Below are 57,671 nucleotides of genomic sequence, written 5' to 3'. Positions count from 1 at the left end.
CGATCTCGAGAAGGATACTGTCGACTGGGTCGACAACTACGACGGTACCGAGCGTATCCCCGACGTGCTGCCGACCAAGGTGCCGAACCTGCTGGTCAACGGCTCCTCGGGCATCGCCGTGGGCATGGCGACCAATATCCCGCCCCACAACATGAACGAGATCATCAACGCCTGCCTGGCGCTGGTCGACGACTACACCCTGAGCGTCGATGATCTGATGGAGCATGTGCCGGGGCCCGACTTCCCCACCGGCGGTATCATCAACGGCCGCGCGGGCATTCTCGAGGCCTATCGTACCGGCCGCGGGCGCATCTACATTCGCGCCAAGCACACCATCGAACACGACGACAAGTCCGGCCGTGACCACATCATCGTCACCGAGCTGCCTTACCAGGTGAACAAGGCGCGGCTGATCGAGAAGATCGCCGAGCTGGTCAAGGACAAGAAGATCGAGGGTATCGCCGAGCTGCGCGACGAGTCCGACAAGGACGGTCTGCGGGTGGTGATCGAGGTCAAGCGCGGCGAGAGCGGCGAGGTGGTGGTGAACAACCTGTTCGCCCAGACCCAGCTGCAGAATGTCTTCGGCATCAACATGGTGGCGCTGGAAGACGGCGAGCCGAAGACCATGAACCTCAAGCAGGTGCTCGAGGCCTTCATTCGCCACCGTCGTGAGGTGGTCACCCGGCGCACCCTGTTCGAACTGAAGAAGGCGCGTGAGCGCGGCCACATTCTCGAAGGCCTGGCGGTGGCGATCTCCAACATTGACGAGGTGATCGAACTGATCAAGGCCTCGCCGAATGCTGCCGAAGCCAAGGAAAAGCTGTTGGCCAAGTCCTGGCAGCCCGGTCAGGTCACCGGCATGCTGGAGCGCGCCGGCGCCACCTCGTGCAAGCCCGAAGACCTGGAAGAAGGCTTTGGTCTGGACCAGGCCGGAGGCGAGTACCGTCTGTCGCCGGCCCAGGCCCAGGCCATCCTCGAGCTGCGCCTGCACCGCTTGACCGGCCTCGAGACCGAGAAGCTGCTCGACGAGTATCTGTCGATCCTCGAGAAGATCGCCGAGCTGATGGCCATCCTGGCCTCCGCCGATCGCTTGCTCGAGGTGATTCGCGAAGAGCTGATCGCGGTGCGCGATCAGTTCGCCGACGAGCGTCGTACCGACATTCAGGCAAGCCACCTGGACCTGTCCATCGAGGACCTGATCGCCGAGGAAGACATGGTGGTCACGGTGTCCCGTTCCGGTTACGCCAAGACCCAGCCGTTGTCGGACTATCAGGCCCAGCGTCGTGGTGGTCGTGGTAAGTCGGCCACCGCGATGAAGGACGAGGACGTCATCGAGCACCTGCTGGTGGCCTCGACCCACGACACCGTGCTGCTGTTCTCCAATCGCGGCAAGGTCTACTGGCTCAAGGTCTACGAGATGCCTGCGGCCAGTCGCGGGTCCCGCGGCAAACCGCTGGTCAACCTGCTGCCGCTGGAAGAAGGCGAGTCGATCAACGCCATCATGCCGGTCAAGGACTATGATCCGGACTGCTACATCTTCTTTGCCACCGCCCGGGGCACGGTCAAGCGCACCAGCCTTGAGCAGTTCTCGCGTCCGCGCAGCGTTGGCCTGATCGCCATCGACCTGGAGGAGGGCGATCGCCTGGTGGGCGCCGCCATTACTTCCGGCAGCGACCACGCCATGCTGCTGTCGTCCAACGGCAAGGCGATCCGCTTCGAGGAGTCCCAGGTCCGTGCCATGGGCCGTACCGCGCGCGGTGTGCGCGGCATGCGGCTGCTCGATGGCGCCGAGGTGATCAGCCTGATCATCCCGCAGAGCCTCGAGATCGATGCCGACGCCGAGGGCGGTGAGCGTGGCGAGGCCGGTGATGTCGACGCCAGCGGTGACGACGGCCAGATCTATATCCTCACCGGCAGCGAAAACGGCTACGGCAAGCGTACCCGTCTCGAGGAGTTCCCGCTGCGCGGTCGTGGCGGCCAGGGCGTGATCGCGATGCAGACCAGCGCCCGCAATGGCGCCATGGTGGCGGCGATGCAGGTCTGTTCCAGCGACGAGATGATGCTGATCACCGATCGCGGCACCCTGGTGCGCACCCGGGTCGAGGAAGTCTCGATCAGTTCGCGCAACACCCAGGGCGTCACCCTGATCCGCCTCGGCGAGGCCGAGGCGCTGGTCAAGACCGTGCGTATCCAGGAGCTTGAAGGCGACGACGAGCTCGATGCCGAGGGCGAAGAAGGTAGTGAGGACGCCGCCGAGGGTGGCAGCGCCGAACCGGGCGACGACAGCGCGGCCGACGACAGCAACACCGACAATAACGACTGATCCGGGGTGCCACGGTGTCCGCGATGGACGCCGTGGCCCACCTATATAGTGACTGGCGGGCGTCGCCGGACGCCTGCCCTTGACGATCAATCGCCAGGACACCATGACACGCCACTACAATTTCTGCGCGGGGCCCGCCGCGCTGCCTACCGCAGTACTCGAACGTGCCCAGCGCGAGATGCTGGACTATCAGGGCCGTGGGCTCTCGGTGATGGAGATGAGCCACCGCTCCAGCGAGTACGTGGCCATCGCCGAGCGCGCCGAGGCCGACCTGCGTGAACTGCTCGCAGTGCCCGACAACTATCGGGTGCTGTTCACCCAGGGTGGTGCCACCCAGCAGTTTGCCGCGGTGCCCATGAACCTGCTTGGCCACGGCGGCCGGGCCAACTTCATCGAAACCGGTATCTGGGGCAACAAGGCGATCAAGGAGGCGCGGCATCTATTCGGCAGCGCCCACATTGCCGCCTCCAGCGCCGAGAATGGCCATGTCGAAGCACCGCAGCAGGCTGATATCGCGCTGTCCGACGACGCCGCCTACCTCCACGTGACCCCCAACGAGACCATCGGTGGTCTGGCACTGGACTTTGTGCCCGTGGCGCGGCGCGGCGACGGGGTAGAGGTGCCGCTGGTGGCGGATCTTTCCTCGACCATCCTGTCTGAGCCGCTGGACGTCTCGCGCTTTGGTGTGATCTACGCTGGCGCCCAGAAGAACATCGGGCCGGCCGGTCTGGTACTGGTGATCGTGCGCGATGATCTGCTCGACCAGGCGGTGAGCGAGATGCCGTCATTGTTCGGCTATCGTCAGTTGGCCGAGGCAGGATCGATGATCAACACGCCGGCTACCTACAGCTGGTACCTGGCAGGCCTGGTGTTCGACTGGCTCAAGCGCGACGTCGGTGGTCTCGAGGCGATGGCCGAGATCAATGACCGCAAGGCGGCCAAGCTCTACGAGGCCATCGACCGCAGCGACTTCTATTCCAACCCCATCGCGGTGCGTAATCGCTCGAAGATGAACGTGCCCTTCGTGCTGGCCGACAGCGCCCTGGACAACGCCTTCCTGGAAGAGGCGGAAGCGGCGGGGCTTTTGAATCTCAAGGGCCATCGCAGCGTCGGCGGTATGCGCGCAAGCCTCTATAACGCGGTGCCTGAGGCCGCGGTGGACGCCCTGGTGGCGTTCATGGGCGATTTCGAGAAGCGGCGCGGCTGAGGTTCGTGCGAGAGCTGGCGCACCCAGTAAAGAGGTGGCGGGGCCAGGTTTCGCCAGCCATGCGTCAACGCCCGGTCACGGGGCGTTACAAGGAGACAACCCATGAGTGATTCGCAAGAGCCGAACCTCTCGTCGCTGCGTCAGCGCATCGACCATATCGACACCGAGATCCTGCGCCTGATCAGCGAGCGTGCCGAGTGTGCTCGCCAGGTGGCGGAGACCAAGACCGCAAGCGACCCCCAGGCGGTGTTCTATCGCCCCGAGCGCGAGGCCCAGGTGCTGCGCCGGGTAATGGAGCTCAACCAGGGGCCGCTGGACAGCGAAGAAATGGCACGGCTGTTTCGCGAGATCATGTCGGCCTGCCTGGCGCTGGAACAGCCGATCAAGGTGGCCTATCTCGGCCCCGAGGGCACCTTTACCCAGCAGGCCGCGCTCAAGCACTTCGGCGACAGCGCCATCAGCCTGCCCATGGCGGCCATCGACGAGGTCTTCCGTGAGGTCGAGGCCGGCGCGGTGAACTACGGCGTGGTGCCGGTGGAAAACTCCACCGAAGGCGTGATCAACCATACCCTGGATTCCTTCATCGATTCGGGGCTGCGCATCAGCGGAGAGGTGGTGCTGCGCATCCATCATCACCTGCTGGTGGCCGACACTACCCTCAAGGACAAGGTGTCGCGTATCTACTCGCATCCCCAGTCCTTCGCTCAGTGTCGCAAATGGCTAGATGCCCACTTCCCCCACGCCGAGCGGGTACCGGTGTCGTCCAACGCCGAGGCGGCCAGGCTGGTCAAGAGCGAGTGGCACAGTGCGGCCATCGCCGGCGACATGGCGGCCAAGCTCTACGGCCTTAGCCACGTGGCCGAGAAGATCGAGGATCGTCCGGACAACTCCACGCGCTTCCTGATCATCGGCAACCAGGACGTGCCCATGTCCGGAGTCGACAAGACGTCGCTGGTGGTGGCGACCCGCAACCAGCCGGGTGCCTTGCACGACCTGCTCGAGCCGTTCCACCGCCACCAGATCGATCTGACGCGTCTGGAGACGCGACCCTCGCGCACCGGTGCCTGGAACTATGTGTTCTTCATCGACTTCTGTGGCCACGTCGAGGAACCTCGGGTGTCGGCGCTGCTCGAGGAGGTGCGCCTGCGTGTCTCCGAGGTCAAGGTGCTCGGCTCCTACCCCCAGGGGGTCCTGTAGTAATGCAGGAAGAAGGAATGCAGCAAGAAGGAATGCAGGACGTCGCAATGCGGGAAGTGGCAACGCGTGGCGCAGTACCCGCATCCTTGCCTCGGGCTTCACGCATCGTCATCGTTGGACTTGGCTTGATCGGAGGGTCGCTGGCCGCTGCCTTGCGCAAGGCGGGGGTGGGGCAGGGGGATGACAGTCTCATCCTGGCCTGTGACCCAGACCCGAAGGAGCTTGAGTGTGGACGTCGCATGGGGTTGATCGACGCAGGTTCGACACAACTCTCCGAGGTTATCGAGGGTGCTACCCTGGTGGTGCTGGCTGTACCGGTGCTGGCCATGGGCCAGGTCATGGGCGAGCTAGGTACGTTGCGTAGCCGCGCTGCCGGCGATCTGGTGATCACCGACGTCGGCAGCACCAAGGCAGCGATCGAGGCGGCTGCCATCGAGGCCTTCGGTGAGCTTCCCGCGCGCTTTGTGCTGGGGCATCCCATCGCCGGCTCGGAAAAGAGCGGCGTGGCGGCGGCCAATCCGGAGCTGTACCAGGCCCACAAGGTGATCCTGACGCCGACCTGCGCCACCGACCCCGGTGCGCTTGAGCTTGTGCGGGCCCTGTGGCAGTTGACCGGTGCCGAGGTGCTGGAGATGGACGTGGCTCGCCACGATCAGGTGCTGGCGCGCACCAGCCATCTGCCGCATCTGCTGGCTTTCTCGCTGGTTGATACCCTGGCGCGCCAGGATGAGCGCCTCGAGATCTTCCGCTACGCCGCCGGCGGCTTTCGCGACTTCACCCGCATCGCCGGTAGTGATCCGGTGATGTGGCGAGATATCTTTCAGGCCAACCGGGGCGCCGTGCTCGAAGCCCTGGACGACTTCGAGTCAGGTCTGGCCCGACTCAGGGACGCGGTGAACCGTGGTGATGGCGACGGTCTGCTGGCCACCTTCGACCGCGCCAGTCATGCGCGCCACTATTTCGATACTCTGTTGAATCAGACCAGTTATCAGGCGGAATATCAGATGCAAGAATCAGCCATGCTGCGCTACCGGGTGGCCCCGGGCGGAAGCGTCACCGGTCGCATTCGGGTTCCCGGCGACAAGTCGATTTCCCATCGCTCGATCATGCTGGGCGCGCTGTCCGAGGGCGTTACCGAGGTGTCCGGATTCCTCGAGGGCGAGGACAGCCTCGCCACGCTCCAGGCCTTCCGCGAGATGGGGGTCGCCATCGAGGGTCCGCACCAGGGCCGCGTGACCATCCACGGGGTCGGCATGCACGGCCTGAAGAAGCCGGCAGGTCCGCTCTACGTCGGCAATGCTGGCACCGCCATGCGGCTGTTTGCCGGGCTGTTGGCGGGGCAGGCCTTCGACACTGAGTTGACCGGTGATACCTCGCTGACACGTCGTCCCATGGGGCGGGTGGCAGATCCGCTGCGCCAGATGGGTGCGGTGATCGACACCGCCGAAGGCGGGCGTCCTCCGCTCAGGATCAAGGGCGGCCAGGCGCTGAAGGGCATCCACTACGATATGCCCATGGCCAGCGCCCAGGTGAAGTCCTGTCTGCTGCTGGCGGGGATGTTTGCCGAGGGCGAGACCCGAGTGCGTGAACCCGCACCGACCCGCGATCACACCGAGCGCATGCTCAATGGCTTTGGCTACGCCGTCGAGCGCGAGGGCGATACCTGCTGGCTGCAGGGCGGCGGCAAGCTGGCCGCTGGTCCGATCGATGTGCCGTCGGATATCTCCTCGGCGACCTTCTTCCTGGTGGCGGCGGCCATCACCCCGGGGTCGGATCTGGTGCTGGAGCACGTCGGCATCAATCCGACCCGGATCGGGGTGATCAATATCCTGACCGCCATGGGGGCGGATCTGCGCCTCGAGAACGAGCGAGAGGTGGGGGGCGAGCCGGTCGCCGACCTGCATATCCGCTATCGGCCGCTAAAGGGCATCGACATTCCCGAGGACCAGGTGCCGCTGGCCATCGACGAGTTCCCGGCGCTGTTCATTGCCGCGGCCAACGCCGAAGGCACCACGCGACTGCGCGGCGCCGAGGAGCTCCGGGTCAAGGAGTCCGATCGCCTGCAGTCCATGGCCGACGGCATGAGTGTGCTGGGTATCGACAACACCCTTTATGACGATGGCATCGACATCGTCGGCAAGGGCGGCGATGGCGCTAACTATGGCGGCGGGCGCGTGGACAGTCATGAGGATCATCGCATCGCCATGGCCTTCACCATCGCGGCCCTGCGCGCATCAAGCCCGATCGAGGTCAACGACTGCGCCAACGTGGCTACGTCCTTCCCCGGCTTTGTGGAGCTGGCACGAGGTGTCGGCCTTGAACTCGAAGAGGTACGCGAGGAGCAGGCATGAGCGATCATGACGAGCATTCGGCCCCGGTGCTGACCATCGATGGCCCCGGCGGCGCCGGCAAGGGCACCATCAGCCGGCTGATTGCCGAGCGACTGGGCTGGCATCTGCTGGATAGCGGCAGCCTCTACCGACTGACCGCGCTGTCGGCTATCGGCAAGGGCATCGCGCTGGACGATGAGCCGGCGCTGGCGGCACTGGCCTCGGCCCTCGATGTCGTGTTTCGCGCCGAGAATGGCGAGGCGGTGGTCGAGCTCGAAGGGCGTGACGTGACTCGCGAGATTCGCACCGAGCAGGTGGGCAACAGTGCCTCTCTGGTGGCGGCGTTGCCGGAGGTGCGCCAGGCGCTGCTCGAGCGCCAGCGGGACTTCCGCCAGGCGCCCGGCCTGGTCGCCGATGGCCGTGACATGGGCACCGTGGTGTTCGTCGATGCGCCCCTGAAGATATTTCTGACCGCCAGCGCCGAGGAAAGGGCGCGCCGGCGTCACCTGCAGTTGCGGGAGGCCGGGGTGGATGCTAGTCTATCGAGTCTTTTGAAGGAGATTCAGGCGCGCGACGACCGCGATACGCAGCGTAGCGTGGCGCCGTTGGTGCCGGCCGATGATGCCATCGAGCTCGACACGACCCGCCTGAGCATACCGGAAGTGGTTGATCGGCTGTCCGAACTGTTGTCCCGAAAGGGGCTCCTGTCCGGCACCTGAACTCCCTTGCGGCGTCCCCGGCCAGATGTCACGACGTGCCCGAGTACAGGAAACGGAAAACTCGGTCAGGTCCAACCAGTGCCAACATCCCCGGGGGTTTTTGAATATGGCCCGCACTTGCTGGTGGTGCGGAGAAGCGGCCCTGCCGCACTCAACGTTGATCACGTAGGAACATCATGAGCGAAAGCTTTGCTGAACTGTTTGAACAGTCTCTCCAGGACATCAACATGGAGCCGGGCGCGATCGTCGCGGCTACTGTCGTCGACATCGAAGGTGACTGGGTCACCGTCAATGCCGGCCTGAAGTCCGAAGGTCAGATCCCTGCCGCGCAATTCCGCGACGACAGCGGCGAACTGACCATTGCCGTCGGTGACGAGGTCCACGTGGCCCTCGAAGCTGTGGAAGACGGCTTCGGCGAAACCCGCCTGTCCCGCGAGAAGGCCAAGCGTGCCGAAGCGTGGAAGGTGCTGGAAGCTGCCTTCGAGAAGGAAGAGATCGTCAAGGGCGTGATCAACGGCAAGGTCAAGGGCGGCTTCACTGTCGACGTCGACTCCATCCGTGCCTTCCTGCCCGGCTCTCTGGTCGACGTTCGTCCGGTGCGCGATACCACGCACCTGGAGAACAAAGAGCTCGACTTCAAGGTCATCAAGCTCGATCCGAAGCGCAACAACGTTGTCGTTTCCCGTCGTGCCGTTCTCGAAGCCGAGAACAGCGCCGAGCGTGAAGCGCTGCTCGCCACCCTGCAGGAAGGCCAGCAGATCATCGGTATCGTCAAGAACCTGACCGACTACGGTGCCTTCGTTGATCTGGGCGGCGTTGACGGCCTGCTCCACATCACCGACATGGCCTGGAAGCGCATCAAGCATCCGAGCGAGATCGTGGCCGTCGGCGACGAGATCACCGTCAAGGTGCTGAAGTTCGACCGCGAGCGCAATCGCGTCTCCCTGGGTCTGAAGCAGCTGGGCGAAGATCCGTGGGTCAACATCAAGGATCGTTACCCGGAAGGCACCAAGGTGCACGCCCGTGTCACCAACCTCACCGACTACGGCTGCTTCGCCGAGCTGGAAGAGGGTGTCGAGGGTCTGGTTCACGTCTCCGAAATGGACTGGACCAACAAGAACATCCATCCGTCTAAGGTGGTTCAGGTCGGTGACGATGTTGACGTCATGGTGCTGGATATCGACGAAGAGCGTCGTCGTATCTCCCTGGGTATCAAGCAGTGCACCGCCAACCCGTGGGAAACCTTCAACGCCCAGTTCAACAAGGGCGACCGCGTTGCTGGTACCATCAAGTCCATCACCGACTTCGGTATCTTCATCGGTCTGGACGGCGGCATCGACGGCCTGGTTCACCTGTCCGACATCTCCTGGACCGAGACTGGCGAAGAAGCCGTGCGTTCCTTCAAGAAGGGCGATGAGGCCGAAGCCGTCATCCTGTCCATCGATCCGGAGCGTGAGCGCATCTCCCTGGGTATCAAGCAGCTCGATACCGACCCGGTCGCCGAGTTCCTGTCCGTCAACGACAAGGGCACCATCGTTACCGGCCGTGTCGTCGAGGTTGACGCCAAGGAAGCTCACGTCGAGCTGGCGACTGACGTCGTTGCCGTGCTCAAGGCGTCCGAGATCAGCGCTGACCGTGTCGAAGACGCGCGCAACGTGCTGAACGAAGGCGACAGCGTCGAGGCCCGTATCGTCGGTGTCGATCGCAAGAACCGTCAGATCGCCCTGTCCGTCAAGGCCAAGGACCAGGACGACACCCGTCGCAACATGAGCAAGCTGCGCGACCAGGAAGTCGAGACCGGTGGCCCGACCACCATCGGCGACCTGATCAAGCAGCAGATGGGTCAGGACTAAGCCGGACCCCGACACTGTTCGGGACTGGTAATGGTCAAGAGCGCTTCCTTCGGGGAGCGCTCTTTTTTTATATGTAAGAAATTGTAGAGGGCTGAAATGCCCCTCGTGGCGGCGCTGCCTCAATATTATTGGTGAGTGGGGCGAGTTTTTACCACATATGCTTGAGGGGACGTGTTTTCGGGTTGATGCCCTTGTTGTAAGCATCTACCGTTTGTTAGACAGGATTTTGACTTTGCTTTTGGCCAATAACGTTTGAATAACGTCGTTTGGCTGGTTGTCATATACTCATGCAGGAGTGATAATGCCCCTGCATCCGAAAGCAACTACTATAGGCGTACCTTAATGTCTTCACTTTTGAATGACTATATGCAGATGGAGCAGCAGCTCCAGCAACTGCAGGAAAGACTTGGTCAGCTCCAGAACGATGACCGTCTCAAGTCCGAACTCGAGTTCAAGGGAAAGCTCGAAGAGCTGATGAAAGAGTTCGACAAGAGCGCATCTGACGTCATCGCCATCCTGGATCCGAAGGCCGCTGCTTCCCCGGCAAAGGCCGCTGCCCCGGCCGCTGGCGGTCGTCGCAAGCGCAAGCTCAAGATCTACAAGAACCCGAATACCGGCGAAGTCGTCGAAACTCGTGGTGGCAATCAGAAGACGTTGAAGGCCTGGAAGGAAGAGCACGGTAATGACACCGTCGAGTCCTGGCTGGTACGTGTAGAAGACTGATGATTGTTTGAGCCGCAGATGAGGCAGTGCCTTGGACGTTGCATCGGTCCGACACTGTTTCGATCTTCAGGCTTGCGGTGCCAGAAACCGTCTTGAACCATCGACATGACAGTGACGTCGTCGTATTGTTCGGGACGGTTTCTTTTTGCACGGTATTCCTTGATCGGTTGCGTCTCGTTGGAGGCGAAGCCCGAAGCCCGTAGCTTCGACTGCCCCTTGCGATGTTTCTGATAGCGATGTTTCTGGTTTCCGGGGAGGGGGCGAAGCGTGGCCTCCCACTGCAACAGTGTGATGCAGGAACAGTGTGATCCAGGCGAGGCGGGGCTGTGGCCTTGTCGTTGCCGGTACTCTGCTTGAATTCTGGTATGATGGAACGCAAAAGGTGGCCACCGAAGTGGCCACCAGAAGGGAGGCTTGCGGGCTCGGAGAGGCTAAGCGATCAGTCCTCTTCGAGTAGCGGCAGTCGCAGTTCCAGCCCATACTTGCCTTTGACCAGCTGAGGCGCTTCGCCGCTCAGGTAGACGCCGTGTTCAGACAGGCCGCGACAGGCCATGAACAGCATGGCGCTGGTCAGGTGTGAGCTGTCCTCGAGGGTGATGCAGGCGTGTCGCTGGGCCGGCAGCATGACCAGGCGGAACGGCAGTGGCAGCGCCAGGCGGTGTGCGTGTTCTTCGTCGACGTGGACACCCAGGTCGATACGGGGCGCCTCGCTGGCCAGCGGGTGATCGTGAAGAATGGCGATCGGTGCCGCGTTGGTGAGGCGTGCCGGAAGATCGTAGGCGCCTTCGGCGTTACGCTGCCAGTTGTCCAGGTTCTCGATGATTTCGGGCGGCTGATAGAGGCGGGTGACTGCGGCACGCCGCAGCGGCAGGTCGGCCATCTTCACCGAGAAGTGGGGCAGATTGTGGCGCTGGCGATAGAGTTCCAGGCGCTGGTTCTGGCGGTACTCCCGGGGAGCGACACGGTAGCGGCGCTGGAAGGCGCGGGTGAACGCCGAGTGATTGCGATAGCCGCAGCGTTTGGCGATGTCATGCACGCCGTGGGGCGTATGGATCAGCAGCCTGGCGGCCTTCTCGAGTCGCAGCATGTCGCGGTAGGCACTTGGCGAAATGCCGAACGACTGGCGGAAGCGCCGACGCACCTGGGATGAGGAGTACCCCATACGCGTGGCAAGATCTTCGATACTCAGCTGACTGTCCAGGGTTTCCTGGAGCCAGATTTCGGCGCGCATCATCTCGTTGAACATGGTCTTGCCTCCCTGAACCATCGGCGCGGACCCGACCCTCCCTGGGTCCTCGGAGAGCGAATCCGAGCGTCCGTATCGCTGGTCGTTGTAGTCGGAACATCCGCCTGTCCCGAGGTATGATGGTGTAGGTTTGTAGCGTTAGGATACATCCTGTTACGTAGTTATGCAGTCTAGCGCGCCTGTCTGGCAAGTGCAATGTGCCGTTTTGATCGTTTGTGCACAAAACGTCAGTGATGGATTGCATATCTAACATGCTGTTGTGAAAGTAAAAAAGGCGTTATTTCCGAGCCTTTCTTGATAAGGTGGTGCCGCAGGATACTGAATCTGTCGCACCTCCATCGACGTTAACGACTGGTAACAAATGAAATCTCAGAGTTCCCAAAAGCCTATGGACGAACGCGAGAAGCTTCGCCGCTTTCGTGAATTGGATGACGCCTTCGCGGAAGCGCTGCGCAGCCTGGACAACCCGAACAAGGCCGCCGAGATCCCCACCGGCCCTCCGGTCCGCTCCATCGACAGCCTGGAAGAAGAAGAGCAGCGTCGAAAGGAAGAGGACTTCGAGCGGCGGCTGCTGGGCTTGATCCAGGAATATGCCCAGACCCCTGAATCGGTGCGGGAATTGGTTGCCACGCTGCAATCGATGGGGCGCATCGCCTGACCGCATGACCTCTGCCTTTGTCAGGGGGCATCGAGATGGGTCTTGCCGAACTTCAACCTGTGCGATTTTGACAGGGATTTTCCGACGGCTCTGTGGGTAAAGGCCGTGGCGTCTTTGCGCAAATACTGCAAAATGATGTCAGCAATTGCTGATGTCAGCGCTTGCCGACAGGCGCGCGCTGCTTTCGGCGGTTGCCGGAACGCAGGCGTCTAAGGTGGGGTGCAGGTGCTTTGGCAGGTCAGGGGCAAGCCTTGTTGAGCGGACGCTTTGGCGTGCGCCGCGCCGGGCCCTTCAGCGGTAGCGAAAGACTCTCAAGCTTGGCAGGAAGGGGGTGTCCTCGAGGCGTTCGTCGCTTCTCCGGGCGCGTTGGCGTTCGGCTGGCGGTTGTGCCGGCGGAAGGTTGTGATGGGGGAGCTGCGCCTGGGGCACAAGCAGGGGTAGCGCCGCATTCATGGCACGCCTGAGGCGACCGTCCGGCAGAGGGTCCCGGTAAAAGAGGTTGGCTCGCATCAGCGGTGCCTGTCGTTGCACCTGGGCCAGGGGCTCGCTGGAAGGAATGCCGGCGAGGCGCTCGAGTTGAATGCGAATGTGCGGTGACTCGGTGTCGAAGGCCATCAACTTGCGCTCGACTTCGGCCACGCTCAAGCGGGTGATGGAGCGTCCGCTGGCGTACCAGGCCAGACGAACCCGCTCCACCGGCGCCTCGGCAATGGGCAGGGCGCGCCAGGTCTGTTTCAGATGGAGGCGGGCGAGGCCAGCGCCCCCCAGGTGATCATTGAGTTCCGGGTGGCGTATCGGCAGCCTGGCCTTGATCTCGGGTATCAGTTGGGGCGATTGCTGGCGAATGACACTCAGCCGTTCAGAAAACTCCGCCTTGGCCTGGTTCAGCGCCAGAGCCGCCTCGCAGGTGACCGGGTCCGCGGCCACCAGTCCGATATAGCTGCGGGTGACACGGCCGTCCTGGCCGTCGACATACCACAGATCCAGTAACGCCTGGCGCAGCCAGTCCGCATCGGCTGTCTCGCGATCGAAGGACCAGGCAGGAAGGCGTGATGCCTGCCAGCGGTCGACGACCGCTCTGGCGCACGCGATGATCCGATCGAACCCTGCGTCGAGCTCTGCCAATAGCTGGTAGGCGGGCCGTGACGGGGCGCTGGCATTGCCTGGCCGGTCCATCGTTCAGTCCTGGTTGTGCAGGTCGCGTTCGGCTCTGGCGACCCATTCATCGATGCTGGTTTCGTCCATGGCGGGTTCGCCGGCAATGCGATGGCTGCCATCGGCCCAGGCCCCCAGGTCAATCAGACGACAGCGCTTGCTGCAGAAGGGGCGATAGCTGTTCTCGGGCGTCCAGAGTACTTCCTTGCGACATTGTGGGCAGGCAACCTTCAAGGTGCCCTGACGAGTGCTGTGTGACATGTGGGGCTCCTGATGCAAGACGTAAACGTCGATAGCGGAAGTGACAGGCTCAGGCCTTGGCGGCGAGCCTGCGATAGGTGGCATCCAGTGCCTTGACGGCCTCGGAGAGCGCCGCTAGATCACCGTCATTGGTGATGACATCGTCGGCCAGTGACAACCGCTCGTCACGACCCATCTGCGCGGCCACGATAGCCTTGGCCTGGGCCAGGTCGACATCATCGCGCTGGGTAGTGCGTTCGATCTGCAGCGCTTCTGGTACGTCCACCACCAGGGTGCGCTGGACCATGTCCACCTGCCCGGATTCAAACAGCAACGGGGAAACCAGCAGCACATAGGGGGCGTCTTGCTGCCGCAGCAGCGACAGTCTAGTGACCAGCCGTTCGCGCACGCGTGGATGGGTGGTCGCTTCAAGCCAGCGGCGTTCCTTTTCGTCGGCGAAGACGAGGGCGCGCAAGGCAGCACGGTCGAGGCGACCTTCCCTGGTCAGTATGGCATCTCCATATCGGTCGACGATGGCCTTGAGGGCCGGCTCGCCCGGGGCGACCACCTCTCGCGCGATATCGTCGGCATCGACCCAGCGAGCGCCGTGATCGCCAAACAGACGGGCCACCGTCGATTTGCCTGAAGCGATGCCACCAGTCAGTCCAATTATCATGCCACCCGTACTCCCTTCGTGTGTTCAGCGTAGTGCTTGTGTGGTGCAGTAGCCTGGGCCTTGAGTGCAACGTCGGCAAGCGACGATCAAAGGTTGCAGCGCTGAGAGAACGCAGTTTACGAGGTGCAACCCTGCATTTCGAGACGCCATTCACCCCGTGTCACCGAGCGCAGCGTGTCTTCATGTCAGTCCCGACAGCGCCTGATATCCGGTGAGCAGTTCATTGCCGGCGAGCAGGCCAAGACCGCCGGCCAATACCAGCGAAGGACCGAACGGCAAGGGCTGGCCCTTCAGGTGTCGGGACCTCCACTGTATCAGCAGACCCGAAATTGCACCTAGCAAGGCGGCGATCAATATCACCAGTGGCAACAGTTGCCAGCCGAGCCAGGCGCCAAGTGCGGCAATCAGCTTGACGTCGCCAAGCCCCATGCCGTCGCGTCCGGTGAGGGCGTGAAAGGCCTTGCCGATGGCCCACAGCACGGCGTAGCCGGCCGTGGCCCCGATCACCGCATCATCCAGACTGGTGGGGCTGAACAGTAGCTGGTAAAGCAGGCCACACCATAAAAGGGGCAGGGTAAGGGCGTCGGGAAGCAGTTGGGTGCGCAGATCGATCACCGCCAGGGCCAGCAGCGTCAGGCTGGCGCCGTAAAGCCACAGGGCAGGCCAGGTGGGCCCGTGGAGGATGCAGAAGCAGACCGCGAGCAGGGCGCTGGCCAGTTCCACCAGCGGATACTGGATGCTGATGCGTCCCTGGCAGTTGGCGCAGCGTCCGCGACGCTTGAGCCATCCCAGCAACGGCAGGTTGTCGTGCCAGGCGATGGGGGTGAGACAGCGCGGACAGCGAGAGCGGGGGCGAGCCAGTGACAGTGGCTCCTCGATGTCGTCTGACAATTCGAGAGCCGCGCGGGCCTCGGTGCGCCACTGTTGCATCAACATGACCGGAAGGCGAGTGATGACGACATTGAGAAAGCTGCCGAGGCATAACCCCAGCAGAGCAACAAGAGCAAGAGAAGCGAAAGTGACATCCGAAAAAAGCAAAAGGAGCTCCGTGGTTCGGGGGCGGTCAAAGGAGGCTATTCTACCGTTGGCAAGAGGCGATTGTCTGGTGATACGGCAAGGCAGCGGGTGATGTCAGGGGCCCGGACGTCCCTTGCCGGGCTTCCTGCGTCTCCCTTGGGGTGTCACCTGCTCAGCCATTAGTCTAAAATTGTTCCCTTTTTCCGATCAGGTAAGCGACATGACCCAGACGTTCGGACCCGTGATGCTGGATCTCGATGGCCATGAGCTATCGGCAGAGGAGCGATCGCTCCTCGAGCATCCCGCCACCGGTGGTGTCATCCTGTTTGGACGCAACACTCGAGATGCGCACCAGGTGCGCGAACTGTGCCGGTCGATTCGAGAGGTGCGTCCTGATCTTCTGCTGGGCATCGACCAGGAAGGAGGGCGTGTCCAGCGCCTGAAAGACGGAGTCACCCGGCTGCCGCCGATGTCCCGCCTGGGGCAGGAGTACCTGGACTCACCCGAGACGGCCGTACGGCTGTGCCAGGACGCCGGCTGGCTACTGGGTATGGAAATGGCCGCCTGTGGTCTCGATCTGAGCTTCGCGCCGGTGCTGGATGTCGACGTCGGGCTGTCATCGGTGATCGGTGATCGCAGCTTTGCCGGTGACCCCGAGACCGTGGCGCTGCTGGCGGGTGCCTTCGTCGAGGGACTGCACGACGCAGGGATGGCGGCGATCGGCAAGCACTTTCCGGGGCATGGCGGGGTGAAGGCCGATACCCACCATGAAGTCGCGCGTGACGAACGTAGCCTCGACGAACTCCGACAGCACGACCTGGTGCCGTTTCAGTCTCTGGCACCCAAGCTCGATGGCATGATGCCGGCTCATGTGGTGTATCCCGCCTTTGACCCAAGGCCTGCAGGATTCTCGCGCCCCTGGCTTGGCATGCTGCGTGAGAGCCTGGGTTTCAAGGGCCTGATCTTTTCCGATGACCTGACCATGGCCGGCGCTCAGGTCGCCGGTGGGCCGGTGGAGCGCGCCCAGGCGGCCCTCGACGCCGGCTGTGACATGGTGCTGGTGTGCAATGACCGAGCCGCTGCCAAGGCGGTGCTCGATGCCTGTGCCGAGCGGACCGTTCGCCGGGCTTCACGCTTGCGCTATGGCCGCGCTCGTCCTGACCTGGACGCCTTGCCGGCCCTGTCTCGCTGGCGCCGGGTACACGCTCGCCTCGAGGCGATGACTTCCGATTGATGTTTGAAACGAGTTGACTGTTATGCCGAAACTGGACCCTGCCCATAGCGCTTCACGTGACGATATGCGTGAGGTGATGGACACCGCGGATTGCCTGATCAGCCATGATGAAGTCGAGCGTGCGCTCGATCGCATGGCCGAGGAGATTACCCGGGATCTCGGCGATGAACTGCCGGTGTTCTACTGCGTAATGAACGGTGGCTTGATCACGACCGGTCACCTGCTGCCGCGTCTGGGCTTTCCGCTGGAGGTGGACTACCTGCACGCCACTCGCTATCGCGGCAAGACCCGAGGGGGCGAGCTGTTCTGGCGTGTCTCGCCGGAGATTCCCATGGCCGGACGTCATGTGGTGATCGTCGACGATATCCTCGACGAAGGTGCCACCCTGGCGGCCATCCTCGACTATTGCCGCGAGGCCGGCGCCAAGAGCATCTCCACCGCGGTACTGGTGGACAAGAATCACGACCGCAAGGCAGTGCCTGGCCTCAAGGCCGATTACTGCAGCCTGGAGGTCGCCGACCGCTATGTCTTTGGTTTCGGGATGGACATAAAGGGCTATTGGCGCAACGCCCCGGGGATCTTTGCCCCCAAGGGGATGTAGGGTAAGGGCAAGACCGACCGCTACGTCTTTGGTTTCGGAATGCTGATATAAGGTCGGTAAAGGTTACTGGCGCAACGCCCCTGGTATCTTCGCGCCGAAGGGGATGTAGGGTAAGGGCAAGACCGACCGCTACGTCTTTGGTTTCGGTATGCTGATATAAGGTCTGCAAAGGCTATTGGCGTAACGCCTCCGGCATCTTCGCGCCGAAGGGGATGTGAAAAGGCAAGGGCAAGACCGACCGCCAGTGTCCGGCGTCAGCAATACAAGAAGCGCCCCGGGGATACCCTCCGGGGCGCTTCTGTTTTGGGGTGCCTGGTAAGCCAGGAGCTTGGCTTTCAGGACCTTGGCTTTCAGGACCTTGGCCTTCAGGTCCTGCTATTCAGGACTCAGGCCAGTCCAAGTTCGTGGGTGGCTTCCTCGCGCATCTTGAACTTCTGCACCTTGCCGGTGACGGTCATCGGGAACTCGTCGACGAACTTGACGTAGCGCGGCACCTTGTAGTGCGCGATCTTGCCCTTGCAGAAGGCCTTGAGTCCTTCCTCGTCGAGCTGTTCGCCTTCGCTGAGCTTGACCCAGGCCATGACCTCCTCACCGTACTTCTGGTCGGGTACACCGATGACCTGAACGTCGGAGATGGCGGGATGGGTGTAGAGGAAGTCCTCGATCTCGCGGGGGTAGATGTTCTCGCCACCGCGAATGATCATGTCCTTGATACGCCCGACGATGGCCACATAGCCTTCATCGTCCATGGTTGCCAGATCGCCGGTATGCATCCAGCCGGCGTTGTCGATGGCCTTGGCGGTGGCTTCCTCGTTGTTCCAGTAGCCGAGCATCACGCTGTAGCCACGGGTGCACAGCTCGCCGGTCTCGCCCTTCGGGACCACCGCGCCGCTTTCCGGATGCACCAGCTTGACCTCCAGATGCGGGTGGATGGTGCCCACCGTGGTGACGCGCTTGTCCAGCGGGGCATCGGTGGTGGTCTGGAAGCTGACCGGGCTGGTTTCGGTCATGCCGTAGCAGATGGTCACGTCCTGCATGTTCATCTGGTCGATGACCCGTCGCATCACCTCGATCGGGCAGATGGAGCCTGCCATGATCCCGGTACGTAGCGACGACAGGTCGTAGCGTTCGAAGTCCGGATGCTCGAGCTCTGCGATGAACATGGTGGGGACACCGTACAGCGTGGTGGCCTTTTCTTCCGCCACCGCCGCCAGGGTGGTCTCGGGGTCGAAGCCGTCGGCGGGGTAGATCATGGTGGCGCCGTGGGTCACGCAGCCCAGGTTGCCCATCACCATGCCGAAGCAATGGTAAAGCGGTACCGGAATCACCATGCGGTCCTGATCGGTCAGGTTCATCGCTCTGGCCACGAACATGCCGTTGTTGAGGATGTTGTGGTGGGACAGGGTGGCGCCCTTGGGCGCACCGGTGGTGCCGGAGGTGTACTGGATGTTGATCGGTTCGTCGAACTGCAGACCTGACTGCACCTCGGCCAATTCCTCGGCGCTGACTTCGTCGCTGCGCTCGAAGATGCGCTCCCAGGCCAGCATGCCTGGCAGGGTCCTGGTCGAGTCGAGGCAGATGACACGCTTGAGCTCGGGCAGTCCGGCCAGTTTGAGCGGGCCAGCCCCCTGGACGTCGTTGAGCTCCGGGGCAAGCTCGGCCAGGGTGGCCACGTAGTCCGAGGTCTTGAAGCTGCCCTGAAGTATCAGCGTCGAGGTGCCCGACTGCTTGAGCGCGTAGTCGAGCTCATGGGTGCGGTAACTCGGATTGATGTTGACCAGGATGGCGCCGATCTTGGCGGTGGCGAACTGGGTGATCGTCCATTCAGCGCAGTTGGGTGACCAGATGCCCACCCGGTCGCCTTTCTTGACGCCCATGGCCAGCAGCGCGCGGGCCGCCTGGTTCACCTCGTCCTGGAGCTCGCGCCAGCGATAGCGTAGCCCCTGGTGGCGGCTGATCAAGGCGTCCTGGTCGGGGAAGCGGGATACCGTTTCGTCGAAGCAGTCACCGATGGTCTGGCCCTTCAGGGGCAGGTCACTGATGCCGCTGACGTAGCTCACGCTCGAGGGTGAGGGCGCGGTCGAGGGAGCGAGATCGGGAGAGGAAGCAGACTGGCGTGTCATCGTGGCTCTCGTCTTGTCGTCTGGTGATTGCCGTGGGGCAGGGTGTTGTCATTGTTCGGGGCAGAGCATTGGCAGTCAGGGTGTCGCAGCAGGCGAGGGACCAGAGCCAGTCGTGGAGGACGGGAGCTAGCCCTTCTCGCCGAGCTGTCCCAGGGCGTCCCGGGCTCGCCGGTCGACATCGTCCATCTCGAGGCGCATCAGGCGGATATCCTCGAGCTGGCGGTCTAGCTCGGCACGCTTCTCGGCGATGATCTCGAGTAGACGCTTGAGCTGGCGGGCGTTTCCGTCCGGCATGGCGTCGTACATCATCACCACCTCGCGTATCTCGGCCAGCGAGAATCCGAGCCGCTTGCCTCTGAGCGTCAGTTTCAGGCGCACCCGATCCTTCTCGCGATAGATGCGCTTCTGACCCTGGCGTCGGGGCGCCAACAGCCCCTCCTGCTCATAGAAGCGGATAGTCCGAGGCGTCACCTCGAACATCTTGGCCAGCTCTCCGATACTGTAGGTGCGGGAGATCGCGGTGGGCTGGCGAGCTTCGCTGGAGGAGCCTGAGGCGCGGTTGGCGCTGGCGGTTTTGCTCATGATGCTCTGTCCTGTTGGGAGGACCCGACGCGGCGGGGTCCTTGGAAAAGACACTAGTCAAAGTTTACGTTAACGTAAAGTGGATGTAGCGAAATTGACCCTCGCCCGGGCAAGGCGCCCCGGTATTCAGGGCCGCAGCGCCGTGTACGACTATGGGTTGATAGGTCGAAAACCGAGCAAGTGCTAGGTTGGGTCCCATTGCATGGCGGGGAAGCCGCCCGGCCGGCTGAATGGCCAGCCGAACGGTTCGCTGTCCGACTCGCTGTCCGACTCGCTGTCTGGCTCGCCATCGACGTCTTGAACATGAGGATGCCACCATGGACTTTTCCCTTACCGACGATCAGAAGGCCCTGGTCGACGCCGCCGCCGACTTTGCCCGAGTCGAACTCAAGGATCACGCCGCCGAGTGGGACGCCACGTCGCACTTTCCGCTGGACGTCATCCGGCGTGCCGGCGAAGCGGGCTTTCTGGGGATCTATACCCCGGAAGAACACGGCGGTCTGGGGCTCTCGCGCCTGGATGCGTCGCTGATCTTCGAGCAGCTGTCACAGGGCTGTATCGCCACCACCGCCTACCTGACCATCCACAACATGGTCACCTGGATGATTGCCAACTGGGCCACCGACGGCGTCCGTGATCGCTACGTCGAAGCCATGGTCAGTGGTGAGTGGCTCGGTTCCTATTGCCTGACCGAACCCGGTGCCGGTTCGGATGCCGCCAATCTGCGTACCAAGGCCGTGCGAGACGGTGATGATTATGTCATCGATGGGGCCAAGATGTTTATCTCCGGTGCCGGTTCCACCGAGGTGCTGGTGGTGATGGCGCGCACCGGTGAGCCGGACAGCGGCGCCCGTGGCGTCTCGGCCTTTGTAGTACCGGCGGACGCCGAGGGCGTCAGCTATGGCAAGAACGAGGACAAGATGGGCTGGAAGAGCCAGCCGACTCGGCTGGTCAGCTTCGATGGTGTGCGGGTGACCGCCGACCATCGTCTGGGTGAAGAGGGCGAGGGGTTCCGGTTTGCCATGAAGGGGCTGGACGGTGGCCGTCTCAATATCGCCAGCTGTTCGCTGGGGGCGGCCCAGCATGCGCTGACCCTGGCGCGCGACTACCTCGGCGAGCGCAAGCAATTCGGTCGCGAGCTGTCGTCCTTTCAGGCGCTGCAGTTCCGTCTCGCCGACATGGCCACGGAATTGATGGCGGCCCGTCTGATGGTGCGCCAGGCCGCCTGGCGACTGGACCAGGGCGATCCCGAGGCGACCGCCCACTGCGCCATGGCCAAGCGCTTTGCCACGGACATCGGCTTCAAGGTCTGCAACGAGGCACTGCAACTCCACGGGGGCTACGGTTACATTCGTGAGTACCCGCTGGAGCGCCTGGTCCGCGATACCCGGGTGCACCAGATTCTCGAGGGGACCAACGAGATCATGCGCCTGATCGTCGGTCGTCGCCTGCTCGCCGACGGCGTGGTCGAATCGCTGCAGTGACGTTGGGTTGAACAGACAGCGCATGGAAAAGAGTGCAAGGAGCCAAACAATGAGTCACGACCTGGTCAGATTCGAACGCCGCCCGGCGGCCGGCGGCGGTTGCATCGGTATCGCCACCCTGAACGCGCCCAAGGCCTTGAACGCCTTGTCGCTCGAGATGATCGAGCTGCTCGACGAAAAACTCGAGGAGTGGGCCCAGGACCCCGATGTTCACGCGGTATGGCTTGACGGTGAGGGGGACAAGGCCTTCTGCGCCGGTGGCGATGTGGTGGCGCTGGTGCGAGAGCTCAAGCGCGAGCAGGAGTCCGGGCGCGGTGTCGGCAGCTATGCCAGCCACTACTTTTCCGCCGAGTATCGCCTCGACTATCGGCTGCATACCTATCCCAAGCCACTGCTGGTGTGGGCAGACGGCATCGTCATGGGCGGTGGGCTCGGCCTGACCGCCGGTGGTCGGCATCGCCTGGTGACCGAGACCACTCGGATTGCCATGCCGGAGATCACCATCGGTCTGTATCCGGATATCGGGGCCAGCTGGTTTCTCAACAAGATGCCGCCGGGGGTCGGGCTCTACCTGGGCCTGACCGGTGCCAGCATCAACGCCAGGGACGCCCTCGACCTGGGCATGGCGGATCGTTTCGTGCCGCGCGAGCGGCGCGACGAGCTGCTCGCGCGACTCTGCGACTGCCACTTCGCCCCCGGCCACGTGGATGACGCCGAGGCGCTGGTGTGCGACGTACTCGGTGAATTCGAGGCGCCGGAGAAGGCCCCCGGGGCGCAGGTCTGGCCGCATCTGGATCACATCACCTCGCTGACCCTCAAGGGCCGCGTGGAGGACGCCGTGGCTGCCATCCTGGGCGATGATCGCGACGATGACTGGCTTTCGGCCAATCGCGCACGACTCGAGAAGGGCTGTCCACTGACCGCGCACCTGGCCTGGCGGATGCTCGAGCGACATCGCCACTCCTCGCTGGCCGACGCCTTCCGCGACGAGCTGGTGGTGTCGATCCAGTGCAACGTGCTGGGCGACTTCGCCGAGGGTGTGCGCGCGCTGTTGATCGACAAGGACAAGTCACCGCAGTGGCGGCATCGAGACGTCGCAAGCGTAGGCAGCGCTGATCTGGCGGCGATGTTCGGTGCCCCCTGGGGCAACGGTCCCGGGCCACTGGACGACCTTTGATCGCCGCGAAACGCGACAGCACAACAATCACAATTCGTTAGATAGCCAGGAGACATCTTATGCAAATCGCCTTTATCGGCCTTGGCAACATGGGCGCGCCGATGGCCGCCAATCTGGTCGGCGCGGGCCACCAGGTGCGGGTCTTCGACCTGGTCGAATCGGCCATGGCGACGCTTGAAGAGCAGGGCGCGAGTCGGGCGAGTTCCGCCCTGGAGGCCGCCGAAGGCGCCGAGGTGGTGGTCTCGATGCTGCCGGCGGGGGCGCACGTCAAGGCGCTGTACCTCGGCCGTGACGGTGCCGAGGGACTGCTTGACCAGCTCTCGTCGCGGCCCTTGCTGCTCGATGCCTCCACCATTTCGCCGGACGATGCCCGGCTGGTGGCGGGCGAGGCCGCCAATCGCGGCCTGGCCTATCTCGATGCGCCGGTGTCTGGCGGCATCGGGGGCGCCAAGGCCGGCACCCTGACCTTCATCGTCGGTGGCGACGCCGACGCCTACGAGCAGGCCCGTCCGGTACTCGAGGCCATGGGCAAGAACCTGTTCCACGCAGGCCCCAGTGGCAGCGGCCAGGTGGCCAAGATCTGCAACAACATGCTGCTTGGCATCCTGATGAGCGGTACCGCCGAGGCGCTGTCTCTCGGGGTCAAGAACGGCATGGATCCGGCTGTGCTGTCGGAGATCATGAAGCAGAGCAGCGGCGGCAACTGGGCATTGAACGTCTACAACCCCTGGCCCGGGGTGATGGAGGGTTCCGCCGCCTCACGTGACTATCAGGGTGGCTTCTTGACCGACCTGATGGCCAAGGACCTGGGGCTTGCCTGGGAGCTGGCGCTTGAGTCCCGCGCCAGCGTGCCGATGGGTTCCCAGGCGCGCAACCTGTTCGCGCTGCACAGCGCCCAGGGCAACGGCGGTCTGGATTTTTCCAGCATCCAGTCGCTGTACCGGGCCGGCGAGTCGTCCGGCCAATAGCCGGGCTGACGACGTTCGGGCCTCGTCGTTCGACGTCGAGGTCCGTGATTCGTCATCGCTCGACCAAGGTGGGGGTTGGCAAGATCGACCATTAGGTCTACATTTGGTGAAAATGTAGAAATTCTGGAGCCCCCGCCATGACCAGCATCACCCCCGTTACCTGGGAAGATCCCTTCCGCCTCGTCGATCAACTCGACGAGGAAGAGCGTATGGTCCAGCAGACCGCCCACGACTACTGCCAGGAAAAGCTGCTTCCCCGGGTGCTCGAGGCCAACCGTCACGAGCGCTTCGATCGCGAGATCATGAACGAGATGGGGGAGCTTGGACTGCTCGGCGCCACCATCGATGGCTACGGCTGTGCTGGCATGAACTACGTCAGCTACGGTCTGATCGCCCGTGAGGTCGAGCGGGTCGATTCCGGCTATCGCAGCGCCATGAGCGTGCAGTCGAGCCTGGTCATGTACCCGATTCACGCCTTCGGCAGCGACGCCCAGCGCGATCGCTACCTGCCGAAGCTTGCCAGCGGTGAGTGGGTGGGCTGCTTCGGTCTGACCGAGCCGGACCACGGCTCCGATCCCGGCAGCATGTCGACCCGGGCCTATCGCACCGACTCCGGCTGGCGCCTGAACGGCACCAAGACCTGGATCACCAACTCGCCGATCGCCGACGTCTTCGTGGTCTGGGCGCGGGACGAGGAGGGGGTGGTCCGCGGCTTCGTGCTCGAGAAGGACATGCCTGGCCTCAGTGCGCCCAAGATCGAGGGCAAGTTCAGCCTGCGCGCCTCCATCACCGGCCAGATCGCGATCCAGGACGTCGAGGTCTCCGACGACCAGCGTCTGCCTGGCGTGCAGGGCCTGAAGGGGCCTTTCTCCTGTCTCAACCGCGCCCGCTATGGCATCAGCTGGGGTGCCATGGGCGCCGCCGAGGCCTGCTGGCACGCCGCACGTGACTACACCATAGAGCGCAAGCAGTTCGGCCGTCCGCTGGCCGCCAATCAGCTGATCCAGAAGAAGCTCGCCGACATGCAGACCGAGATCGCCCTGGGCCTGCAGGCGTCGCTGCGGGTGGGGCGGATGATCGACGACGGCCAACTGGTGCCCGAGGCGATTTCGCTGATCAAGCGCAACAACTGTGGCAAGGCGCTGGATATCGCCCGGGTCGCCCGGGACATGCACGGCGGCAACGGCATCAGCGACGAGTACCACGTCATCCGTCACGTCATGAACCTCGAGGCGGTCAACACCTACGAAGGCACCCATGATGTGCATGCCCTGATCCTCGGGCGTGCCCAGACCGGCCTGCAGGCCTTCACCGGGTGAGTGACACCGCCATGCACCAGGCAGACAGCTCAGCGGAGGCCGGCGCCGGCAATACGGCAGGCGGTAGCGGTCCAGGCAAGAGCGCGCAAGCTGCCAGCGCCGCCAGGCCGCTCGAGGGGGTTACGGTGCTGGACATGTCGCGGGTGCTGGCCGGCCCCTGGTGCGGCCAGCTGCTCGGCGACCTCGGCGCTCGGGTGATCAAGATCGAGCACCCCGGTCGTGGCGATGACACCCGCGGCTGGGGGCCGCCCTGGCATCAGGGCGAGCCGATCGACGGTGATGCGGTCGAACGCCAGGCCGCCTATTACCTCTGTGCCAATCGTGCCAAGCAGTCGCTGGCGGTGGACATCGCAAGCGCGGATGGCCAGCGCCTGATCAAGGCGTTGGCCAAGGGCGCCGACATCGTGCTCGAGAATTTCAAGGTCGGCGGGCTCGCTCGCTATGGCCTCGACGCTGCCTCGCTGCGAGAGATCAATCCGGCGCTGGTGGTGTGTTCCATCACCGGCTTTGGCCAGACCGGCCCCTACGCCCACCGGGCAGGCTACGACTTCATGATTCAGGCCATGGGCGGCTTGATGAGTCTGACCGGCGACGCCGACGGCATGCCGATGAAGACCGGAGTGGCGATCACCGACGTGATGACCGGGCTTTACGCCACCGTCGGGGTGCTGGCGGCATTGCATCGCCGGCGCGAGACCGGTGAGGGCAGCCACGTGGACCTGGCGCTGCTCGACGTTCAGGTGGCGACCCTGGCCAACCAGGCGCTCAACACCCTGGTCAGCGGTGTGGCACCGCAGCGCTTCGGCAATGCTCATCCGAATATCGTGCCCTACCAGGCGTTCGCCTGCCGCGATGGTCATCTGGTGCTCACCGTGGGCAACGACGCCCAGTTCGCCCGCCTGGCTGAGTTGCTCGGGCACCCCGAATGGGCCGAGGGCGACTACGCCACCAACGAAGGACGGGTCGCCCATCGCCAGGATCTGGTGGCCTTGATCCAGGGCATTCTGAGCGGCGGCGAGCGCGATCACTGGCTCGCCGAATGCGAGGCCCGGGGGATTCCGGCGGGGCCCATCCATACCTTGCCGGAAGTGTTCGCCGATCCTCAGGTGCGTCACCGTGGCATGGCCCGGGAAATCGACGGCGTGCCCCAGGTCGCCAACCCGCTGCGCTTCGATGGGGCCAGTGCCACCGCCGATTCCGCGCCACCACGCCTTGGAGAGCACAGCGACAGGGTGCTGACCGAGATGGGGCTGTCTTCAGCGGACATCGAGCGGCTGCGCAGGGAAGGCATCATCCGCTAAGCCCCCCAGCAGTACTTGAGTGCACAACGGCCAGGCCCGAAGGGGCCTGGCCGTGTTGTTGGCGCGGTCGTCGATGCCAGGGGCGATGACAGGATTGATGCCAGGAGCGATGTCTTGGTCGACGGCCCGATGGCCGATAACCCGCGGGTGGTGATCAGGTCAGGTGGTTGTCCCAGCGCAGCGGCAAGGCGGCCAGTTGGTAATGGCGGCCGCCATCGTCGATGCGGTGGACCTCGCCACCGCCGGTGGTGACCAGATAGCCTCCGGCGCCGTCGCAGCGAACGCCTGCCGCGTCCTCGATATCGAACTGTGCCAGCAGCTCGCCGCTGTTCCTGCCCAGCACCAGCACCTTGTTGCCTCGTGGGGCGGAAATCGCCGCACTCGGGCGCACCTGGCTGGCCGCCACGCTGGCGGTGTACTGGGCCAGACGCCCTTGCAGGGGCGAAGGCAGCACCTGCTCGCTGAAGCTGCCGTCCGGCGCGCGCCTGGCGATCAGTGGGTGGTCGGTCTCCCACTCGGGACCCTGGAACTGGTAGCCGGCGACGACGGTGCCGTCGGGAGCGATGTCCAGATGGCGACAGCTCAGCTGGTGGTGGGATGGCCGATGGCGTTCGAGGATTTCGCCGCTATGGCGATCGAGCAGCAGCAGGGCGGGGTCCATGTCCGAGAGGTTGAGCTTGGCCCGCCCGCTGTCGGGATGGGTGTGGATACCGCCCAGCGCCACCACCAGGGTCTCGCCATCGGGCATCAGGCCGACCTCGTGGGGGCCGATGCCGTCGAAAAGGTGGTCGCCCACATGCCGGTAGCCTTGCTCGGCGTCGTGCACCTGAACCAGCCCCATGGCGTCGTCGATGCGATTGGCGGTGACGTAGAGCCAGCGCCCGCTCGGGTCGAACACGCCGTGGCCGTAGAAGTGCCGGCCCTGTCCTGCGCTGATCTCGAGTGTCGATGCCTGGCGCCTGGCGTCGAGCACATGGAAGCATTGGCCTGGCCGTCGAGCGAACAGTACTACCTCGTCCCGGCCCGGTCTGAGGCAGCCGCCGTGGCAGCGCTCCGGGCTCGGCAGCAGAAAGTGACCAGCGCCGTTGCGGCGCAGCCCTGCCAGGTGGTGTCCACCGTCGCTGTCGTCCACCGCGCTGAAGTACCACTGCCGGCGGCCATCATCGTCCAGCGCCCACAGACTGGCCGGCAGGCCGGTGGCGGCCAGTCCCAGCAGCGACGCCTTGAGCAGGCGCCGCCGGGACAGAGAAGGAAGTGACGCCACCGGGTCAGTCTCCGTCGCTGGAATTGAAGCCCTTGACCACCCCCAGGGCGGGGGCGATCTGATCATCGAGCAGCGCCCGCAGCTGGGCCACCTCCAGATAGAGGGTCGCCAGTTCTTGTTGTGCAGCCGGGGAGCTGGAATCGCCATCGGCATGTTCGTCCAGCGCGTCGACGATACCGGTGTCGATCGCCTCGGCCTGATCGAGCGTGTCCTCCAGCTGGCGAGCAAAGGCGTCGCCCAGCTCGGCATGGCCGGCCTGATCCAGCCAGGTCGCAAGGCCCGGCTGGAAGTACTGCTGCAGGCCCGCCAGGCTGGCGGCCGCCAGGGCCACCGACTGGCCACTGCGCCAGGCTTCTGCGCGATAGGCGTTGGGTGCGGCGCCCATCAAGCCGAGCGGCTCGCCGAGGCGCTTGTCCTCCAGAATCTCGAGAGACTGCATCGCACCGTGCAGGGTCGCCTCGTTGTAGCTGTCGGTGGCCAGGTAGTGCGGCGCAAAGGCCTGCCAGTCGGCAACCACGGCGTCGCTGACGGCGACCAGGTGGCTGCCGATGGCCCCAGCCAGGGCGCAGGGCAGGGGGTCGCCCAGCGAGCGGCTGGCCATGACGTCGTCGTAGAGCAGCACTTCCAGCGCCGGGAAGCCCTGCTCGGCAACACCGGCCTCGGCGATGTCGTCGGCGCTGACGGGGGCGTCCTGGCGTAGCCTGGCACCAACGCGGGTGCCCACAAGATTCTTGGCGTCGGGCCAGAACTGGAGCTGCCAGGCACGGCTGTCCACCTCGATCGGCCCAAAGTCGACAAAGCGCACCGCTTGCCAGGCCTGGTAGGCCGCAAGCCACTCACTGCGCAGCGCCGGGCGGTCGATCCCGGCCTCGCCGCAGCTGGCCTTCAGGCGTTCGGCCAGTGCCTGAGTCCGGCTCGCCAGTTGCCGATAGCCAAGCCCGATATCGTGATGCCAGACGCTGCGCGGGGGACTTTCGTTCCCTGCATCGTGCGCGGTGTCAGCGCTGGCGTCAGAGGACCCCTGGGCCAGGGCCGTCCCGGGCCCACCTAGCGTCAAGCCGGCGGTCGCCAGCAGCAGGGCGGCTGCCAGGGCGCTACCCGAGTGTCGTGGAAAAGTCGTCATAGGGAGTTCAGGAAGTCCAGTAGTCGTTGGCTCTCGTGGGCCTCGAGCGCCTTGTAGGCATCTCGTGAAGCTTCGGCTTCACCGGCGTGCCACAGGATCGCCTCTTCCAGGGTGCGAGCCCGTCCGTCGTGCAGGAAGCCAGCCTGGGGATTGACGCTCTGGGCCAGGCCTAGCCCCCACAGTGGCGGGGTGCGCCACTCATTGCCGTCGGCCTGGTACTCGGGGCGACCGTCGGCGAGGCCTTCGCCCATGTCGTGCAGCAGCATGTCGGTGTAGGCCCACAGGGTCTGTCCGGCCAATTCGGCGCGCTCGGTGTCTTCCGGCGTGGTCAGCGACGGGCGATGACAGCTGGCGCAACCCAGGGTGTTGAAGTGACGGGCGCCGGCCTGGACGTCTGGCGAATCCATGTCGCGCCGCTCGGGTACGGCCAGGCTCGAGGCGTAGAAGGTGATGAAGTCGGCGACCTCGTCACTGACTTCGGGATCGCCGCCATCGGGGAAGTTCTCGCAGCCCTGGCCCGGCATACAGTCGGTGCTCGCGGCCAGGCGCGAGGTCAGGCCCATGTCGCCGGCAAAGGCGTGCAGGCTCTGCTGCTCCACCGTGGGCTCACCGGCCTTCCAGCCGAACCGTCCCAGCACGGTGGTCTGCTGGCGCACGTCCCACACTCGGTTTGGCCGGCCCGAGATGCCATCGCCGTCGGCGTCCTGCTCATCCGCCCAGGCCAGGATCTGCGCCTCGTCGACCACCTCGAGCAGGCCCAGGCCGATCATCGGCGGGGCGACCCGGGGGGAGGTCAGCAGATTCTCGGGCAGCTCCCCGTAAGCGGGGTTCTCGATGGAATAGACGGGCGCCGCGAGCACCACGTGGTGTCCGTCGTCGAAGCTGATCTCGCGATCCTCGAGGGTGCGTACCATGTCGGCTTCCGGCGTGGCGCCGGGAATCGCCGCAGTCTGAAGCTGGCGCCCGTAGTGGGGCACCGGAACGGCGCCGGTGCGCCTTACGATGTCATGATCCTCGTCGCTTTCGGCGGGCAGCGACAGGCGCAGGAACAGTGACACCGGCGCCTCGCCAGGGGCCGGAGGGTGACCGCGGCCGTCCTTGATATGGCAGCCCTGGCAGCTATTGGTGTTGATCAGCGGTCCGAGGCCGTCACGGGCATCGGTGCTGGCCGGTGCCACCACCCAGGGGTTGCGGAAAAAACTGTTGCCGACGCTGAAGTCCAGGCGCTTGGTCATGCTCATGTTGCCAAGGGGCAGCGAGTAGGCGTTGTGGTCGAACTGGCTGACCGAGCCTTCGCCACCCGAGCGTGGGTCGTTCTGGATGGGCGGCGCGTCGTTTGCGCTGACCGGCGCGCTGATGACGAGGGCCGTAAGCAACGCTGACAGAGCAGGGGGGAGCGACGGAAATTGACGCATCAGGCGTTTCCTTGAAACAGGTGAGCCGCACGCGGGCCGTGCGGCTTCTTGGGGCGAATGACTCTCATTGCATCATCCGCCAAGGCGTTATCACCTGATCTGGATCAAGCGGGGTCCAGTGACGGGGTCAGAAAGTATGACCGGCGTCGTCGGGCTGCAGCGAGGTGACACCCAGTTCGCCTGCGGCCTGCTCGATGGAGCCGGTCTGGGTGACCAGCGCCAGGATGGCATCGTTGACGATGGCGGCGCCTTGATCATTGCTCGGTGCGATCATCATGTCGAAGGTCATCGGCGAGTCGCTGCGCTCGGCGGTCTCCTTGAGGGTGCCGAGCGCGTCCATGGAGGCCTCGATCTGCTGCTCCAGGGTCTGGGCCAGCTCGCTGTCGCGCTGGGCCAGCAGGGCTTCCACGCCCGGACCTTCCAGGGTGGTGCCGTCGATGCGCTGGTAGCTGCCGGTGTAGACGTTCTGGATGCCCTGACCGTTGTAGTAGTGCGAGTTGTGAGTGTTGTCGCTGAAGCAGTCGTGCTCGTCCTCGTAGGAGTTGGCCTCCAGCGCGACCTTCATGCGCTCACCGGCGAGCTCCCCCAGTGACAGTGAGCCCATGCCGAAGAGGATGCGGCGCAGGCCTTCTTCAGCCGGTTGCGCGGTCAGTTCGCTGCGGTAGTTGTCGCCGTCTACCGGCGCCCACTGGGCGACCATCCATTCCAGATCGTTGATCAACAGCTGACTGGCTGCCTTCAGATAGGCCCGGCGGCGGTCGCAGTGGCCGTTGCTACAGTCTTCGCCCTGGGCGAAGTCGCTGGCGGGGCGCTCGCCGGCGCCGGCCTCGTAGCCGTGCTGATCCTGGCCCCACAGCAGAAACTCGATGGCGTGGTAGCCGGTGGCCACGTTGGCCTCGGAGCCGCCGATCTCGTTGAGCTCGGCCAGCAGCTCCGGGCTCAGGGTACTGACGTCGATCTCTTCGCCGCCGACGTTGATGCGCTCGGAGGCAATGATGTTGGCGGTAGCGCCGGCGTTGCCCAGCTCGTGCTGGTAGCCGTCCTGAGCGACGTAGTCGATCATGCCTTCGTCCAGCGGCCAGGCGTTGAGCTGGCCTTCCCAGTCGTCGACGATGGCGTTGCCGAAGCGGAAGACTTCACTCTGCTGGTAGGGTACCCGCGCCTCACGCCAGGCCTTCTTGGCGGCGGCCAGGGTCTCGGGGGTCGGCGCGGCCAGCAGGCTGTCGATGGCCTCGTCCAGTGCCTTGGCCGTCTTCAGCGCGTCGCTGTAGGTGGTGTGGGCGAGATCGGTGTAGTGGCTGACCACCGCCTCGGCGGTAACGTCTTCGGCAGCGACGTGGCTAGACACGACAAGGGCACTGGCGGCAATGGCAAGCGCCAGGGGACGGCGGACGAGACGGGAGATCATGGGGCGTTACCTTTTCTCAGGACGGTTATTCTTGCGCGGCGACGACAGGTAAGGGATGGCTGCGCCGGGGAGTCCACTACGGAAAGAAATAGTAACGAGATTGACTATCATTGCAAGTCGCTGGGTGCGCTGGAACGGTCCGGAGCCTGGTGACTCAGCCCTATGCCCAAGCCCACGGACACTGCGCTGTGATGCAGCCGAGCAGGGCAGCGACTCGACCGGGAGATGGCGGAAAGGAGGCACCTTCCCGCCATGGACCGGCGGACGCAGGCGGGTGTCAGCGCGGTGAGAAGCGGCGGTTGATGCCGGTCTCGGCGATCATGCGGGTGGAGATTTCTTCCACCGAGAAGCGGGTGGCATCGATAAAGGGGATATGCAGCTGGCGGAACATGGATTCGGCCTGGGCGACCTCCTGCATGCACTGGTCCATGCTGCTGTAACGGCTGTTGGGGCGACGTTCGTGGCGGATGGCGGCAAGCCGGCGCGGGTCGATGGTCAGGCCGAACAGCTTGTGGCGCTGCTTGGCCAGTACCGGCGGCAACTTCAGGGTGCCGCTGTCGTCCTGGTCGTCTTCGGTCAGCGGGTAGTTGGCCGCGCGCACCCCGAACTGCAGCGCCAGGTACAGTGAGGTCGGCGTCTTGCCGCAGCGTGACACCCCGACCAGGATGACATCCGCCTGGTCGTACTGGTGGGTACGGGCGCCGTCGTCGTTGTCGAGGGCGAAGTGTACCGAGTGGATGCGGTCCATATAGACATCGTCGCTGGAGATGGCGTGGGTACGCCCGACGCTGTAGGAGGAGTGGGTGTCCAGCTCGCGCTCCAGCGGCTCGAGGAAGGTGGAGAATATGTCGACCTTGAAGCCCGGTGCCTGGCGAATCACCGCGCGGATCTTCTCGTCGACGATGGTGTCGATGATGATCGGCTGCACGCCGTCGCGCACGGCGGTGGCCTCGATGATGCTGACCAGCGAGCGCGCCTTCTCGATGGTGTCGATGTAGGGCTTGGTCAGCTTGCGGATGTCGACGTTCTCGAACTGGGCCAGCAGGCTGCGGCCCAGGCTCTCGGCGGTGATGCCGGTGCCGTCGGAAATGAAGAAGGCGGTTCGGGTCATGACGATTCCCTTGAAGACAGTGATGGCATTGTCCGTTTACCGCTGCGGTGAGACAAGTTGTCGCTGTTCCAAAGTAAACCTAAGGCGGCACAGGCGTGCCCGACTACAAGATAGGCTGGCTTTCGATCAGCCTCTGAAAAAAGTCCTGGCGGCGGGGCCGAGCCAAGCATTCGCGCGCCTTTCAGATACTTTGACGCCAGCATCCGACGTCATGATTTGCGCGCCCTGGCGGAGACCTCGATAGCGGCGTCAGGGCGCTGACTACAGGAATCGTCGATTTCCCCCGGGTGTTGTAAAAATCCTCCAGTGACTTCGCTCTTAGACCAATGGCGAATATGGCGAGGCGCTGATAGAGTCGCCAGCATCCAGTCATGACGGCGCGTCACGGACGAGGTCGTCGACATCCAAGGGGGTCACGTGGACAAGTACATTCTGTGGTTTGATCAGCTGGGCATGAACGACGTCGAGCGAGTCGGGGGCAAGAATGCTTCCCTGGGCGAGATGATTTCCAACCTGTCCGGCGCCGGCGTCACGGTGCCTGGCGGTTTCGCCACCACCGCCGAGGCCTATCGCGAGTTCCTCTCCCACGAGGGGCTCAACGATCGAATCAACCAGGAGCTTGCGCGTCTCGACGTCGATGACGTCAATGCCCTTGCCGAGGCCGGCAGCAAGATTCGCCAGTGGGTCATCGATACCCCGCTGCCGCCGGCCTTCGAGGCCGCCCTGCGTGAAGCCTACGAGCTGATGCTCGGCAAGCATCCCAACCTCAAGGTGGCGGTGCGCAGCTCCGCTACCGCCGAGGATCTTCCCGACGCGTCCTTCGCCGGACAGCAGGAAACCTTCCTCAATATCGAAGGCTACGACAACATCAAGCGGGCGGTGCACGAGGTGTTCGCGTCCTTGTTCAACGACCGCGCGATTTCCTACCGGGTGCACCGTGGCTATGCCCACGAGAACGTGGCGCTGTCCGCCGGCGTGCAGAAGATGGTGCGCTCCGAGACCGGGGCCAGCGGCGTGATGTTTACCCTGGACACCGAGTCCGGCTTCCGTGATGCGGTATTCGTGACCTCGTCATGGGGTCTTGGCGAGACCGTGGTGCAGGGCGCGGTGAACCCTGATGAGTTCTACGTCCACAAGACCACCCTGGCGGCAGGCCGCCCGGCGGTGCTGCGGCGTAACCTCGGCTCCAAGCTGATCAAGATGGTCTACACCGGTGATGCCAGCGCCGGCAAGTCGGTGGAGACCGTGGATGTGCCGCTGTCCGATCGTGGCCGTTTCAGCATCAACGACGAACAGGTGATGGCGCTGGCGCGTCAGGCGATGACCATCGAAGAGCACTACGGCCGTCCCATGGACATCGAGTGGGCACTGGACGGTGACGATCAACAGCTCTACATCGTTCAGGCGCGTCCCGAGACCGTGGTGTCCCAGCAGGAGGGCGGCTCGCTGGAGCGCTTCCAGCTCAAGGAGAAGGGGCGCACCCTGGTCACCGGTCGCGCCATCGGTCAGCGCATCGGTCGTGGTGCGGTCAAGGTCATCCTGAGCCCGGACGAGATGGACAAGGTCAACGCCGGGGACGTGCTGGTCACCGACATGACCGACCCGGACTGGGAACCGATCATGAAGCGCGCTTCTGCCATCGTCACCAACCGTGGCGGGCGCACCTGTCACGCGGCGATCATCGCCCGCGAACTGGGTATCCCGGCGGTGGTGGGCTGTGGTGACGCCACCGACGTGCTGTGCGATGGCCGTGAAGTCACCGTGTCCTGCGCCGAGGGCGATGCCGGCCACGTCTACGATGGTCTGCTGGAGTTCGACCGCAACGTCACCAGCGTCGATGCCATGCCGGACATCCCGTTCAAGATCATGATGAACGTGGGCAACCCGGATCGCGCCTTCAGCTTCTCCACCCTGCCCAACGCCGGTGTCGGCCTGGCGCGTCTGGAGTTCATCATCAACCGCATGATCGGCGTTCACCCCAAGGCGCTGCTGGAATACGACACCCTGCCCAGCGAACTGCAGCAGACCATCGATCTGCGTATCGCCGGCTACGACGATCCGGTCAGCTTCTACGTCGACAAGCTGGTGGAGGGTATCTCGACCCTGGCGGCGGCGTTCTATCCGGAGCGGGTCATCGTGCGAATGTCGGACTTCAAGTCCAACGAGTACGAGAACCTGATCGGCGGCAAGCTCTACGAGCCCGGTGAAGAGAACCCGATGCTCGGTTTCCGCGGCGCCTCGCGCTACATCTCCGAGAACTTCCGGCCGTGCTTCGAGCTTGAGTGTCGCGCGATGAAGCGGGTGCGCGACGAGATGGGCCTCGACAACGTCGAGCTGATGATTCCCTTCGTGCGTACCACCGAAGAAGCCAGTGAAGTGGTCGACCTGCTGGCGGCCAATGGCCTCAAGCGCGGCGACAACGGGCTCAAGGTCATCATGATGTGCGAGCTGCCGGCCAACGCCCTGCTGGCCGATGAGTTCCTCGAGTACTTCGACGGCTTCTCCATTGGCTCCAACGATCTGACCCAGTTGACCCTCGGTCTCGATCGCGACTCCGGTATCGTTGCGCACCTGTTCGATGAGCGGAACCCGGCGGTCAAGAAGCTGCTGGCCATGGCGATCCAGGCCTGCAAGGCCAAGGGCAAGTACGTCGGGATCTGCGGCCAGGGGCCGTCTGACCATCCGGAACTGGCCAAGTGGCTGATGGAACAGGGCATTGACTCGGTGTCACTGAACCCGGACGCGGTGCTGGAAACCTGGTTCATGCTGGCCGGCGAGACCATCGGCTGAGCATCACCATGCTGTGAGACGGCGACGCGATCGCCCGCCTGTCGACGCCGCGGACCTTCCGCGGCGTCGTTGCGTTGTGCGGGTGTGCGAAACTCGCTCAATCGCCTCGAGGGGCTCCCCAAGTGCCCGCTAACTTGGCACCATGGGAAGCTTTTCTTTTCAGGATCTTGTGATGGCGTATCTGTTGGTCATGGGCAGCGTGCTGCTGTCCATCGGGGTGTGCCTGGGTTGGGCCTGCTGGTCGCTGGGGCGCTGGACTCTCGGGCGGCTGCTGCCTGGGGGGCGTCAGTCATCGGGCACGGCAACACCAAAGGCGAAGCCAGGACCCAGGGGCCGCAGTCGCAGCGATGCCTCGACCAAGGCCGCGAACAAGGCCCAGGTCAAGTCAGAACCCAGGCAGGAACCCAGGGCCTCACGGGGCAAGGCTGCTCCGGCAAAGGCGGTCAAGAACAAGGAGCCTACGCCTCCCTGGGCATTGACTCGGGGCCTGTCACGCTTTGGCTCGGCGCTGCCGCTGGGCCTGCTGGTGGCGTTGATATACGGTGTGGTACGCCTGGCCGAGAAGGGCATGGCGGCCAGGGCCGAAAGCACCCCTGAGGGTTATCACCAGTTGGTGTCGGTGCTCGGTGTGACCGCCGTGGCGCTGCTGGCGCTGGCACTGGTCTCGCGGTTCTGCCGCTGGCGTGTCGATCGCTACGAGCGCCGGCAATGAGTCAGCGCTGCTCGTCGGCGGTAAAGGATGCCGGTGAAACACGCACATGACAGCGAGCCTGCGTGCCGTCTCGACGCTCAGGGCCTATGCTGAATCAAGCAATAAAGACTCTCCCGTATTACTCATCACAAAAGGAGCGGTGATGACATCGCGTACTTCGCCACGGTTGGCGCGTCTGGCGTCTTCCATCGTTTGCGGCAATCTGCTGCTGGCCGGCCTGCTGACGACACCGGCACTTGCCCAGGAGGGGTTTGAATACGCTCGTCCGGACATCTCGCCGGAATCGAGTTCCGGCTATCAGGAGAAGCCCGGCTGGTCGACCTCGTCCTTTGCGGTGGCGGCCGCGAACCCTCTGGCCACCGACGCCGGCTATCAGGTGATCAAGGCCGGAGGCTCGGCCATCGATGCCGCCATCGCGGTGCAGATGGTGCTGACGCTGGTGGAACCCCAGTCCAGCGGCATCGGCGGTGGTTCCTTTCTGATGCTGTTCGACGGGGAAGATGTCCACGCCTTCGATGGCCGTGAAAAGGCCCCGTTGGGCGCCGACGAGTCCCTGTTTCTGAATGCCGACGGCGATCCGATCGACTTCATGACCGCGGTCGAGAGCGGGCGTTCGGTGGGGGTGCCCGGTACCTTGAGGATGCTGGAGCTGGCGCACGACGAATACGGCGAGCTGCCGTGGAAGTCACTGTTTGCGCCGGCCATCACTCTGGCCACGGAGGGTTTCGAGATCAGCCCGCGTCTGCATCAGAGCCTGGTGTCGACGCCAAGCCTTGCCGAGGACGAGATCGCCGGGGCCTACTTCTTCGATGACCAGGGCGAGCCGCTTGAGGTGGGAGCGACCCTGCGCAATCCCGCCCTGGCGGCGATTCTGACGAAGGTGGCCGAGGAGGGCAGCTCTGCGTTGCACACCGGCGAGTTTGCCGAGGATCTGGTGTCCCGGGTGCGGAATCACCCGGAGCTGCCCGGTACCCTGAGTCTCGAGGACATGGCGGGTTACGCAGCACTCGAGCGTGAGCCGCTGTGCACCCCCTGGCGTGACTGGGAGGTCTGCGGTTTCCCGCCACCCTCATCGGGACACCTGACCGTGATGCAGATACTCGGCATGATGGAGGCGTTGCCGGAGATCGAGACCGCCATCCACGAGGGTGTGCCCACGGTGGATTGGCTGCATCCGTTTCTCGAGGCCTCGCGTCTGGCCTTTGCCGATCGCGGCCGCTATATCGGTGACAGCGATTTCGTCGAACCCCCCGGCGGTGACTGGAACACGCTGCTGGCACCGGACTATCTGGCCAAGCGCGCCGAGCTGATCAAGCAGCAGAGCATGGGAAGCGGCGAGGCGCGCCCCGGCAACCCCGGTTCGCTGGAGACCGCCTACGCCTCTCAGCCCCAGCAGCCCGAGCACGGCACCAGCCATATTAGCATCGTCGACCCCCGGGGTCAGGCGGTCGCCATGACCTCGAGCATCGAGCAGGCGTTTGGTTCGCGCATCATGGCCAATGGTGGCGGCGAGCTTGATGGCGGCTATCTGCTCAACAATGAGTTGACCGACTTTTCCTTCACCCCGACAGATGAGCAGGGCACACCGATCGCCAACCGGGTGCAGCCCGGCAAGCGGCCGCGTTCGAGCATGAGTCCGACGCTGGTGTTCGAGCGTGAGAGCGGCGAGCTGGTAGCGAGTCTCGGGTCTCCCGGAGGCGCGGCGATCATCCACTACACCGCCCAGACACTGGATGCCATGCTTACGCGTGGTGTGGACGCCCAGCAGGCGCTCGATCTGCCCCATGCGATCACCACCGGTGGCACCGTCTATCTGGAGCAGGGCCGCTTCCCCGAGGCCACGCTGCGCGATCTGCGGGGGCTTGGCCACGAGGTCGAGACCCGCGAGTTGACCAGCGGTCTGCAGGCGCTGAAGGTCACCGAAGACGGCTTCTATGGGGGTGCCGACCCCCGCCGTGAAGGCGTGGTCATGGGCGACTGAGACGCGCCATTCGCTCCACGGACTGATGTTGCCCCCGCTCCCGGCTACCGCCGGGGCGGGGGTTCTTCGTTCAGTCGTCGGCCAGCCAGTGGCGCAGCTTGGTCAGCAGTAGCTCGGCGTCGCTCATCCTGCGTCGTTCGCGCAGCAGCGCGCTGAGTCTTTCGGGGCGGTCGGTGATGATGCCGTCCACGCCCATGTCGATAAGTCTGGCCATGCGGCCAGGATCGTTGACCGTCCAGGCGTAGAGCGGCGTCTGGTTGAGGTGGGCGCGTCGCAGTTGATCATCGTCGATCTGGCTGTTGCGCAGGCCGAGCCCGTCGAAGCGACGCTGCGGCAGGCTGCCGGGCAGGGCCCACTCTGCCAGCAGCAGTGTCCTGGCGCGAGGTTCCTGGGCGTCGATCAGATGGATCTGACGGTACGACAAGGACGCAAGCCAAGTGGTCTCGAATAGTCTGGGATCGCCACAGATCATGCGCGCCAGGCGGTCTTCTGCCTGGTCTCGGCAGTGCAGGCGCCAGCGGCGTTCGGCGTCGAGCTCTGCCACGACCGCCTCGATCAGCGCTTGTTCCTGGCCACGGCTCGGCTTGAGCTCGATGATCAGGTCGGCGCGGCCACGCACCGCAGCCAAAGCCTGGTCGAGCCTGGCCAGGCGTTCGCCGGCGAAGGCATGACCGAAGCCTGATCCGACATCCAGCGTTGCCAACTCCTGCCAGTTCAGGTCGGTGACCCGCCGCGGGTCTCCCGCAAGACGCTGTAGCGTGGCATCGTGGCTCAGCACCACGCTGCCGTCGGCACTCAGGCGCACATCGATCTCGATCTGATCGGCGCCGTCTTCCAGGGCCTGACGGATAGCCGACAGGCTGTTCTCCGGCGCTACTTCCGAACTACCTCGGTGGGCGATCACCTCGACCTCGTCATTGAGCTCCTGTCGCTCCACCATCAGCCACGCCTGGGAGACGGCGAATACCAGGATGCCGACCTCCACCGCCCAGGCCAGCCGCCCCGGGTGGGCGTCAGCCGGTGGGGGGGCGGGGCGCGGCAGTCGATGGGCGCGGCGCAGGTACAGGCAGGTCGCCAGCAGGGCGTTGAGCACGATCACCGCGAAGGCGACACTGAGCGTCAGCAGGGTTGCGGCGGTGACCACCAGCAGCATGGTCGTGATCACCACCGCGCCGATCTCGGGCAGTGTCGACAAGAGGGGGGCGACCCAGGCGCTGAAGGCGATCGACACCGCCGATGGCAGCACCAGCAGTACCGCCAGCATCGAAAAGATGACCCGAGCAAGTCCCCCCTGGCGGTGCCGGGTCAACTGGTAGCTTCGGCGCATCGCTGCGACAGGCGAGAGACCCTCCAGTACCACGCAGGGCAGCGCCAGCCACCATCGGATGTAGAGTCGCGCCGCCAGCGCGGCCCAGAGTCCGACCAGCGGAAGCAGGGTCGAGGCGTAGAGCCAGAAGGCCGGTGGGCGCACCCGCCGCACATAGTAGGGATCCAGGTGACCGAGCAGGGAATCGTGGACCAGGCTGGCACAGGCGGCGACGAGGGTCAGGGCCAGCAGGTGAATCGACACCTGCAGGCTGGCGAGGCCCAACAGCCTGGGAAGACGATGCAGGCTCTGCCACAGGGCGATCAAGGCCTGGCGCGCGTGGGAGCCCTGGCGCTCCACCGCCACCAGCATCATCCCGGCCTGCTGCAGGTAAAGCAGCGTCAGCAGGATGACGGCAAAGGCGAGGATCCAGCTGAAGCCGAGCGGCGACAGCAGCAGTTCGACCGCATCCACCGTGGTGACCAGGGGGCGGCCAACCCGCGATAGCCAGCCGGCCAGCAGCCAGCCCATGGCCGGCAGCAATGCAGCCGAGGCGAACAGCGTGAACAGTAGATGGTAGGCCAGCAGAGGACGCAGGTGGTCATGCAGGCTGGTGTAGACATCCCTGGCAAGCGTCATGAGTCTAAAGTGTGCCGTTGGACGTGGGTAGCAGGAGCAGGGGGCGCTGCGCGCCGAGGACCCACCGAGTGGGCGATGGCGTCAGTGGTGGGGGTCACAGGACCCCCGACGGTCGGTGGACCAAGGAAGAGCGATGGCCCGTCAATCGAGTTCGAGGCGGGACTCGGCGACCAGAATGCCGTTGTTGTCGGCGTAGACCCATTGGCCCGGTGCGAAGTCGACACCGGCGAAGGCGACGGGAACATCACGCTGGCCTTCGCCGCGCTTCTCGCTCTTGCGTGGGTGGGCGCCGAGGGCCTGGATGCCCAGATCGGTCTCCGCCAGGATGTCCACGTCGCGCACGCAGCCATACATGATCACCCCGGCCCAGCCATTGCCGGCCGCCTGTTCCGCGAGCATGTCGCCGAGCATGGCGCAGCGGGTTGACCCGCCTGCGTCCACCACCAGCACTGCGCCGTCTCCTGGTTCGGCGACCGCCTGCTTGACCAGCGAGTTGTCTTCGAAGCACTTGACCGTTTTCACCGGGCCGAAGAAGGCCTCCTGGCCCCCGTAGTTGACGAAGATCGGGTCGCACACCGCCACCTCTGGGTAGGCGTCGCAGATATCGGGCGTGACAATCTGGGTCATTGGAGCGTCTCCGTGGCTAGTCCTGGCATGATGCCACAGGTGTCGATGTTATCCAGCCCCCGGGGGATGACGGGCTGAGGAGGTCGAGCGTGGGAATGGATTTCGGTGATCTCTGATAAATTGTGCGCGAGTCGTCAAATCGGTCGTTGAAAAGTGGCGTCGTTTCACCGGCTTGTCCACGTTCAGCCCAGAGATGTGATCGATGCCTTGGCGAAACGCCCTGGCAATCCGCCTGATCTTTTTCCACTGAAGGTACGATGATTTGCCTGGCACCCGAGTGCGAGTGCATGTCGTTGGCCTCCGTTCGCTGTTGGTGAGTTGCTCTCATGATTCCGGCATCAGACCGGCGCTGATCTTTCGTGGTGCTGGCGAATCGATAGCGGGCCGGGCCGAGGGTCGGTCGTGCAAGGCCGGTACTATGCAGCGCTGCAAGCCACGGGGGAAGCCGGAGACGCCAGCGCGATAGCGGTGTGGCCAGGCTCGCCCCTCGAATCCAAAGATCCGTTGCGGATAAGGGGATCTTGAGGCCATTGCCGATTTCCGCATAAGCCATCGGCGATGACCAAGTTCGGCCGTCGCAATGCCAGCCGTCCGCATATCTTTGGCCAGGTGAAAGGCGTCACTCGGCCAAGCTCCAGTCGTGCGTTGATCGTGCACGCCGCGGACCCGGCGTCTTTCCTTCTTGGCATCGACACAGGGGATGGCGTCATGGCGAACCAGAGCAGTGATTTCAGGGTGGATGAGGCGGGGCTGGATGACGGCACCCGGGCGGGATCCGTTGCGACCTCGGTAGGGGGCGTCTATGAGCGGCCGCCCGGAGGACAGATCGAGGGCTTTGTCGTCAACGGTGTCGACCTGACCGGTGGCGGCAGCCTCAGCGGTGACTTTGGCACCCTGACGGTGGCGGTGGACGCCCAGGGCAACTATCGCTGGGACTACCAGTTGACCGACAACTCTGACGATCACCGTTCCCAGGGGCGCGGCGACGAGGGCATCAACGATCCGTTCAAGGTGGAAGTGAACGGCGGAAGCCAAGGGGTGCAGACCGACAATCTGCGGATTTTCGTCAAGGATGACGTGCCCGATGCCACCGCCACGGCACCGAGTTCGGTGGCCGAAGGGGAGGTGGCGCGCGGTACCTGGTCGGTCAATGCTGGCGCCGATGGTCTGCGTGAAATGCGCGTCTACGTGTCGGAGGAGATCGGCTTCTACCGTCTGGACACACCCATCGAGTTGTCGGTGGGCACCCTGATCGTGAACTCCGACGGTAGCTGGGAGTTCGAGGCCAGGGACGGGCTCGACCAGACCACCCATCCGGAGCTCGAGTTCACCCTCAGGCCCATCGATAACGATGGGGACCGCGGACGGGCGAAGGTCACGGTAGAGATCACCGACGCCAATGTCCCCACGACGCCAACGAGCGATGATGACCCCTACACCCGGTCTCCCTCGGTGGTGGTCGACGAGGACGGCCTGGCTGGGGGCAACCCCGGAGGCCCTGAGGACGTGGCCGGTGAGGCCACCAGCGCCAGCGCGCGGCTTGGCTATGACTTTGGTGCCGATGGACCTGCCGCCAGCGGGGCCTTCTACTGGACCACGGACGGCCTGCCGACCAATCTGCAGAGCCAGGGCAGCGCCGTCGTCTACGAGGTGTCGGCCGACGGCCTCAGCCTGACCGGCCGTGACGAGGTGAGCGGCGAAGCCGTGTTCACGGTGGTGCGCGCAGATGACTCGGATCTGGTAACGGTGTCCCTGCTGCGCCCGCTGGATCACTTCGCCACCGGCACCGAGGACGACATCGATCTGTCTTTCGGCTACGTGGTGAAGGATGCCGATGGCAGCGAGGCCAAGGGCTATCTGGCGGTCACCGTCGACGACGACACCCCAGTGGTCGTCGACGACTATTCCAGCGCCGGGTCCGGCGAGTCGGTGAACGCGGATGTGCTGGCCAATGACAGCCCGGGCGCAGATCTGGGGCACCTGGTCAGTGCCGAAGTGGTATCGGGCCAGGGGCAGGTGGTGATCAATGACGACCAGACGCTGACCTTCACCCCCGCTGATGATTTCAGCGGCACCGCCCGCATCAAGTACAAGGTGCTGGACTGCGACGGAGACCCGATGGTCGGCCACTGGACCGTCAAGGTCGAGGACACCGATGGCAAGCCGGTGACCAGTGATGTGCATCGCATCGTGCTCGATGAGGATGGATTGCCAGGGGGTAATGCCGGCGGCAATGGCGACGTGGTCGGTGAGCCGATCAGCGCCGTGAGGGACCTCCAGATTGACTTTGGTGCCGATGGACCGGCGGCGGGAGGCGGCTTCGCCTGGAGTGCGGACATCGCGCTGACCGCAGGCCCCCAGAGCCCTACCGACGACAATCCTCGCAGTGATCTCGATGGCCTCACCTCCCAGGGTAGCGAGGTGAGCTTTGAGGTGGTCGATGGGGGGCGCGGCCTGATCGGCCGCAACGAGGCCGGCGAGAGTGTCATTACGGTGAGTCTGGAAGACGGCTCGGACGTGGCTCGCGCCGTTCTGCATCGGCCCATCGATCATCTGCGGCCGTTCAGCGAGGACAATATCTTCCTTGGTCTGTCCTACACGGTCACCGACGCCGACGGTGACACCGCTCAGGGGCAGCTCGAGCTGCTCATCGATGACGACACCGCAGAGACCGAGGATGACAGCTCGGTATCCGACAATGGTGCTGCGGTGACCCTGGACGTGCTGGCCAATGATGCCGTCGGCGCCGATGGTGGCCGCGTGACAGCCGCCAATGTGGTGGGAGACAGCGAGGTTACCGGCTCGGTAGTGCTCAACCAGGATGGCACCCTGACCTTTACCCCCGACCCCGGCCAGAGTGGTGTGGCCACCGTGCGTTACACCCTGACCGACGGCGATGGCGACCCTCGCTTTGCCGAGTGGACGATCATCGTGGACGCCGACGGTACCCCGACGACGCCGAGTGGTGATGACGTGCCCGTGGCAGTGGTCGATGAGGATGGCCTGGCGGGAGGTATCGCGGGGGGTATCGACGATGTCGCGGGTGAAGCGACTCAGGTGGCCGGAGTACTTGGCTACGATGCCGGCACGGATGGCGCCGGCGACTTCCGCTGGTTGGCCCCGAGTCCGAGTGGGCTGACCTCCGGGGGCATGCCGGTCATGTTCTCGGTCAGCGGCGATGGTCGCCAGCTGGTGGGCAGCGCAGGCGGCAGTGTCGTCTTGACGGCGGTACTGACCAATCTGCTCACGGGTGCCTATCAGGTCACCCTGGCCGGTCCGCTGGACCACAGCGACCCTGGCTCCGAGGATGACATTGATCTGACCCTGAACTACGTCGTCAGCGATAGTGACGGCGACGAAGCCCAGGGCAGCTTGAATGTCGTGGTCGACGACGATTCGCCGCTGGCGGCGGACGACGCGGCAAGCGCGAGCGGCGGCGCGCCGGTGGTCATCGAGGTGCTCGACAATGATCAAGCGGGTGCTGATGGGGCAAGCGTGACGGCGGCTGCGGTGCGTGGAGGAGACAGCGTCGGTACGGTAAGCGTGAACACCGACGGATCGCTGACCTTCGTCCCCAACCCGACCTTTGGCGGGCAGGCGGTGATCGATTACACCCTGACCGACAACGATGGGGATAGCGCCGAGGCCGAAGCGACGGTCAGCGTCGAAGGTCCTGCGGACGAACTGGTGGTGGGGGACAACGACGACGATAACGAAGCGACAGGGGCCGGTGGCGACGTGCTGATCGGTGATCGAGGTGGCCTGGAGGCGGTGCTGACGCCGGCCACCAACTACAACATTTCGCTGATTGTCGATACCACCGGCAGCATGGTGGTGCCGTCGGGGACGCCAGGCCTGAGTCGACTCGAGCTGGTTCAGGCGGCGCTCAAGAACCTGTTGACCGACCTGGTGGCCCATGACGGCCAGATCAATCTGCAGATCGTCGATTTCGCCACCAATGCCGTCGATCATATCGTCATCGACCTCAGCAGCGCTGACGATATCGCCAATGTGGTGAGCTTCATCGACGGTTTCAGGGCGGAGGGCGGCACCAATCTGGAAGCCGGCATTCGCACTGCATCTGGGTGGCTGGCGGCGCAGGACGCCGATCCCCAATTCGCCGATTTCGAGGACCTGAGCTTCATCCTGACCGATGGTGGGCCCACACACTACACGGATGATGCCGGACGCACGGTGAGCGCCACAGCGATCGACGCCACCGCCATCAAGGAGGCCGCCGACGCCTATACCGAGCTGGCCGCGCTCAGTAGCGTGCGAGCGGTCGGCATCGGTGACGCGACCAGGGAAGATGTTCTCGAGTTTTTCGACAATACGGATGTGTCGGGCACCGGGGCGCTGTCTTACCAGGGCACCGTGGTCGATGGTGTCAGGCTTGCCAATTTCACGCGCGGTTCGACGGACGCGCTGAGGGTAGAGACCTGGACCAAGGTCTCCGACGCCAACACGGTGGCGGCCCAGTTCGGGGGCAAGTTGCGGATCAGGGACAACGCCAATGACGACCAGGCGGCGGAAGTGGTCAGTACCTCTTTCTTCGTCGATGACGATCCCGATGACCAGCTGTACACCTCGCTGCTGTTTCGCTACAGCACCAGTGTGTTCAGTCAGTCGAACGATTCGATGGGTTATGTGGTCGAGGTGCGGGAAGGTGGCCAATGGCAGGAGTACGCCAGCAGTTCACTGACCTACGCCCCGAACTGGACGACGGTCGATACCGGCTTTCTCGAGACGGGGGAGTATCGTCTCCGGTTCCTGGTCGACAGCGGCAACCGCACCAACGACAGTCTCGATATCGATCAGATCCGACTGGAGCAGCGCCTGCTCGACGATGGAGACATTCTCGAGACCGGGCAGGTGGAGGTGGTCAATACCGCCGAAGAACTGGAAGCGGCCCTGTTTGGCGGAGGCAGCCAGGCCGAGTTGGCCGCGCTGGGCGATGATGTCCTGGCAGGCAACGAGGGAGACGATGTCCTGTTCGGCGATACCGTCAACAGCGATGGACTGTCCTGGGTGGATGGCGACAGTGGCGAGAGTTTCCAGGCGGGAGAACACGATGGCTTGGGTTATCTCGGCCTTGTCGAGTTCCTGAGGTGGGGCGTGAATGGTGGGGCGGAGCCGACGGATCAGCAGATCATCGACTACGTCAGGGACAACGTCGAGACCCTGGCTATCGCGGATCGGTCTGACGGTGGCAACGACAGCCTGTCCGGCGGTGCCGGTGATGACACCCTGATCGGTGGCGGCGGCGGCGACCTGCTGGTCGGCGGTGCCGATGATGATCTGTTGGTCGGTGGTGCCGGGGCCGATGTCTTCGCCTGGGAGTTTGGTGACGCGGGCAGCACAACGGCACCGGCGCAGGATACCGTGGCCGACTTCACCGTCGGTGAGTATGGCGTTGAGGCCGAGGCCGACCGGCTCGATCTTACCGATCTTCTTCAGGGCGCCGACGAGGACAATCTGGCGGACTACCTTCAGGCCAGTCAGGACGGGGACGATACCCTGTTGTCCATCAGCAGCGAAGGCAACCTGGCGGCTGGAGGTGCCAACGCCGATCAGGTCGTTGTGCTTCAGGGCGTGCAGATGGGCGCAGACGGTGACGCCTTCATGCAGAACCTGCTCGACGATGGTCAGTTGAGGGTCGAGTAAAGCAGGCGAGTAAAGCAGGCCAGGGAAGGTGGGGTGGGCGGTCAGCCGCCCACCCAGTGACACGGCCTTTGCTGATAAGGCATGAAAAAGCGCCCCGGGGAGTTGAACGCAACTCGCTCCCCGGGGCGCTTCCTTGTGATTCAAGGCTCGAGTCGGTCTGGCGACAGGCTCGAGCCGTTGACCGTCAGATGATTCAGGCTTCCTGGGCCACCGGAATCACGTTCGAGGCGGCCTTCTGGTACTCCTCGATCTCGTGGAAGTTCATGTAGCGATAGATCTCGCCGGCCATGGCGTCGAACTCGCCCATGTAGCGACGGTACTCATCGACGCTCGGCAGGCGACCTTCCACGGCGGCCACGGCGGCCAGTTCGGCGGAGGCCAGGAAGACGTCGGCGCCATCACCCAGACGGTTGGGGAAGTTGCGGGTGGAGGTGGATACCACCGTGCTCTTGGCGGCGACGCGGGCCTGGTTACCCATGCACAGCGAGCAACCCGGCATTTCCATGCGTGCGCCGGCGCGGCCGTAGATGCCGTAGTAGCCTTCCTCGGTCAGCTGGTGCTGGTCCATCTTGGTCGGCGGGGCGAGCCACAGCTTGGTCTTCAGGCTGCCGGCGGGCTGCTTCTCGAGCAGCTTGCCGGCGGCGCGGAAGTGGCCGATGTTGGTCATGCACGAACCGATGAACACCTCGTCGATGCTCTGACCTGCCACCTCGGACAGCAGACGGGCGTCGTCCGGGTCGTTGGGGGCACACAGCACCGGCTCCTTGAGCTGCTCCAGGTCGATCTCGATGACCTCGGCATACTCGGCGTCGGCGTCGGCGCGCATCAGGCTCGGGTCGGCCAGCCACTCTTCCATGGCCAGGATGCGACGCTCGATGGTGCGCTTGTCACCGTAGCCATTGGCGATCATCCACTTGAGCAGGGTGATGTTCGACTTCAGGTACTCGGAGACAGAGTCTTCGGACAGGGTGATGGTGCAGCCTGCCGCGGAGCGCTCGGCACTGGCATCGGACAGCTCGAAGGCCTGCTCGACGGTAAGATCCTCGAGGCCCTCGATCTCCAGCACGCGACCAGAGAAGGCGTTCTTCTTGCCGGACTTCTCGACGGTCAGAAGCCCCTTCTGGATGGCGTAGTAGGGAATGGCATGGACCAGGTCACGCAGGGTGACACCAGGCTGACGCTTGCCCTTGAAGCGCACCAGGATGGACTCCGGCATGTCCAGCGGCATCACACCGGTGGCAGCGGCGAAGGCCACCAGGCCAGAGCCCGCCGGGAAGGAGATGCCCATCGGGAAACGCGTGTGGGAGTCACCGCCGGTGCCGACGGTGTCCGGCAGCAGCATGCGGTTCAGCCAGGAGTGGATGATGCCGTCGCCCGGGCGCAGCGATACGCCGCCACGGTTCATGATGAAGTCCGGCAGGGTGTGGTGGGTTTCCACGTCCACCGGCTTCGGGTAGGCACTGGTGTGGCAGAACGACTGCATGACCAGATCCGCCTGGAAGCCCAGGCAGGCCAGATCCTTGAGCTCGTCACGGGTCATCGGACCGGTGGTGTCCTGAGAGCCGACGGTGGTCATCTTCGGCTCGCAGTACATGCCGGGACGCACGCCTTCCAGGCCGCAGGCCTTGCCGACCATCTTCTGGGCCAGGGTGAAGCCCTTGCCGGTGTCCTTGGGCTGCTCGGGCAGACGGAAGACGTCGGACTGCTCCAGACCCAGCGCCTTGCGGGCGTTGTCGGTGAGACCGCGACCGATGATCAGCGGGATACGGCCGCCTGCGCGGACCTCGTCGAGGATGACCTGAGTCTTCAGCTCGAAGGTGGAGATCACTTCGTCGGTGTCGTGACGGCAGACCTTGCCTTCATAAGGGTAGACGTCGATGACGTCGCCCATTTCCATCTTCGACACATCCATCTCGACCGGCAGGGCGCCGGCGTCTTCCATGGTGTTGAAGAAGATCGGGGCGATCTTGCCGCCGAAGCAGAAGCCACCGGCGCGCTTGTTGGGCACGTTGGGGATGTCGTCGCCGAAGAACCACAGCACCGAGTTGGTGGCGGACTTGCGCGAGGAACCGGTACCCACCACATCGCCGACGTAGGCCACCGGGAAGCCCTTGGCCTTGACCGCTTCGATTTGCGCCATGGGGCCCTTGGTACCGGGGACTTCGGGCTCGATGCCGTCACGCTCGTTCTTGAGCATGGCGTTGGCATGCAGCGGAATATCCGGACGTGACCAGGCGTCGGGGGCCGGGGAGAGGTCGTCGGTGTTGGTCTCGCCGGGCACCTTGAACACGGTCAGGGTGATCTTGTCGGCCAGTGCCGGCTTGGACAGGAACCATTCGGCGTCGGCCCAGGACTGCATCACGTCCTTGGCCACCTCGTTGCCGGCCTTGGCGCGGTCGGCGACGTCGTGGAAGGCGTCGAACATCAGCAGGGTGTGCTTGAGCTGCTCGCCGGCTTCCTTGGCAAGCTCGGCATCATCGAGCAGTTCGACCAGGGTCGCGATGTTGTAACCACCCTGCATGGTGCCCAGCAGCTTGACGGCATGCACCTTGTCGATGAGCGGAGATTCGGCTTCGCCCTTGGCCAGGGCGGTCAGGAAACCGGCCTTGACGTAGGCGGCCTCGTCCACCCCGGGCGGAACGCGGTTGGTCAGCAGATCGAGGACAGTCTCTTCTTCTCCGGCGGGCGGCGCCTTGAGCAGTTCGACCAGTTCGGCGACCTGTTCGGCGTTCAGCGGCTTGGGGGGAATGCCTTCCTGGGCACGCTCTTCGACATGTTGGCGATAGGCTTCAAGCACGTGGGGGCCCTCATTGGTTTGTGGTGGTCACGCTCGAACGCGTCTCGCTCGAACGTGAGGGACACGCTGTCAACGGTGGCCGGGATTCTAGAATAAACTGTCGACAATGTTAAGAGAGCCCGTCATGACGGGCTTTGAACTTTGGTCGCCGAGGCCGGTTCGTGCCTATTCGACTGGGGTAGGGGTGTGTCCGCTCGAGGCAGGCGTTACCATGTGCCGATTCAATTTTTAGCACGATGAGGTGTCCGACGATGACCCAAGTTGTGGTGTCGCCCTGCGTCGGGCTGTGTTCGACCACGGTGGGCGATAACGTCTGCCGCGGCTGTCAGCGCCATGATCAGGAAATTCTGCGCTGGTTCTCGCTGGATGGCGATGAGCGCGAGAGGCGGATCGGGGAACTGGACGCCCTGCGTATCGAGGTGGCCGCGAATTTCGTCGAGGTGATCGACGAAGACCTGCTGGAGCGCCAGATGCGACGTCATCGCGTGCGTTTTCGTTCGTCCCAGCCGGCGGCGTCACGGGTGATAGAGCTGCTGCGGGTGGGGCGTGATCGTATCGGCGACCTGGCAGCCTACGGTATCGTGCTGCGCCCAGGCGTTCCTGGCCAGCCTCAGCAGTTGTACGCCGCCATCAGCCAGGCCCTTCAGCAGGCCGCCGAAGAACGTCGGACACTTCATCTCGAGTCCGGGCCCGATGGGGCCCAGCAATGGAAACCGCTTTCATGAATGTCACCATCAGCCCCGACCATGACACCTCGCTGCCTGAGGAGCTTCTCGATTTCCTGCCGTGTGCGACGCCGAATGCATGGGTCGAGTGGGCGCTGGAGAATGAAACCCTGTTGTTGATCGATCACGCCCAGTGCGAGAAGAAAGCGGCGTCCACGGCCATGAGTCTGATGTATCGCTACGTGGATCACGTCGACCTGCTGACCAAGATGTCGCAATTGGCCCGTGAAGAACTTCTGCACTTCGAGCAGGTCGTGAAAATCATGCGCGCCAGGGGGATTGAGTACCGCCATCTCAGCGCATCGCGCTATGCTGAAGGACTGAGGGAACTGGTCAGGCGCGATGAGCCGGAGCGTCTGGTGGATGTGCTGATCGTCGGTGCCTTGATCGAGGCGCGCAGTTGTGAACGCTTTGCGCGACTTATTCCACATCTCGACGACGAACTTGCCAAGTTCTACCGAGGTCTGGTTAAGTCGGAAGGACGCCACTTCGAGGACTACATCACACTGGCGAGCCAGCTTTCAGACGCGCCGATAGAAGCGCGCATTGCGGTCTTCAAGGCCCGCGAAGAGCAACTTGTGACGACCCCGGACGTCGCCTTTCGATTTCACAGCGGTGTGCCGGCCTGAGGCCGATAGCACCGCCACGCAGGGACACCATCATGCGGGACGCCCAACACGATGCTTCCCAGATAACGGACCAGGACCACCTGGCACTCTTTGGGCACTTTTCCCTCAACCTGGGAGACGATGTCCTCGTTCAATTCAGCTACGACAAGGTCAAGGCGCTGCTGATCTACCTGCTGCTGCATCAGCAGCCGGTCAACCGCGCGACCCTGGCAGAATTGCTGTGGCCCGACCAGGGGTTGTCCTCCGGTCGCACCAACCTGAGACATGCCCTTCACTGTCTGCGCCAGTCGCTGGGGGATGAGGCCGACAAGGTGTTGACGGTGTCGCGCCAGACCATCGCCTTTCAACTGCCGGCGCAATGGGGGTTCGATGTTCATGACCTGCAGCGGCTGCTGGAGGGTAGTCGTGACATCGACACCCTGGAAGAATTGCTGGGGTTGTATCGAGGCGACCTGGTGGAGGAACTGCAGCTGCCGGCCTGTCCCGACTTCCAGCGTTGGCTGATTCAGGTGCGCAACGAGTGGCGCCAGCGAGTCATTCGCTTCGCTGAAGACGTGCTCGATCAGGAAGGCAGCATCCCCGATGCGCTGTTGCAGGAGCTGGTCAGCCGATTTTCCGGCTACGCCCCCTTTCATGAAAAGCTGGTGCGCCAACTGGCCGAGCAAGGCCAGATGGCGGCGGCGCATGAGCAGTACAACGCCTTCCTGCAGTTGCTGGCGCTGTCCGGGCAACAGCCAGACCCCAGTTTCCTGCAGTTGGCTTGCTATTGGTCCGACGGGCAGCCCGAAAACCCGTCCTTGTCGCCCAAGGGCGCCTTCTCGCGGACCCTGGCGATGGACAGTCCGCCGCTCGGCGAAGAGGAGGTCGAGCACCGGCAGCTGTCGGTCATGGCGATTCGCCTGACACTGGACGGCGACATGGGCAGCCGGGCCGAGACACGGGCCTGTCTGGCATTGCAGATTGAACTGATGCGCTGGCTTGAGAAGCAGTGCCACCATCTGGGTGGCTTCTGGTTGCCCGGTGCCACGGGCGGGCTGGGGCTTGCCTGTTTCGGTACCCATGGGCCGGCGCATCAGCTGGCCGAACTGGTGGCCCTGTACGAACACTGTCGACGTCTGTTGGCGGAAGAGTCGCAGCGACACTGGACCGGTGAAGGGAGCCTGCCCCGCATGACCCTGGCGGCGGGCCTGAACAGCGGCCAGGTGGTCTATCTGCCGTCGCGCCACCTGGTGGATCCGCTGGGTCAGGTGACCCAGCGGGCACTCGACCTGATGAGCGCCGCCGAGGGCAGCGAACTCGTCATTTCTCAGGAGGCCAGCCAGCACATGCCGCCGGCGCTGGACCTGCAACCGAGGTTGTTTTCCCGGTTGGTGGCAAGCGACGGCCGAGTCCGCCTGCGTGCCCTGGTGCTGGGCACCAATGAGGGCGGCCGTGACGCGACGCCACCAAGCCTGGTGGGGCGCGAGAACGCTTTGCGCATGCTGCGCGACGCCCTGGCGCGGGCCGGTATCGGTCTGCGTCAGAGCGTGCTGGTGAAGGGGCCATCGGGGCTTGGCAAGTCGGCACTGCTGGTGGGGTTTCGTCACCTTGAGCAGAGTCGCGACGCCACCATCTGCTGGCAGCCCAACACCCGCATGTCGGTGCAGGAATCCTATGGTGTGGCGCGCCACCTGGTGCGCTGGCATCTGGGGGGCGAGATCGACAGCGAGGGCCTGGCCGCGTTGGTCGAGCGCCTGGGGCTAAGCGAGCTGGATGACGACGATATTCGTTGGCTCGAAGAGGCCATGGGTATTCGCGAACCTCACGAAGTCTCGCTGCTGGCGCAGAGCAGCGAGGCGGTGGAAGCGGTGGTGGCGCTTCTGCATGGGCTGATTCATGAGCTGTCACAGGAACGTCCGCTGGTACTGATGATCGACGACCTGCAGTGGGTCGACGAGCCATCGTTCAAGGTGCTGGCCGGCCTCCAAGCGCGGCTGCCGATCAACTGTCCGCTGTTGTTGATCGCCAGCCATCATGGTCGTGAATCCTTGCCCACCCGACTGCACTGGGATCAGCAGATTGCGCTTGGCAGGCTCGATGCCATGCAGTCATCGCGGCTGTTGACCCAGCTGGCTCGGCGCTATCGGCTGCATCTGTCGCCGCGCCTGCGAGGCCAGATCATCGAGCGCTGCGATGGCGTCCCGCTCTACCTGCAGGAGATCTGTCGTCGTCTCGACATGGACCGGCGGGAAGGGCGTAGCGTCCAGCTCGACGAACTGCCCCACGGCCTGCTTGGCCTGTTGACCAGTCGCATCGATCAACTGGATGGCGATCGCGAAGTGGCGCACATCGCGGCGGTGCTGGGTCGCCACTTCCGCTTCGACTTTCTGGCCGAGTGCAGTGGTTGGGAGCCGGAACGGCTGAGCCGGGCGCTGGAAGAAATGCGTCGACTCGAGATCATCGAGCCGTCCGATGGTGATGTGGGCGCGCGAGAATTTCAGTTCACCCACCAGCTTCTGCATGAGGCAGCCTATCTTTCCTGTCCGCGTGACGTGCGGGTCGACATGCATCGCCGCGTGGTTCAGTTGATCGAAGAACGTTTCCCGGTGTGGATCAGTCGTCATCCCGGTGACTTCGCCATGCACCTGCGGCGCAGCGGTCACTACGCTCGAGGCGCGCGCTACTTCGAGCTTGCCGCCCGGGAGGCGCTCAAGGTCAGTGCCAATCGCACGGCGCTGAAGATGGCCGACGCCGGCCTCGCCAGTCTGCGCCAGGTCGAGCCTCAGGCTGAGCGTGAAATCAGCCTGCTGACGGTGCGTGGTCAGGCCGCTTTCGCTCTGGAGGGGCATGGTTCGCCTACCGCCCACGAGAGCTTCGTCAAGGCACGCGAGCTGCTGGCTGAGTGTACCACCGACCTCGAGGATGAGGACGATCTCGAGCAGGCGTTCCTGGTCAAGTGGGGACTATGGGTTGGCTGCAGTCAGCGCAACGCCCACGCCGACGCCTTTCTGCTGGCCTCGCGGCTGAACGATCTCGCCTTGCGCCTTGAGGACCCGCGCTACCAGCGCCTGGCCGACTACGCCGGGGCAAGCTGTGAGTACTGGGCTGGCAGAATTCGCCAGGCCTATGACCATCTGGAAGAGCTGGATCCGCTGAACAAGCCGATGATGATCGAGTGGTTGCCGTTCTCTGACCACCCGCAGGTGGCGGCTGCCTGCTTCCAGGGATGGGCGCTGTGTCTGCGTGGCGACTACCAGCGGGCGGAACGCCATGTGGAATCGGCCATCCGCCTGGCGGAAGAGATCCATCATCCCGGCAGTCTGGCGATGGCGCTGATGTACGCCTCTGCGTTGTACCGCCAGCTTGGGCATGTCCACGAGGCGGCCAATCGGGCCCAGCGAGCGTATGAGCTCACCGGCAGCTCCGATCTGCACCTATGGCAGGTCGCCTCCCGTGCGGTACTGGGATGGCAGCAGGCGTTGGCGGGGAGTCGTGAAGGCCTGCAGCAGCTTCAGGCGGCCCACGAGGAACTGGCGGAAGTGACCGGCCGGGACCCGAGTCAGCGTCCGAACCTGTGGTACGTGGACGCCTGTCTTGCCATGGGGGAGCTGGAGCAGGCCGAAGACTATCTGGATCAGTGTCTGCTGATGGCCCGAGAGCGCACGACGTTGTTTGTCCCGGAGCTTGCCACCCAGTTGGCGCTGGTACGCCACCGCCTGGGTCGCGACGCCGAAGCGGTACGGACCCTCGCCGAGCAGGCGCGCACCCAGGCGGAGCGGGACGGCAACCTTCATCAATTGCTCGGGGCCCTGGAAGTCTGGCTGACGTGTGTCGATCCCGACGACGATGCGGTTCGAAGCGAGTTTCGCCGCCTGCTGTCCCAGGTCAGCCTGAGCGATGCGCCGGTGTTGATGCGCTGGCGAAGCCTGCTTGATCGTCGGGTATCGCAGACCACCGACGCTTGATGCGCTAGCTACCCATTCACTGACGTCTCAGCGACAGGACGACGCCCGACTGGCTTTGCCAGTCGGGCGTTTCTGTTTGTTTCTCCCAGGCGCCTCGAGCCGTCAGCTCCAGGCGTCCCCAGTCTGTCTGTTCTCGCCGCCAGCGCTCCTGGCAAGGGCCAATTTCGCACCACGCTGTTCCGAAATCAGCATGAAACAGACGAGAAAACGTACAAAAGTGGCAGCAAAAAGCATGGCTTTCTATGGTGACTAGGAAGAAAGCAGTATCTCGGAAGGTGCATTACTTGATCGTAGCGACTATTGGCCATTGGTACAGTGTGTAACGACGTGTAACGTAAGTAGTATTCTTCGTACCAGTTTACTAGCCATTGTCTTACGCCCCGTTACGAAAAACTCGAGGTCCCCGTGCCTGTTACCATCGCTATTGTCAGCTCATTGCAAGGAAACGCCTGGGTCAAACGGCCGAATGGCGACGTCATCGCTCTGGAAGAAGGGGATCGTCTGGAGGTCGGCGATATCGTCATTACGGCGGACGGCACCCTCGTGACGCTGCAGTTTGCGGACGGCAGGCCCGGTGTCACTCTGGTCGATGCGCAGCAGGTTTCGTTGCCCGAGGAGATGGGGCAGGGCGACGCTTCCTCGGTTGAGGTGTTGGATCAGGAGCAGGTCACGGAGCTGTTGCGGCTGCTTGAGTCGGAGGTGCCCGATCTGCTCGAGGCGATAGAGGCGCCTGGCCTGGGGGAAAGTGGCGGTGGCGCGGAAGAGGGCTTCGATTTCGTGCGCCTGTTGCGCATCTCCGAGTCTGTTGATCCCCAGAGCTACTCCTTTGGTGGGGCGGGAGCAGTGGAGTCGCTGGAGCCGGTAGAGAGCGGTGGAACTCCCGTCGCCGACGACGAAGAAGTTTTCCTGGCGGAAGGTGAGCCCGATCTACCGCCGGTCGAAGAGGGAGAGGGCTCCGTTGCGGCCGGAGACAACAGCGTCGTTGAAGGAAGTGGCCAATCTGTCACCGGCAGCGTGACAGTGACGGCTCCTGCCGGTGTGGCGCGTGTTGCTGTCTCGGGCGTCGATGTATCGGGCGCTTCGGCCGCATCGCCGGTTCTGATCGATGGACAGCACGGTACCCTTGCGATCACCGGCTTCGATCCTGATACCGGGACGATCGACTACGTCTATACCGAAGACGGCCAGCCAGCCGACCACTCTGCTGGCGACGACAGCGTGTTTGATCGCTTCGAGGTGGTGGTGACGGACAACCGGGGGGCGCAAGCCAGCGACAGCCTGGACATCAACATCCTCGATACGGTGCCGGTGGCTGAAGATGACGCTGCCCGGGTCGGAGAAGACAGCAGTGCGCCGGTTTCCGGTGACCTGCTGGATAATGATCTCGCCAGGGCCGATGGACTGAGTTTCGAAGGTTTCGACGACACTTCAGCAAAATATGGCACCTTCACCGATCACGGTGATGGCACCTGGAGCTACTCCGTCAATACGGTGAATGCGGCGGTGCAGGCCCTTGATGATGGTGAGCATCTGTTAGAGACCTTCAGCTACACCGTCAAGGACGCCGATGGTGATATCAGCACTGCGACCTTGACCGTGCTGATCGACGGCAGCACGGATGGCGATCCCGATGTGGTGATTCAGGACAGCGATGGTGACGTTACGGCCGGCGACAACAGCGTAGTGGAGGGCAGTGGCGAGACGGTCTCCGGCAAGATGCTGCTGACAGCCAGCGCCGGGATCGGCACTGCGACCATCGCCGGGTCGGATATTACAAAGGCTACCGCCGACAATCCGGTGGTAATAGAAACCGACCAGGGCAAGCTTGAGATCATCGGCTTTGACAATGGTGCCGTTGATTATCGCTATACCGAGAACTCGCAAGGCGCGGATCACAGCGCCGGCGATGACAGTGTTGTCGATCGCTTCGAGGTAGTAGTCACAGACACCGCCGGTGAAAGCCGTTCCGACAGTCTGGACATCAACATCCTCGATACCGAGCCCGAGGCCGTGGCCGACACCACCAGTACCGGCGAAGACACCCCGGTCACCTACAACGTGCTGAATAATGACGACGGCACCAGCGACACCCAGGGTGCCGATGGTGCCTCCCTGACCACCGCCACTCTGCGCAATCCGAGCCAGGGCAGCGTGAGCTTTACCAGCGATGGCAATGTCACCTTCACCCCGGCGGCGGGCTTCGAAGGTAAGGCGGTGATCGACTACACCCTCACCGATGGCGACGGTGATACCGCGTCCTCGACGCTGACCGTGACGGTGGCGGCCGACTCCACACCGACCATCGACCCGAGCGGCCCGGACGGCGATCCGACGACCGCCGATGGCGCCTACAGCGTGCAGGAAGCAGGACTGGATGGCGGTGCAGGTCAGTCCCCGGGCAGTAACGCCGCCAGCAACAGCGAGACCACCGACGGCCAGTTCAAGAGCAGCACCGGCAACGATGACCTGGTGCGCTACGAGGTGAAGAACAGCGACGGCGACTGGGTCCCGATCAATACCGATGGCACCACGGTCACCGGCGATTACGGCAGCCTGACGGTGAACACCGACGGCAACTGGTCGTACACCCTGACAAGCAGCGCGAGTCAGGACGACAAGGACAAAACGGGTCTGGACGATAGCCTGGCCGAGACCTTCGGTGTGCGGGTGGTGGACAGCGATGGCGATACCTCCGCCCCGGCCGACCTCACTATCGCCATCGGTGACGATGGCCCGAGTGCGGTGGCCGACACTACCAGCACCGGCGAAGACACCCCGGTCAGCTACAACGTGCTGAATAATGACGACGGCACCAGCGACACCCAGGGTGCCGATGGTGCCTCCCTGACCACCGCCACTCTGCGCAATCCGAGCCAGGGCAGCGTGAGCTTTACCAGCGATGGCAATGTCACCTTCACCCCGGCGGCGGGCTTCGAAGGTAAGGCGGTCATCGACTACACCCTCACCGATGGCGACGGTGATACCGCGTCCTCGACCCTGACCGTGACGGTGGCGGCGGACTCCACACCGACCATCGACCCGAGTGGCCCGGACGGCGATCCGGCGACCGCCGATGGCGCCTACAGCGTGAAGGAAGCAGGGCTTGATGGCGGTGCAGGTCAGTCCCCGGGCAGTAACGCCGCCAGCAACAGCGAGACCACCGACGGCCAGTTCAAGAGTAGCACCGGCAACGATGACCTGGTGCGCTACGAGGTGAAGGACAAGGACGGCGACTGGGTCCCGATCACCGCCGATGGCACCACGGTCAGCGGTGATTACGGCACCCTGACGGTGAACACCGACGGCAGCTGGTCGTACACCCTGACAAGCAGCGCGAGTCAGGACGACAAGGACAAAACGGGTCTGGACGATAGCGTGCCGGAGACCTTCGGTGTGCGGGTGG

38 protein-coding genes (1 of these 38 running past the window's edge) are annotated in these 57,671 nt (G+C 64.0%); 23 read left to right on the top strand and 15 right to left on the bottom strand.

Annotation, left to right across the window (positions count from 1 at the left end; all coding sequences use genetic code 11):
* The 7 genes from gyrA to KUV74_RS20435 form a co-directional block, all read left to right on the top strand.
* Positions 1-2,323, top strand: the 3' portion of a protein-coding gene (gene gyrA / locus KUV74_RS20465) for a DNA gyrase subunit A (RefSeq protein ID WP_222517244.1). The gene continues 407 nt to the left of window position 1, outside the view; 2,323 of the gene's 2,730 nt are visible here — the last part of the coding sequence; the start codon falls outside the window, past its left edge; the stop codon is at positions 2,321-2,323.
* 103 nt (positions 2,324-2,426) lie between these two features.
* On the top strand, positions 2,427-3,530 hold the full coding sequence (serC, locus tag KUV74_RS20460) for a 3-phosphoserine/phosphohydroxythreonine transaminase (RefSeq protein WP_222517243.1): 1,104 nt from the start codon (positions 2,427-2,429) through the stop codon (positions 3,528-3,530).
* Positions 3,531-3,632: 102 nt separating this feature from the next.
* Positions 3,633-4,727: a prephenate dehydratase gene (gene pheA, locus KUV74_RS20455; RefSeq protein WP_045994814.1), complete on the top strand. Its 1,095-nt coding sequence runs from the start codon at positions 3,633-3,635 to the stop codon at positions 4,725-4,727.
* 47 nt (positions 4,728-4,774) lie between these two features.
* Positions 4,775-7,078: a bifunctional prephenate dehydrogenase/3-phosphoshikimate 1-carboxyvinyltransferase gene (locus tag KUV74_RS20450; RefSeq protein WP_222517251.1), complete on the top strand. Its 2,304-nt coding sequence runs from the start codon at positions 4,775-4,777 to the stop codon at positions 7,076-7,078.
* Positions 7,075-7,776, top strand: a complete 702-nt coding sequence (gene cmk, locus KUV74_RS20445) for a (d)CMP kinase (RefSeq protein ID WP_222517242.1) — start codon at positions 7,075-7,077, stop codon at positions 7,774-7,776. Before KUV74_RS20450 ends, cmk begins: the two co-directional genes overlap by 4 nt.
* Before the next feature lie 176 nt (positions 7,777-7,952).
* The gene (gene rpsA / locus KUV74_RS20440; protein WP_045994817.1) at positions 7,953-9,629 is read left to right on the top strand and encodes a 30S ribosomal protein S1; all 1,677 of its coding nucleotides are present in this window, start codon (positions 7,953-7,955) and stop codon (positions 9,627-9,629) included.
* Between the two features lie 342 nt (positions 9,630-9,971).
* Positions 9,972-10,352: a histone-like nucleoid-structuring protein, MvaT/MvaU family gene (locus KUV74_RS20435; protein ID WP_108133796.1), complete on the top strand. Its 381-nt coding sequence runs from the start codon at positions 9,972-9,974 to the stop codon at positions 10,350-10,352.
* A gap of 439 nt (positions 10,353-10,791) precedes the next feature.
* Here the strand turns inward: KUV74_RS20435 and KUV74_RS20430 are convergent, their stop codons facing one another.
* Positions 10,792-11,598, bottom strand: coding sequence for a helix-turn-helix transcriptional regulator (locus KUV74_RS20430; RefSeq protein WP_045992373.1), 807 nt, complete (start codon positions 11,596-11,598; stop codon positions 10,792-10,794).
* Positions 11,599-11,959: 361 nt separating this feature from the next.
* Here KUV74_RS20430 and KUV74_RS20425 point away from each other — a divergent pair, with 361 nt between their 5' ends.
* Positions 11,960-12,256 carry a hypothetical protein gene (locus KUV74_RS20425; protein WP_045992371.1) on the top strand — a complete coding sequence of 99 codons (297 nt, stop codon included), beginning with the start codon at positions 11,960-11,962 and terminating at the stop codon, positions 12,254-12,256.
* A 291-nt stretch (positions 12,257-12,547) separates the two neighbouring features.
* On the opposite strand, the gene KUV74_RS20420 is transcribed toward KUV74_RS20425, so the two are convergent.
* The 4 genes from KUV74_RS20420 to KUV74_RS20405 form a co-directional block, all read right to left on the bottom strand.
* Entirely contained in the window at positions 12,548-13,432 is an 885-nt protein-coding gene (locus KUV74_RS20420; protein WP_222517241.1) for a DNA replication terminus site-binding protein, read from the bottom strand.
* A gap of 3 nt (positions 13,433-13,435) precedes the next feature.
* Positions 13,436-13,672 carry a DNA gyrase inhibitor YacG gene (gene yacG, locus KUV74_RS20415; protein ID WP_045992369.1) on the bottom strand — a complete coding sequence of 79 codons (237 nt, stop codon included), beginning with the start codon at positions 13,670-13,672 and terminating at the stop codon, positions 13,436-13,438.
* Between the two features lie 49 nt (positions 13,673-13,721).
* Positions 13,722-14,327 (bottom strand): dephospho-CoA kinase, encoded by a 606-nt coding sequence (gene coaE, locus KUV74_RS20410; RefSeq protein ID WP_222517240.1) that lies wholly within the window; start codon positions 14,325-14,327, stop codon positions 13,722-13,724.
* 180 nt (positions 14,328-14,507) lie between these two features.
* Complete coding sequence (locus KUV74_RS20405; protein WP_261395622.1) at positions 14,508-15,365, bottom strand: prepilin peptidase; 858 nt, start codon at positions 15,363-15,365, stop codon at positions 14,508-14,510.
* Positions 15,366-15,564: 199 nt separating this feature from the next.
* Between KUV74_RS20405 and nagZ the strand changes: the two genes are divergently transcribed.
* The gene (gene nagZ, locus KUV74_RS20400) at positions 15,565-16,578 is read left to right on the top strand and encodes a beta-N-acetylhexosaminidase (RefSeq protein WP_222517239.1); all 1,014 of its coding nucleotides are present in this window, start codon (positions 15,565-15,567) and stop codon (positions 16,576-16,578) included.
* Positions 16,579-16,600: 22 nt separating this feature from the next.
* Positions 16,601-17,179: a hypoxanthine-guanine phosphoribosyltransferase gene (locus tag KUV74_RS20395; RefSeq protein WP_045992365.1), complete on the top strand. Its 579-nt coding sequence runs from the start codon at positions 16,601-16,603 to the stop codon at positions 17,177-17,179.
* A 386-nt stretch (positions 17,180-17,565) separates the two neighbouring features.
* Here the strand turns inward: KUV74_RS20395 and KUV74_RS20390 are convergent, their stop codons facing one another.
* Both KUV74_RS20390 and KUV74_RS20385 read right to left on the bottom strand, forming a co-directional pair.
* Complete coding sequence (locus tag KUV74_RS20390) at positions 17,566-19,302, bottom strand: AMP-binding protein (protein WP_222517238.1); 1,737 nt, start codon at positions 19,300-19,302, stop codon at positions 17,566-17,568.
* A gap of 126 nt (positions 19,303-19,428) precedes the next feature.
* A complete protein-coding gene (locus KUV74_RS20385) occupies positions 19,429-19,884 on the bottom strand; it encodes a MerR family transcriptional regulator (RefSeq protein WP_083970354.1) in 456 nt (151 codons plus the stop codon).
* A 317-nt stretch (positions 19,885-20,201) separates the two neighbouring features.
* On the opposite strand from KUV74_RS20385, the gene KUV74_RS20380 reads away from it, so the two are divergent.
* The 5 genes from KUV74_RS20380 (at position 20,202) to KUV74_RS20360 (ending at position 26,133) form a co-directional block, all read left to right on the top strand.
* Entirely contained in the window at positions 20,202-21,368 is a 1,167-nt protein-coding gene (locus KUV74_RS20380) for an acyl-CoA dehydrogenase family protein (protein ID WP_222517237.1), read from the top strand.
* 49 nt (positions 21,369-21,417) lie between these two features.
* Positions 21,418-22,545 carry an enoyl-CoA hydratase/isomerase family protein gene (locus KUV74_RS20375; protein ID WP_222517236.1) on the top strand — a complete coding sequence of 376 codons (1,128 nt, stop codon included), beginning with the start codon at positions 21,418-21,420 and terminating at the stop codon, positions 22,543-22,545.
* A 59-nt stretch (positions 22,546-22,604) separates the two neighbouring features.
* On the top strand, positions 22,605-23,513 hold the full coding sequence (gene mmsB / locus KUV74_RS20370; RefSeq protein ID WP_222517235.1) for a 3-hydroxyisobutyrate dehydrogenase: 909 nt from the start codon (positions 22,605-22,607) through the stop codon (positions 23,511-23,513).
* A 137-nt stretch (positions 23,514-23,650) separates the two neighbouring features.
* On the top strand, positions 23,651-24,832 hold the full coding sequence (locus tag KUV74_RS20365) for an acyl-CoA dehydrogenase (RefSeq protein ID WP_222517234.1): 1,182 nt from the start codon (positions 23,651-23,653) through the stop codon (positions 24,830-24,832).
* On the top strand, positions 24,829-26,133 hold the full coding sequence (locus KUV74_RS20360) for a CaiB/BaiF CoA-transferase family protein (RefSeq protein WP_315900892.1): 1,305 nt from the start codon (positions 24,829-24,831) through the stop codon (positions 26,131-26,133). Before KUV74_RS20365 ends, KUV74_RS20360 begins: the two co-directional genes overlap by 4 nt.
* 154 nt (positions 26,134-26,287) lie before the next feature.
* On the opposite strand, the gene KUV74_RS20355 is transcribed toward KUV74_RS20360, so the two are convergent.
* The 5 genes from KUV74_RS20355 to KUV74_RS20335 all read right to left on the bottom strand — a co-directional run bounded on the left by KUV74_RS20355 (position 26,288) and on the right by KUV74_RS20335 (position 32,454).
* Entirely contained in the window at positions 26,288-27,397 is a 1,110-nt protein-coding gene (locus KUV74_RS20355) for a DUF1513 domain-containing protein (protein ID WP_315900891.1), read from the bottom strand.
* Between the two features lie 4 nt (positions 27,398-27,401).
* Positions 27,402-28,520 carry an imelysin family protein gene (locus tag KUV74_RS20350; protein ID WP_222517232.1) on the bottom strand — a complete coding sequence of 373 codons (1,119 nt, stop codon included), beginning with the start codon at positions 28,518-28,520 and terminating at the stop codon, positions 27,402-27,404.
* Positions 28,517-29,935: a di-heme oxidoredictase family protein gene (locus tag KUV74_RS20345; RefSeq protein ID WP_222517231.1), complete on the bottom strand. Its 1,419-nt coding sequence runs from the start codon at positions 29,933-29,935 to the stop codon at positions 28,517-28,519. The genes KUV74_RS20350 and KUV74_RS20345 overlap by 4 nt, the downstream gene beginning before the upstream one ends.
* Before the next feature lie 127 nt (positions 29,936-30,062).
* Complete coding sequence (locus KUV74_RS20340; protein WP_222517230.1) at positions 30,063-31,343, bottom strand: imelysin family protein; 1,281 nt, start codon at positions 31,341-31,343, stop codon at positions 30,063-30,065.
* 277 nt (positions 31,344-31,620) lie between these two features.
* Complete coding sequence (locus KUV74_RS20335; protein ID WP_045994921.1) at positions 31,621-32,454, bottom strand: pyruvate, water dikinase regulatory protein; 834 nt, start codon at positions 32,452-32,454, stop codon at positions 31,621-31,623.
* A gap of 417 nt (positions 32,455-32,871) precedes the next feature.
* Here KUV74_RS20335 and ppsA point away from each other — a divergent pair, with 417 nt between their 5' ends.
* The 3 genes from ppsA to ggt all read left to right on the top strand — a co-directional run bounded on the left by ppsA (position 32,872) and on the right by ggt (position 37,937).
* A complete protein-coding gene (gene ppsA / locus KUV74_RS20330) occupies positions 32,872-35,244 on the top strand; it encodes a phosphoenolpyruvate synthase (RefSeq protein ID WP_222517229.1) in 2,373 nt (790 codons plus the stop codon).
* A 172-nt stretch (positions 35,245-35,416) separates the two neighbouring features.
* A complete protein-coding gene (locus KUV74_RS20325) occupies positions 35,417-35,956 on the top strand; it encodes a hypothetical protein (protein ID WP_222517228.1) in 540 nt (179 codons plus the stop codon).
* 142 nt (positions 35,957-36,098) lie between these two features.
* Entirely contained in the window at positions 36,099-37,937 is a 1,839-nt protein-coding gene (gene ggt / locus KUV74_RS20320) for a gamma-glutamyltransferase (RefSeq protein WP_222517227.1), read from the top strand.
* 70 nt (positions 37,938-38,007) lie between these two features.
* Here the strand turns inward: ggt and KUV74_RS20315 are convergent, their stop codons facing one another.
* Both KUV74_RS20315 and rraA read right to left on the bottom strand, forming a co-directional pair.
* The gene (locus tag KUV74_RS20315) at positions 38,008-39,882 is read right to left on the bottom strand and encodes a glycerophosphodiester phosphodiesterase family protein (RefSeq protein ID WP_222517226.1); all 1,875 of its coding nucleotides are present in this window, start codon (positions 39,880-39,882) and stop codon (positions 38,008-38,010) included.
* A gap of 141 nt (positions 39,883-40,023) precedes the next feature.
* Positions 40,024-40,509 (bottom strand): ribonuclease E activity regulator RraA, encoded by a 486-nt coding sequence (gene rraA / locus KUV74_RS20310; protein WP_045994927.1) that lies wholly within the window; start codon positions 40,507-40,509, stop codon positions 40,024-40,026.
* A gap of 708 nt (positions 40,510-41,217) precedes the next feature.
* Between rraA and KUV74_RS20305 the strand changes: the two genes are divergently transcribed.
* A complete protein-coding gene (locus tag KUV74_RS20305; RefSeq protein WP_222517225.1) occupies positions 41,218-46,173 on the top strand; it encodes an Ig-like domain-containing protein in 4,956 nt (1,651 codons plus the stop codon).
* A gap of 193 nt (positions 46,174-46,366) precedes the next feature.
* Here the strand turns inward: KUV74_RS20305 and acnB are convergent, their stop codons facing one another.
* Positions 46,367-48,970, bottom strand: a complete 2,604-nt coding sequence (gene acnB / locus KUV74_RS20300; RefSeq protein ID WP_108133813.1) for a bifunctional aconitate hydratase 2/2-methylisocitrate dehydratase — start codon at positions 48,968-48,970, stop codon at positions 46,367-46,369.
* 251 nt (positions 48,971-49,221) lie between these two features.
* Between acnB and KUV74_RS20295 the strand changes: the two genes are divergently transcribed.
* From KUV74_RS20295 to KUV74_RS20280, 4 genes are all read left to right on the top strand, one after another.
* Complete coding sequence (locus KUV74_RS20295; protein WP_222517224.1) at positions 49,222-49,695, top strand: DUF1289 domain-containing protein; 474 nt, start codon at positions 49,222-49,224, stop codon at positions 49,693-49,695.
* Positions 49,692-50,324, top strand: coding sequence for a tRNA-(ms[2]io[6]A)-hydroxylase (locus tag KUV74_RS20290; protein WP_222517223.1), 633 nt, complete (start codon positions 49,692-49,694; stop codon positions 50,322-50,324). Before KUV74_RS20295 ends, KUV74_RS20290 begins: the two co-directional genes overlap by 4 nt.
* 32 nt (positions 50,325-50,356) lie before the next feature.
* Complete coding sequence (locus tag KUV74_RS20285; protein ID WP_222517222.1) at positions 50,357-54,268, top strand: AAA family ATPase; 3,912 nt, start codon at positions 50,357-50,359, stop codon at positions 54,266-54,268.
* A 405-nt stretch (positions 54,269-54,673) separates the two neighbouring features.
* Positions 54,674-57,671, top strand: a 2,998-nt coding sequence (locus tag KUV74_RS20280; RefSeq protein ID WP_222517221.1) for a retention module-containing protein, incomplete at its 3' end; no start/stop codon positions are given.

Origin of the sequence: Halomonas sp. DP1Y21-3 (assembly GCF_019801245.1) — a bacterium.
GTDB lineage: Bacteria > Pseudomonadota > Gammaproteobacteria > Pseudomonadales > Halomonadaceae > Halomonas > Halomonas litopenaei.
The sequence above is the reverse complement of the archived record's forward strand: the minus strand, read 5'-3'. Positions and strand labels throughout refer to the sequence as shown.

Excerpts from the sequence above, each read along its gene's own strand:
- KUV74_RS20395 (WP_045992365.1), top strand. The coding sequence starts at position 16,601 with ATGCCGAAACTGGACCCTGCCCATAGCGCTTCACGTGACGATATGCGT.
- rpsA (WP_045994817.1), top strand. The coding sequence starts at position 7,953 with ATGAGCGAAAGCTTTGCTGAACTGTTTGAACAGTCTCTCCAGGACATC.
- KUV74_RS20430 (WP_045992373.1), bottom strand. The coding sequence starts at position 11,598 with ATGTTCAACGAGATGATGCGCGCCGAAATCTGGCTCCAGGAAACCCTG.
- KUV74_RS20350 (WP_222517232.1), bottom strand. The coding sequence starts at position 28,520 with ATGACGACTTTTCCACGACACTCGGGTAGCGCCCTGGCAGCCGCCCTG.
- coaE (WP_222517240.1), bottom strand. The coding sequence starts at position 14,327 with ATGATAATTGGACTGACTGGTGGCATCGCTTCAGGCAAATCGACGGTG.
- serC (WP_222517243.1), top strand. The coding sequence starts at position 2,427 with ATGACACGCCACTACAATTTCTGCGCGGGGCCCGCCGCGCTGCCTACC.
- KUV74_RS20365 (WP_222517234.1), top strand. The coding sequence starts at position 23,651 with ATGACCAGCATCACCCCCGTTACCTGGGAAGATCCCTTCCGCCTCGTC.
- KUV74_RS20340 (WP_222517230.1), bottom strand. The coding sequence starts at position 31,343 with ATGATCTCCCGTCTCGTCCGCCGTCCCCTGGCGCTTGCCATTGCCGCC.
- KUV74_RS20380 (WP_222517237.1), top strand. The coding sequence starts at position 20,202 with ATGGACTTTTCCCTTACCGACGATCAGAAGGCCCTGGTCGACGCCGCC.
- KUV74_RS20425 (WP_045992371.1), top strand. The coding sequence starts at position 11,960 with ATGAAATCTCAGAGTTCCCAAAAGCCTATGGACGAACGCGAGAAGCTT.
- nagZ (WP_222517239.1), top strand. The coding sequence starts at position 15,565 with ATGACCCAGACGTTCGGACCCGTGATGCTGGATCTCGATGGCCATGAG.
- mmsB (WP_222517235.1), top strand. The coding sequence starts at position 22,605 with ATGCAAATCGCCTTTATCGGCCTTGGCAACATGGGCGCGCCGATGGCC.
- KUV74_RS20435 (WP_108133796.1), top strand. The coding sequence starts at position 9,972 with ATGTCTTCACTTTTGAATGACTATATGCAGATGGAGCAGCAGCTCCAG.
- rraA (WP_045994927.1), bottom strand. The coding sequence starts at position 40,509 with ATGACCCAGATTGTCACGCCCGATATCTGCGACGCCTACCCAGAGGTG.
- KUV74_RS20375 (WP_222517236.1), top strand. The coding sequence starts at position 21,418 with ATGAGTCACGACCTGGTCAGATTCGAACGCCGCCCGGCGGCCGGCGGC.
- KUV74_RS20290 (WP_222517223.1), top strand. The coding sequence starts at position 49,692 with ATGAATGTCACCATCAGCCCCGACCATGACACCTCGCTGCCTGAGGAG.
- KUV74_RS20335 (WP_045994921.1), bottom strand. The coding sequence starts at position 32,454 with ATGACCCGAACCGCCTTCTTCATTTCCGACGGCACCGGCATCACCGCC.
- KUV74_RS20315 (WP_222517226.1), bottom strand. The coding sequence starts at position 39,882 with ATGACGCTTGCCAGGGATGTCTACACCAGCCTGCATGACCACCTGCGT.
- KUV74_RS20390 (WP_222517238.1), bottom strand. The coding sequence starts at position 19,302 with ATGACACGCCAGTCTGCTTCCTCTCCCGATCTCGCTCCCTCGACCGCG.
- cmk (WP_222517242.1), top strand. The coding sequence starts at position 7,075 with ATGAGCGATCATGACGAGCATTCGGCCCCGGTGCTGACCATCGATGGC.
- ggt (WP_222517227.1), top strand. The coding sequence starts at position 36,099 with ATGACATCGCGTACTTCGCCACGGTTGGCGCGTCTGGCGTCTTCCATC.
- KUV74_RS20345 (WP_222517231.1), bottom strand. The coding sequence starts at position 29,935 with ATGCGTCAATTTCCGTCGCTCCCCCCTGCTCTGTCAGCGTTGCTTACG.
- yacG (WP_045992369.1), bottom strand. The coding sequence starts at position 13,672 with ATGTCACACAGCACTCGTCAGGGCACCTTGAAGGTTGCCTGCCCACAA.
- KUV74_RS20450 (WP_222517251.1), top strand. The coding sequence starts at position 4,775 with ATGCGGGAAGTGGCAACGCGTGGCGCAGTACCCGCATCCTTGCCTCGG.
- KUV74_RS20295 (WP_222517224.1), top strand. The coding sequence starts at position 49,222 with ATGACCCAAGTTGTGGTGTCGCCCTGCGTCGGGCTGTGTTCGACCACG.
- KUV74_RS20285 (WP_222517222.1), top strand. The coding sequence starts at position 50,357 with ATGCGGGACGCCCAACACGATGCTTCCCAGATAACGGACCAGGACCAC.
- KUV74_RS20420 (WP_222517241.1), bottom strand. The coding sequence starts at position 13,432 with ATGGACCGGCCAGGCAATGCCAGCGCCCCGTCACGGCCCGCCTACCAG.
- pheA (WP_045994814.1), top strand. The coding sequence starts at position 3,633 with ATGAGTGATTCGCAAGAGCCGAACCTCTCGTCGCTGCGTCAGCGCATC.
- KUV74_RS20305 (WP_222517225.1), top strand. The coding sequence starts at position 41,218 with ATGGCGAACCAGAGCAGTGATTTCAGGGTGGATGAGGCGGGGCTGGAT.
- KUV74_RS20325 (WP_222517228.1), top strand. The coding sequence starts at position 35,417 with ATGGCGTATCTGTTGGTCATGGGCAGCGTGCTGCTGTCCATCGGGGTG.
- KUV74_RS20385 (WP_083970354.1), bottom strand. The coding sequence starts at position 19,884 with ATGAGCAAAACCGCCAGCGCCAACCGCGCCTCAGGCTCCTCCAGCGAA.